We start from the raw sequence: 46,760 nt of genomic DNA on the forward strand, positions 1-46,760 counted from the left end.
GTTGTCACGCCGCCTGATGTGACGACGCCAAGGAGCGTGTCAGTCAGTGCGACAGATGAGGCAAGTGGCAGGGATGTGATTGGCGTGCCGGACGCCGAGGTCATGCTGCACGACATTACAGAATTACGCTCATAGATAAGCGTCTCCCTTTTAGAGTTTTCAAAGTAAATACAGTATTAGTTGTCGTAGTTTCTGGTTTTTAAAAAATTAATACTTATATAAAAAATTAATATGTGTATATTTGTGCATTTATGTTATTTCCATAAGTGGTTCCTGCCCATTTTTATAAATTAAGTAGTAGGGCAAGTCAGATGTATATAGGTGACTGGTCTTTTTAATTATTACGTTTGATACATTTTTGGTGAGAGTAAAATTGTCGGGTAAAACCATCGTATACCCCTGACATGATAAAGAGACTGTCTCCATAAGCCCTGGGGTAATTCATAATATTATCAGGAGGCTGAAACGGGGGTGCCAATAAGGCAGATCTCAGAACTTAGTTCGCTGATAGTTTATATCGTTCCGGCGTGGGATGTACCTGCAATCGCGATATAGCCCGGGCTGCTATTAAGCTGGCTCTGTCGTGTCGTTTTATGGTGTCGCACTCAGAGCGTAATGGTTAACGTAAAATGATAAATCTTTATAATTATAAAGATTCAAATTTGTAATTTTGTTAACTTTATGTTATCTGAAAAACCGAATCTCAGAGGCAAAATTTTTTGAATGTTCTGTTTGTTATAGAAAAATGAAAAGGCTTTTTTATTTTATAAATATAAAAATTATCTCTTATAATAAAGTTTTTTTCTATTTTTGATGTGATTCAATGATAAAAGTCTTAATGATGTGTTGATACTCAATAAGATTATAGCTGTCATGGTTAATATAAAGTTATTTATGAAAAAGAAGAAATAAACGTGGTTTTAGTTATGTGGGTTTCGGGTCGCTGGTGTGGTCTTCAGAGGGCGTTATGAGCAGAAAAGAGTTACCGGATTTACTTCCTCTTACGACGGCGCAGCGCGGGCTATGGATGGCCCAGTACATTGCGCCTCCGGGTTCATCATTTAATATTGCAGAGGCGCTTTATCTTGACGGAGATATTGATGAAGAATTGTTTCTTCGTTCTTTGTATGAAGTGCGACATGAAATAGCGATTTTACGGTCGCGTATTTTCTCTGACAGCGAAAATTTATATCTTACTTTTATCAGTGACGACGTCACTTTTCCTCTTATTGATATGAGTAATTATCCGGATCCTGATACTTCTGCCTGGGACTGGATGCAGAAAGAAACCCGTAAACCGACTGATATTACAACCCAGTCTTTGTGGAAAAATGCTCTGATCAGGCTTGGTCATCAGCGTTATGTCTGGTTTCATTGTGGCCATCACATCGTCCTCGACGGGTTTACCGGCGGGCTGGTTGCTGCACGTGTGGCACAGGTTTATTCCGCCCGTGCTGAGGGGCGCGAGCCCGGGTTATCAGAGTATAATTCACCAGAGATTTTGTCAGAGCAGGAGCGTATTTATGGCGAATCACGTCGCTATGAAGCGGATAAGGAATACTGGCGGCGTGAGCTGACAGATCTGCCTGAGCCCGTGTCTTTGTCTGTTCGTCCGCAGAAGCCGCTTACCGGCGAGAATGGTGGCGAGCTGGCTCGCGAAATTTCTTTGTCAGCCGAAAGTGTGGAGCGTATTACCGAAGTTGGCAAAGCGTATGGCGGGTCTTTACCGCAGACGCTGACTGCGTTGCTCGCGGCTTATATTTTTCTGGTGACAGAGCAGAATGATCTTGTTGTCGGCATGCCTGTCAGTGCGCGTGTTAACCGCATATTGCGTAAAACACCCGGTATGGTGGCAAACGGGATCGTACTGCGTTTCCATTTTGATGAAGGTATTACTTTCTCTGACCTTGTGCAGCAGTCACGTAGTGTGATGATGCGTGCGCTCAGGCATCAGCTTTTTCGCTACGAGGAGCTTCGTCGTAATCTTGGTCTGCTTGAGACCGGGCAGCATATAACCCGTCTGGGTATTAATATTGAGCCATTTAACTACAGGCTTGCTTTTGGTGAGTGTGTGGCCCGTAATCGCAACATCAGTAATGGCTCAATGCAGGATCTGACCTTTTTTGTATTTGACCGGCAGGATGGCAGAGGGCTGGTCATTCAGGCTGATGCGAACCCTGCTTTATACACTGCAGAAGAACTTGATGCCCATCTGGAGCGTATTCGCCTGATGGTTAATAAGATTCTTGAGCGGCCTGGGCAGTGTATCAGTTCTGTTACGCTTGTTTCCGCGGAGGAAGAAGCGCTTCATGCCGCGGAGGAAGAAGCAGCGGTGCGGCTGTGGCCTGACAATGATGCCGCCTCTCTCCTTATGCAGTCTTTAGACAGGAAAGGGCATGAGTCTGCTCTTATTGACTGTGATGGGACAGTGTCCTCACGTTTTTTGTATGAGGAGGCTGAACATCTTGCCAAACGTCTGAAGGCAGCGGGCCTTGCTCCCGGTCACCTGGTTGCTGTGGCACTGCCTCGTGACAGGCGGATGGTTATTGCTCTTCTGGCTATTCTTAAAGCCGGTTGTGCGTGGGTGGCAATTGATACTGAAAGCCCCCGGGGGCGAGCCGCAGTCATACTTGAAGAGGCTAATCCGGCGCTGGTGATTATTGGCGACCATGCATTGACATCATGGTTTGATGGGTACGCTGTTCTGGTTCTGAGTTTGGATAAAAAAGAAGAGTTACCGATAACAGATTTATCCGGTGCGGCATTCAGCGTGCCGCCACAGACAGCTTATGTAAGTTTTACATCCGGTACGACAGGCCGCCCCAAAGGAGTGGTTGTGCCATGTTCTGCACTGTATAATTTACTATTATCAATGACAGAAACAGTTGATTTCACAAAGAATGACCGACTGCTTGCAGTAACCGGGCTGACGTTTGATATTTCTGTTCTTGAGTTGCTGATGCCTGTGGTGGCTGGTGGTTGCGTCGTGGTGGCAACACATGCGGATGTACGTAATCCGCACATGATGGTACAAAAAATTCATCTTTGTGGTGTGACATTTCTTCAGGCTACCCCAACATTATATAAAACATTTACCGGTAGTGGCCTTACTTCAGCTTTATGTGGCCTGACGTTGTTAACTGGGGGGGGAGGCTCTTTCTCCCGGGCTTGCATCTGAACTGTTTGCTAATAGCCGCGCTGTGTTCAATGTTTATGGTCCGACAGAGACAACGATCTGGTCAACAGCATACAGGTTAACAGCTGAGAGCTGTGCTAACCCGCCAGTGGGGCGGCCTCTGGCCAATACCAGCCTGTTTATAGTGAACCGCGACGGTAACGCGCTGCCTGACGGTGTAACAGGCGAATTGCTCATTGCCGGTGCAGGGGTGGCAACAGGGTATCTGAACCGCCCTGACCTGACGCAGGAGCGTTTCATTGTCGCTCCTTCAGGCGAGCGGGCATATCGCACAGGTGACAGAGCCGTCCGTACAGCCGATGGTCTGGTCTGGCTGTCAGGGCGCGCTGATGATCAGGTAAAGATCAGAGGCATGCGTATTGAGACCGGAGAGGTCGAAAGTGTTCTTATGCAATTGCCTGGCGTCAGGCAGGCGGCTGTTCTGGCTGAAAAATCAGCTGATGATATGACGACAGTGCTGGTTGCCTGTCTGGTGGCAGATCAGCATGATTCGGTTGTGGTACGTCGGCAGATAAGTGAAAAACTGCCTGCGCAGATGGTCCCCGGGCGCATTGTGTATGTTGATCATTTACCACGGACAAGTGCCGGTAAGCTTGACCGGCGTATGTTGAAGGCTCTGACACCGAAAGAAGAAATTTTTTCCGAAAAAGTTTTGCCCCGCACGCATGAAGAGAAAATACTGGCAGATATATGGGCAGAGCTCCTTCACGTTACAGAAGTTGATATTCATACCAGCTTCTTCAGTATGGGTGGGGATAGCCTTATGGTGTTGCAGATGGTCGCAAGACTGTCTGAGCTGGGATACGAACTGCCTGTCGGGCAAATTTTTACCGAAGCGACAGTTGTTGCTCTGGCTCCGTTCCTTGCTGGTAAAGGTGAGGCCGCTGACCCGCTTTCTGTTGTGCTGCCTTTACGTCCGCAAGGTGAGGGGGTTCCGGTTTTCTGTATTCATCCGGTTCTGGGTATAAGCTGGAGTTTTAAAGAGCTTGTGGCACTCTTACCGTCTGAACATCCGGTTTATGCCCTGCAGGATGCCGGGTTATTGCTTAATGAGAACAGCCCCGAAACAGTTGAAGAACTGATAGATATTTACCTCGATGAAATTTTAAAAATTCATCCGCATGGACCGTATTGCTTTGTAGGCTGGTCGATGGGAGGTGTAATCGCTCATGGGCTGAGTGCACAGCTGAGAGCAAGAGGCGAGCAGATTCAGATGCTTGCTATGCTTGATTCTTATCCTTTTGAAGAATCACACCGTAATATTACTCTTGCCTCTGAAGAAAATGTCCGTCTGGCATTACAGTTTCTTGATATCAGGACAGATCCTGACAGGCCTGAACCAAAAACTGCTGAAGAGGTTGCAGCTCTCTTTCTTGAAGGGATTGATATTTCTCAGATTCCTCAAAGCGCAGTCTATGGTCAGAAAGATCAGAGTAATCTGGTTAAGGTATTTCTCCAGGTTACATTGCGTAATATGGCGATGTTGCAGAAATATATACCATGTAAATCTGATACAGATATTCTGTTTATTCGTGCCGCGGCAAAGGGAGGAGATGCCTCTGAGGGCGTAAGGTTCGACAACCCTGAGCAGTGGAAAAATTATACATCCGGGCGGGTAATGATCTGCGAGCAGGCAGCGCGACATCAGGATATGCTTAAAACCGGAAATATTGAAAAAATTTCTTTTATTTTAAATGATTATCTAAAAAAGAGCAGAGAAGAGGGCGGGGGGTTGCCATATGGTTTTCCATTAAACCCGTCTGATTCACGCTGTGCTCATGAGGTAAAATAATGAAAATTGTTATCATTACAATTGGAACTCAGGGTGATGCGCGTCCTTTCGTAGCGCTGGGGCGCAGGCTTAAGGAAAAAGGCCATGACATCGTTATTGCGACATCTGACAATCATAAGGAGCTGATTGAAACTTCAGGCCTTACGCATGCCCCCCTGCGGTCTGACTTTGCTGAGCTGATGGCTAAAGAGCATGCCGCACTTGATGAAGGACATCCCTTCACGATTGGTAAAAAGGTATCTCAGGTTATGACAACCTGGATGCCTTTGTGGGCACAGCAGGGCTGGGAAGCGACAGAAGGTGCAGATCTGATTATTGGCTCTGGCTCCGGTACAGTGCTTGGTGCCTCTTTGTCAGAGAAACGTGGTATTCCTTTTGTTCAGACGCAGTTTATGCCACTGACGCCGAGCAAAGAGATCCCCCCCCTGTGGCCTTCACCGAAAAAACGTATGCCCGGAATTGTTAATTTTTTGCTGGGGCATCTTGTAAGGCTGATCGTGTGGCGTGTTCTGGCTAACCCGGCTTCTATCATTCGTAAGGAGCTGGGGCTGGAGCAGTTTTCATGGATGGGGCCATGGTCTTCAGAGTATGGGGATTCCGGCAACAGATATATTTTGTATGCCTACAGCAGGTATCTGCTGCCTCAGCCTTCTGACTGGCGTTCTGACCGAATAGCAGTGACTGGTAACTGGTTTTACGACCAGGCAGATGCATGGACAGCGCCTGCAGATCTCGTTGCTTTTCTTGAGAGCGGCAACGATAAGCCAATTTATGTTGGTTTTGGTAGTATGAGAACCGGCCGTTCTGAAGAATTTACACGTAAAATACTTGACGCAATACGTAAATCCGGGCGCAGAGCCGTTGTGGCTACAGGCTGGGGAGCTTTAGCTAAAAACCAGTTAGTCTCTGCTGATGAAAGGATCTTTTTCGTAGACAGTGTGCCGCATGACTGGCTTTTTCCTCGGGTTTCACTCGCCGTGCATCACGGTGGTGCAGGCACTGTGGCGGCAGCGGCTCGTGCCGGTATTCCACAAATTTTGTTGCCATTCGTAGCAGATCAGTTTTTCTGGAGGTGGCGTATGCACGAAATAGGGATTAATCCTGTTATGCTTGACCGGAAAACTCTGACATCTGAGCAGCTTGCCGATGCTATTCATATGGCGCAGGGGCCACGTTTCCTTAAAGCTGCTAAAATTCTGGGGGAAGAAATTCGCTCAGAGGATGGTATTCAGGCAGCAATTGATACGCTGGATAAATGGGGTATGTTCAGGGAACCCCCGGTTAAGACAAAAGAAAAAAAACAGGCGGAGCCCGCCGGCTTATGAAAGAGACTGCGGCATTTCAGGCATCAGACATGATCAGTGTGCAGAATGTCGTTAAAGAATACGGCAAGAAGCGTGCTGTTAACGATATCAGTTTTAGTGTGAAAGCTGGGGAGGTTTTTGCTTTCCTTGGGCCAAATGGCGCAGGCAAAACCACGACTATTAAAATGCTCACAACATTATTGCCGCCTGATAAAGGGGTGATTAAAATAGACGGGATGGATGTTGCACGTCAGGCTTATGAAGTCAGACGGCGCTTCGGTGTTGTGTTTCAGGATTGTACGCTTGATCAGACTGCCACAGTGTATGAAAATTTATGGATGCACTGCTCTTTTTATCAAATACCGCGCAGTGAGCGTAAAAGAAGAATAGCTGAAGTTCTTGAGCTGTTTAACATTACGTCCCATCAGCGTGTTATTGTCGAAAAACTTTCAGGCGGGCTTAAACGACGGGTTGAACTGGCTCGTGCTTTGCTGCATCAGCCGGTGCTTATTTTTCTTGATGAGCCGACACTGGGGCTTGATCCGCAAAGTCGGAGATTATTGTGGGACCATCTTCATTTTCTTAAAAAAACACAAAATCTGACAGTTTTTCTAACAACACATTACCTCGATGAGGTAGAGCGTTTTGCAGATACAGTGGCTGTGATTAATCAGGGTAAAATTATAGCAGCCGGTTCTGTCTCTGATGTGATCAGTCACGCAAAAGGTCAGACGCTTGAAGATGCATTTTTATCTCTGACCGGTCAGTTATCAGAGCGCGAATCTGTATTTTTTGCAGGCAAAACAGAAATAGAAGATGCTTTGCCTGAAGCGGATAATTAAATGAACAGTATAATTTTACAGGATATATTTACGGCACTGCAATGCAGTGGTGGAGAACAGCCATGGATCTGATTTATTGTCTGTGGAGACGTCAGGTAATGGCGTATTTGCGCGCACCTGGACGCGTTTTTTCAGCTCTTGCTCAGCCATTCCTGTTCCTGGTAGCTCTGGGGCTTGGTTTTTCTCCTATTTACCAGCAGGCTGGCCGGGGGGATTATTTTGCCTTTCTGGTACCGGGTGTGCTGGGTTCGTGCATTTTGTTTAATACAGTATTTGCTGGCAATGATCTGCTATGGGACCGGCAGTTTGGTTTTATTAAAGAGACGATGGTTGCTCCGGCTTCGCGCACATGTATTTTGTTCGGGCGTGCGCTGGGCGTGACAACTGTTGCGCTGATTCAGGCAGTTCTGGTTGGGGTGGTCTGCTCTGTTGCCGGTCTACATAAAGTGCCTGCCGGAGGTGTTTTGATAGCCTTTGGCTTTGCGGTGCTGATTGCGATTTTCTTTTCGTTTATTGGCAGTATTCTGGGCTCTGTTCTTAAAGACACACAGAGTTTTGGGCAGATTGTAAATTTTGTTGCAACCCCCTTATTTTATTTGTCCGGGGCGGTGTTCCCTCTGGAGGGACAAAAGCTGCTGGTGGTAACACTGACCTCTCTTAACCCGTTATCCTATGGTATTGATGGGATGCGGGGTGCACTGGGCGGTCAGTATTATTATGATCCGATTATGTCGGTGTTTATTTTAATTGTAGTCAATATTGTCGCGGCTTTTGCTGCAACATTTGCGTTTTCACGTGTTCGGCCTGATTAAAGGCCGGCAGCAGAGCCTGTTTCGGTACAGTAACCCGTATCAGTACCGGCGTATCAGACCAGCCAGCGTACCCTGAATTCTCAGTCTTTCCGCTGGTATAATACGCGTTTCATAGCTGGGGTTAGCCGCTTCAAGTGCAATCGTTTTGCCTTTACGACGCAGACGTTTGAGTGTGACCTCATTCTCGTCAATCAGAGCAACGATAATCTGACCACTTTCTGCGTGTTCAGTGCGTCTTATCACAACGGTATCGCCGTCCAGTATCCCGTCATTAATCATGGAATCCCCGGCAACTTCCAGCGCATAATACTCACCTGAGCCTGTCAGGTCAGAAGGGATGTCGATGTAAGAAAGTGTTTCGGGCATGGCCATAATAGGCAGGCCGGCGGCAATCCGCCCGTAGAGGGGAACTTTGCAGGAAGGCGCCTGAGGGGATGAAAATTTCCCTCTGACAACGTTGTGCGGTAATGGCTCTTCGGCTTCGTTAGCCAGCATTTCAGGTCGTTGCAGCACTTCCAGTGCACGGGCACGGTGGTGGTGTCGCTTCAGAAAACCGCGTTCTTCCAGACCTGAAATAAGGCGATGTATCCCTGATTTAGAACGTAACCCCATGGCGGTTTTCATCTCATCGAACGAGGGTGAAAAGCCGGTTTTTTTGAGGTATGAGTCAATAAACTGCAAAAGGGCATATTGTTTGCGTGTTAGCATAACTCAGGCACCTTTTCGGCAGAATCTCAGAGGGATAATGTTTTTTGTTCTATATAGGTTCTTTTTTCAGGTCAAGATTTGATCGTGGTTGCATAAGGTTCAGAAGTCAGCCTCAAGAGTGAAATGAAACGTACGCGGCAGGCCGGCATAGGCACTGTTATTGGCTGTAGCACTCGCCCCGTTGATTGAGGTCGGGTAAACAGATGCCCAGTAGCGTTCATTTGCCACGTTTGAGACACCAAAGCGGGCCATCCACGGGTGTCGTGCGGCTCTGAAGGCAAAGCGTGTGCCAAGGTCAAGTGTAACGTATGAGGCTGCATAGGTGGAGTTGGTCAGGTTTGCAGCGCGGCGGCCGGTGTAATGCACCGAGGCATTGAAAGCCAGGCGTGAAGCAATATCACCCGTTGAAGCAGGCAGGCGATAATCCAGTAAAACGTTAGCCTGTACAGGAGGAGCACCAACAACTTCTTTATGGCTGGTGGCGACGTTGCCAGTGTTACCCATCTGAGCATCAAGCCAGGTCATGCCGGCCAGAACAGAGAGGTTGGGCAGAATATAACCGGCAATTTGTGCTTCAACACCATAATTGCGCTGGTTGCCATAGGTGTTAAAGATGTGCGTTGTGGGATCAGTATAGCCAAACGGGCGGGTCATACGAAAGCCGGCGACGTTGATCTGGAGTTTTCTGAACATGATTTTGTAGCCCACTTCATATTCTTCACTACGCAGCGGGCTGGTATATTCGTTCACATTGGCTGCACCCGCGGGGGCGACTGTGCCAGGCTGCACCGAACGGCCATAGGTAAAGTAGGCTGTCTGATTATCGGTCAGTTTGTAAATCAGACTGGTCATAGGACTGAATGCAGCAGAGCGTTTGTAAACAGAGTGTTTGTAAGAAGCTGCCAGCGGGTTGCTCCAGCTGTCAGTGCGTATCCAGCTCCATGATAATGTGCCCATAATTGACCAGTGTCTGTCCAGACGTATTGTATCTCCCACAATAAACGACTGGTTCATAACGTAAGCCGAGCGGTAGCGACCGTGATAGTAGGGCTGCTGGCCTGGCAGTTTTTGCGGATTATAGAGGTTTGAGCTCCCAAGCGTAAATTTTTCACCGGTTGTGGGGTTATAGTTACCCATCATATAACCGTTGGTACCAATCACCAGATCATGTCTGACCGGGCCGGTAAAAACCCGTCCGTTAATATAAGCCAGGTTACTGCCTACTCTGAAGTCATTAGCCGTGGTCGCTGCTGCGATGCTTTGTGTATAATCGCCACTGTTATCGGTCAGCGTGTTGGCCGTAGCAAAAACCTGGCGGATAGCATCCTGATATAGGCCGCCCAGTGTCATGCTCCAGTTGTCGTTAAAGCGATGTTTGATTTTGGCCAGAAATGTATTGGTTTCCATGTTGAAGCCGGCATATTTCTGACCCAGGCCGGCTTTTCCCATATCAGGGGCTTTGGGCAGATCAATTGTGTCACCAAAAGCAAAGCCGCCTGGTGTGCCGCGCTCATCATATGTGTAGTGGCTGGCATCAACTTCAATCGTTGTTTTACTATCCAGGCGAAAGTCAAAGTCAGCACTGACAAGGTTACGGCGTACCCAGCTGTCCTGAACATAGCTTGTGCCATTGCCGTGCAGCAGGTTGATACGGTAGCCAAACCATTTATTGCGGCCAAGCCGGCCTGACAGGTCTGCATGCTCCATAACAGTACCGATCGAATCTACACCGACAGTCAGGCGGTTAAAGCGGTTATCAGTGGGGCGTTTCAGACTGTATTCAAAGGTACCTGCGGGGTTTTGTGTGCCATATAATGCACCGGCCAGGCCGTTAAGCACCTGAAGGTTATCAAACTGCTCAGCCGCATAGGGGGTGGTCGATACAATGTTTAGTCCGTCCATGCGGGTGTTTGAAACAACATCAGCTTCAAACCCGCGAGACTGGGGGCGGCTGGTATTAGGGTCGCCGCGAATTTCAAGCTGTACTGAGGGCATATAAGACATCAGGTCGTTAATATTGCGGGCCTGCTGATTAACAATGACATCGTGAGGCACTGTCATAATCGACATTGGCGTATCAAGTGTGCGGCGTGTGCCTAGCGGTCCGAGTGTTGCATCGGGTTTGTTATAGTTTGCCAAGGCGCCTGCTGCCGTATGCCCTGTGACAGTAATGGCTTCTCTTTTTCCTGCTGGCTGCGCTTTCCCTGCTCCTGAATGTGTCGTTGTCTGCAGGTTTGTTTGTGCAAAAGCCGTAGCACCTTCGCCGATAACAGTGGTTGAGAGAAGGAGCAGAGCGGAGAGAGAGTATTTCATCAGGGCAATCAGATTTCAGAAGGAATAACACGGAATAAACGTTCTTCTGCCGTAACTTATGTGATTTGTCTATATATGAAGGAATATACTCAGTCAGAAAATTATCCCTCTGAATATCAGCGGGATAACTGGTAAGCCTTAATTCTGGCGGAGTGCTATGGCAGCTTCCGTCGCGACATCATGGCGAAGCGGAATGATCTTGCCTTTTCCGTCAGGATGCACACGGTTCGTTAAAATTATTACAAAAGTCTGCGTTTCAGGCACCAGCCAGAGCGATGTGCCGGTAAAACCGGTATGACCAAATGAGGTCAGCGGAAAAACAGCGCCACGTGGTGTTGAATAATGGGTGTTAATATCCCACCCCAGGCCGCGCAGATCTGTTTTTTTATGTGGCTGCTGCGGGGTAGACATCATGATAACAGTTTTCTGTGAGAGCGGAAAAAGCGACGGCTGTCCAGCGCGGCGTGCCAGAAGTGCTTTTGCGTATGTGATGATGTCATCAGCGCATGAGAAAAGGCCGGCATGGCCTGCCACACCGCCCATTCTTCTTGCTGTAGGATCGTGAACGACTCCGCGCAGCATAGTGCCGTTTTCATCGAACTGAGTGGGAGCAATATCATCATATAATGCAGGATCAGGCCTGAAGAATGACCGTTTAAGACCAAGAGGCTGCAGAATATGACGTGTGGCATAGATATCGAGCGGCAGCCCTGAGAGGGCCTCCACAATCAGTCCGAGAACAATATAATTAATATCGCTATAGACGAATTTTTTGCCGGCTTTGTTCTGTGGTGCGGCGTTACAGGCCAGCTGTGCAGCAATTTCTTTGCCTGACCATGGTGTCCCCAGGTCAAGGTCGGGTTGCAGGCCTGAGTAATGTGTCAGCAGATGGCGTATCGTAATATGCTCTTTTCCCTGAGCGGCAAAATCAGGCAGATAGTGGCAGGCAGGCGTGTCGAGTTTTATTTTGCCTTGTTCATATAGCTGCATGACTGAGGGAGCCGTGATAAGAGGCTTCGTAAGAGAGGCCATATCAAAGAGCGTATGCCAGGTCATGGATTCGGGGTGGGGTATCAGGGCCTGGTGGCCAAAGACACCCCGCCATATTGTTTTCCCTTTGCTGCCAATTGCAGCCACAGCACCTGGTATCTCGTGTTCGCTGACGGCATTCAGAAATAGCCTGTCAAGCGTGTTACCATTAAAGTCAGCTGATGCCTGAGCAAAAACGTATGACGGCAGCCCCAGAGTCATCGTTCCGGCCAGGGCCTGTGTCAGGAAGCGTCGTCGGCCTGTATAAGAAAAAGACTGTGTCATGTTATCTGAGCTCCTTAACCGGCCTGCAACGCTAAGGGTTTGAAAAAATAATGGAACAGCCGAGTGTAAAAGAGATTTATCAATTTCTGCTTTTCAGCGAGAGAAAAATACTGATCAGAAAATTAAATTTTTTGTCATAAAATATCTTAAATTCTGATATTCCCGAAGACATAGTGAGCCGACTGACCAGACAGAGCTTTTCGTCAGGCTCTGAGCTGACAAGACCGGCAGGGCGTTGGTGTAAGGTTCAGGTCAGGTGGAAGTAATACGTGATATTATGATCGTCAGAGGCGTGCCGGCTGTTGTAACGCTGAATACGAAAACATTTATGATGTCTGGTGAGTTTATAGGGCTGTCAGGCCGGATCAGTTTTGAAGCTGATAAACTTTCAGAGCTGAGAAAAGAGGCAGGAAAAGCGCTTGAGCTTTTCCTGTTTCGTTGCCGCCAGCTGGAGCATCACCCTCTGGTGTATTATGGAGGTGCGTCCATGCGATACGTCATCGAGGACGCATATGCCCTTTTTGAAGAGATAGCAGAAAAACGAGGCGAAACACTCGAAGTGCTGATGAGCCGGCAGCAGCCTTTTGCCTTCTGGCGTGGTGTTTCAGAGTTTGAGCAGCTTCGTCGTCATCAGAGAGAGGTAGACCGCCAGTATTTTTCTCAGTTTCAGGATGATGTCATCTGATTAGCAATCAGGTTAGTTTTTAGTGTTTTGCTGCCGGTATAGTCAGGCCAGGCAGCAGGCGGCGGGTACTGACCTGCCACAGAAGAATTTTTTGCTCACCGTTTTCATTTACCTGCAAAGCCAGCAGGTCGTCCTGCACACGGGTCATACCAGTCAGTATTGTTCCTGGCGGGAGTTCGGTCTGGGTTGTGACAGCGTCCTGTAATGGTACATGCGCAGGCAGAGCAGATTGTGCGTTGCTGTGATGGCCGATGCGATGAATGATCAGTCCCACCAGTGTGACAGTACCAACAATGATAAGTACACCCATAATAATGACGGCGGCGGTCAGCGCTTTAGGTGTGCGGGGAATGTTGTCTGTTTCTGTCACGGGGTGGTCCTGTGTTCTGATAGTGCCTGTTTCAGGCAGCACCTTGCTCAGAAACACAGGTTAATGGCAACCTCCACCTTTGGAATCACAGCCTTTGCAGCCGCCACATCCGGTGCGGGTAATGCCGGGTGAGGCCAGTTTCTCAGCTTTGCCGCGCAGGCCTGGCAGCACGTGCAGGTTGCTGAGAGTAAGAGCCAGCCCCCGCCAGAAAGGTTTCATTAAAGAGGGAGCCAGCCTTTGCAGCCAGTAACCGGCACAGAATAGAACAAGAATGCTGACGATGAGAATCTGAACCATGTTTCGCCTCCTGCTTTAACCACTAAAGAACCGGGTTATGTGATAGGTGAGCAGAGATGCCGCATAGGCCATGCCAAAGAGATAACCCGCAGTGATGCAGACCATGCGCCATGACCGGGTTTCGCGTTTAATAACGGCCAGGGTTGAAAAACACTGCGGGGCGTAAACATACCATGCCAGTAAAGACAAAGCAGTTGCAACGCTCCACTGAGAAGAGAGTAAAGGTGCAAGCTGAGCCGCAGCATCAGCTTCTGACGAGCCGACCGAATAAACCGTGGCAAGAGCACTGATTGCGACTTCACGTGCTGCCAGACCCGGGATGAGGGCCACACAGATCTGCCAGTTAAAGCCAAGAGGAGCAAACAGAGGAAGCAGAAAATGGCCGATTCGACCAGCCAGACTATAATCAATAGCAGGCAGCGTGCCCCCTGGCGGTGGCGCAGGGAAGCTCGAAAGTGCCCACATGATGACACTGAGTGTGACGATAATACTGCCGACGCGTGAGAGGAATATACGAGCGCGCTGCCAGAGCTCAATGGCAAGGCTTTGCAGACCTGGCAGCCGGTAGTTGGGCAGTTCCATCAGTAAAGGTGGTTCGTTTGCGCCGCTACGTTTAAAAAGCCGCGAGACAAGCAGTGCGCTCAGTATTCCGGCACCATATAAAAGAAAGAGCACCAGCCCCTGGAGATTAAAGATTTTGAGAATATGCCGTGAGGGAACAAAAGCGCTGATAAGAAGTGTGTAAACAGGCAGCCGGGCAGAGCATGTCATGAGCGGGGCGATCAGAATTGTCACCATCCGGTCACGCGGGCTCTGAATCGTACGGGTAGCCATAATGCCGGGTACAGCACAGGCAAAGCTGGAAAGAAGAGGAATGAAAGAGCGGCCACTCAGCCCGGCTGCAGCCATTATTTTATCAAGCATGAAGGCTGCTCTGGGCAGATACCCCGATTCCTCGAGGGCCAGAATCCATAAAAATAAAATAAGAATCTGCGGCAAAAAGACGATGACTGTGCCGGCACCGGCAATGATGCCATCTGTCAGCAGGTTACTGATCTGGCCAGCAGGCAGCACTGCATGTGTCAGGTCAGCCACTTGTTTCATGATGCTGTCGAGCAGATCCATAACCGGCTGGGCCCAGGAGAAAACTGCCTGGAACATGATAAAGAGCAGCACGAATAAAATACACATGCCCCAGACGGGGTGCAGCACCCAGCGGTCGAGTTTTTCTTCAAGCTGCTGTTTGCGGTCTTCATGAACGCTGACGCAGAGCGCCATAATGCGTCTGATTTCCTCATGCAGATCTGTGTCATCTGGCAGTGGAGGAGGTGGAGCGACCGGAGGGGAATCAAGTGCTCTGAGCACATTATCTGCACCGCCACGTTTAATGCCGACGGCAGTGACAACTGGTAGTCCGAGTTCTTTTTCCAGTCGCTTCAGGTCGATATGCAGGCCCTGTTTACCTGCCGCATCAATCATGTTGAGCACGACAATCATCGGGCGCCCGAGTTGCCGGAGCTCGAGCATAAAACGCAGATGCAGGCGCAGGTTGGTGGCTGCTACAACACTGATCAGCAGGTCAGGGGCAGGCTCACCCCGGTAAACACCGCGACAGACATCACGGGTGACCATTTCATCAGGGCTGGCAGCAGACAGGCTGTAAGTGCCAGGCAGGTCAAGAATTTTAACTTTGCGGCCAGCCGGGGTGACGAGTTTCCCCATTTTTCGTTCTACGGTAACACCCGCATAATTGGCCACCTTCTGGCGGCTGCCAGTCAGCTGGTTAAAAAGAGCTGTTTTTCCACAGTTTGGGTTGCCAGCCAGAGCAACCTGTAAAGGCTTGTCGGAGGTCATGCAGAATGCTTCTGGTCAGGCAGCGGGGCAGGTGTGCGCAATATGATGCGTTCTGCCTCAGAATGTCTCAGTGCAAAGCGCGTAAAGCCTATTTCTACCGCCATGGGGTCTCCTCCCAGCGGGCCCAGAGCTACGACCCTGACCGGTTCACCCGGTACGAAACCCAGCTCACTCAGGCGCCGGGCAATCGTGTCTGATGATGTCAGAGGGGTAACACGGTCGATGACTGCTGTTTCATAAAGCGGAAGCTTACTGAGGCGCACGGCTGACTGGTCCTGTCCTGAGAGGTGGCGGGTAGGGAGGGTCCTCTGAACCGGATGCCTGTCATGTCCGTGTTGCGAATGATCCTCAACTGTAAAATACTCTCATGCCGGTGATCTGTCCATTGCAGGCAGGATATATGAGCCATAAACGGGCCGGAGGGGCAGAAAACCGTTCTCTGACAGGTAAAAATAAGAGCAGTGTGTCGTTTTCATAATGATTTTACGTGCAATTCTGCCCGCTGACGTTTAATGACAAGCCAGAACTTTATTTATGTGACGTCTTAACTGCCTCCTTTTTTAGCGAATAGGGGGCGGAAGAACCCGCAGGGAAAATCAGGCACTCTTCATGGATATCCGCAATATCGCCATCATTGCTCACGTTGATCATGGCAAAACTACACTCGTTGATGAATTGCTTAAGCAGTCCGGCTCCTTCCATGAGCATCAGCAGGTTGCTGAACGCGCGATGGACAGCAATGACCTGGAACGCGAGCGTGGCATCACCATTCTGGCTAAATGTACATCTGTTGTATGGAATGATACCCGTATCAACATTATTGATACACCCGGACATGCTGACTTTGGCGGTGAAGTTGAGCGTATTCTGAGCATGGTTGACGGTGCAATTGTGCTGGTCGATTCTGCTGAAGGTGCACTGCCACAGACAAAATTTGTGGTTGGTAAAGCACTGGCACGTGGTCTGAAACCAATTGTTGTTGTGAACAAAATTGACCGTGGCGATGCCCGCCCGGACGAAGTTCATAACGAAATTTTTGATCTGTTTGCTTCACTCGATGCAAATGAAGAGCAGCTTGACTTCCCGATGCTGTACGCTTCAGGCCGTCAGGGCTGGGCAGATGAAGAACTCGACGGGGCACGTAAAGACCTCAGCCCGATGTTCGACCTGATTCTGCGTCATGTGCCATCACCTGCACTGGATAAAGAAAAGCCGTTCGCTATGACGGCGACTATTCTTGAAAATGACAACTTCCTTGGTCGCGTACTGACCGGTCGTGTTGAGCAGGGACGTGCTAAAGTTAATATGCCCGTTAAGGTGCTCCGTCGCGATGGTTCTGTGGTTGAAACAGGCCGTCTGACGAAACTGCTGTCTTTCCGTGGGCTTGATCGCGTTGCGGTTGATGAAGTTGAAGCCGGCGATATCGTTGCTGTTGCGGGTCTGTCAGAAGCGACTATTCCTGACACAATCGCAGCACCTGAAGTGGCTGAGCCTCTGGAATCTATCCCGGTTGATCCGCCAACCCTGTCTATGACATTCCGCCTCAATGATGGCCCTCTGGGTGGTCGTGAAGGCAAGAAAGTGACATCACGTCAGATTCGTGACCGTCTGTTTAAGGAAACAGAAGGTAACGTTGCGATCCGCGTGACAGAAAGCCCCGAAAGCGAAGCTTTTGAAGTCGCAGGCCGTGGCGAGCTTCAGCTTGGTGTTCTGATTGAAACCATGCGTCGTGAAGGCTTTGAGCTGACAATCGGTCGTCCCCGCGTGCTGTATCGCACTAACGAGGAGACAGGTGAGCGCGAAGAGCCATACGAAGAAGTTATGATCGACGTGGACGAGCCTTATTCAGGTGTTGTCGTAGAGAAGATGTCTCTGCGTAAAGGCCAGATGCAGGATATGCGCCCGTCAGGTGGTGATAAAGTTCGTCTGACCTTTATTATCCCTTCACGTGGTCTGATTGGTTATCATGGTGAGTTCCTGACCGATACACGCGGTACGGGTATCATGAACCGTCTCTTCCATGGCTATCAGCCATATGCAGGCACGATTGAAGGCCGTCGTAACGGTTCGCTGATTTCAGCTGAAGATGGTGCAACCACACAGTACTCTTTGTTCTCACTGCAGGACCGTGGCACGCTGTTTGTTGATGCCGGTGAAAAAGTTTACGTTGGTATGATCATTGGTGAGCATTCACGTGAAAATGACCTGGAAGTAAATCCGGTTCGTGAAAAGAAGCTGACCAACATTCGTGCAGCCGGTAAAGACGATGCACTTCTGCTGGTTCCGCCACGTCGTATGTCGCTTGAGCAGGCTATTGCTTACATTGAAGATGATGAGCTGGTTGAGGTTACACCTTCAGCTGTTCGTCTGCGTAAGCGTTATCTTGACCCGAATGAGCGTAAAAAACGTGAACGTAAGGGCGATAACGCCTGAGGCATTATCGTTAGAAGAGGGCCAGCCTGTGCATAGCAGGCTGGCTTTTTTTATGTGCAAAAACGGGTATTGGGGTATGGCAGGTTGTTTTGTAATGCCTGACAACAGGATTATGTCAGCAATATAATCAGTATAAGTTTAAATACTGGCAAATCGCGTTTATTTATAAAATTTATATCAAGACGATGTCTTGCGATCGTGTTATAAACAGGATGTTAGTCGGGTTTGTGTATGAACGTGTCAGCGATATATCGATAAAATCGTGACCGTGAGGAACCTGACTTATTTAAGGAGAAATTTTTCGATGAAGTTTCGTCATTTTCTTTCAGCCGCTTCTGTCGTTGCTCTGATGGGTGCTGCTGCCCCTTCTTTCGCTCAGGAAGCTCCTCCTGCACCACCTTCTTCTTCTTCTGAAGTTCCTGCTAAAGGTGATGTGCCACCAGCTCCTCCTTCAGATTCCGCTTCTAAAAGTGGTGACGTTGCTAAGAAAGGTGCTCATCACGGCCAGCATCAGCATGATGGTAAAAAACACGGCCATCATGGTCATCACAAGCCAAAAGCAGCCGCTGATTCAACAGCAGCTGCTCAGTAAGCAAGCCTCTTTTCAGGGTGGAGTATAACTCCCCTCTGAGCTCTGAGACTGAAACAGAACCCGGAGGTAACTCCGAGGTTCTGTTTTTTTATGTATCTGGCTCTTCTTTAATATTCAGGCGGTTGCCGGTACGCCGCGTGTTGTCGAATGCTCAAAGTGTAAAGCCTGGTCAGGGTGTACAATCGGGTGAATGGCATGTGTTGCCATGGCTGCTTCACTAAAGCTCTGCAAAATAAGTTTTAGCTTTCCTGGGTAACTTGCAATGTCGCCAATGGCAAAAATACCTGCGCGTGATGTTTCGCAGTCAGAGGGACGGACCGGAATAACAGAGCGTGCTGTTTGAATATCCCATGTGGCTATGGGCCCCAGGTCGGTGGCCAGGCCAAAGAAGGGCAGGAGAGTGTCAGCCTCCAGTTTGCGGGTTGTGCCATCCAGATCAATGACTTCAACGGCACTGAGTTTACCGTTTTCTCCATGAAGGGCGTGGAGCTGATATGGGGTGATTTTTTCAATCTGCCCGGCAGCCACAGCATCATCAAGCAGCCGTAAACTTTCAGGCGCACCACGAAAACGGTCGCGACGATGTACAAGATACAGCTTTTTTGCATTATCTTTGAGTGCGAGTGCCCAGTCGAGTGCGGAATCCCCGCCTCCTGCAATCACAATATTACGGTTTGCAAAGTCAGCTTTTCGGCGGACATAATATTGCACCGAGCCAGTTTCTTCAAAATTTTCCAGACCTTCAAGCGGTGGGCGGTTCGGGCCAAATGCACCGGCTCCGGCAGCAATAATAATGGCTTTTGCTTTAACGGTTGTACCTTTGTCAGTTTTGACAGAAAAATCGCCCCGGTTGCCAGAAACGTCATCAACGCGATGCTTAAGCAGGCGCGGAATATTAAAGGGTGCAATTTGCTTTTCCAGCTGAGCGATCAGCTGAGAGGCTTCAATCGCCGGGCAGGCCGGAATGTCATAGATGGGCTTTTCAGGGTAAAGGGCGATACACTGACCACCAACTTCTGGCAGAACATCAATGAGCAGGCAGTTCAGGCGTAGCATAGCGCACTGAAATGCGGCGAAGAGTCCGGCCGGACCTGCGCCAATAATGACAACATCTGTTTCAACGGGCGTGTCGGCCATGATGTTAAAAAACCTTTCTGAGGTATGACTGACTGAATGAGGCAGGCCCATAAAATGGACGAGTGCTGTGCGGGCAGGCACATTAGCGGTTTTCACAAAAAAAGGGAGCCCCTGTGAGAAGGCTCCCCTTTCATAATATTTTTCGCAGAGATCAGATGATCAGGATTTAGCGAATTCTTTTTTCAGACCGGCATCCAGCGCATCAAGGAATGACTGTGTGTCGAGCCATGGGGTATCTTTGCCGACAAGCATCGCGAGATCTTTAGTCATTTTACCTGATTCGACGGTGTCGATGCAGACTTTCTCAAGTGTGCCGGCAAAATGTACAACATCGGGGGTATTATCAAAGCGACCGCGATAAGCCAGTCCCCGTGTCCATGCAAAGATAGAGGCAATCGGGTTGGTGCTGGTTGCTTTGCCTTTCTGGTGCTCACGGTAGTGACGGGTCACCGTGCCATGTGCAGCTTCGGCTTCAACAACATCACCTGTCGGGCTGAGCAGAACAGAGGTCATAAGGCCCAGGCTGCCAAATCCCTGTGCTACGATGTCGCTTTCTACGTCACCGTCATAGTTTTTACAGGCCCATACATAGCCGCCGTTCCATTTCAGGGCACAGGCCACCATGTCGTCAATCAGGCGGTGTTCATAAGTCAGGCCGGCTTTTTCAAAATCTGCCCTGAATTCGCGCTCATAAACCTCCTGGAAAACATCCTTAAACATACCATCATAGGCTTTGAGGATGGTATTTTTGGTAGAGAGGTAAACGGGCAGGTTACGGTCTCTGCCGTAGGAGAGAGAGGCGCGGGCAAAGCCTTCGATTGATGCACGGGTGTTGTGCATGCCAAGGGTTACGCCTGGACCTTTAAAATCATGCACATCGAGGGTGATGCTTTCACCACCGTCAGTAGGAACGTAGTTCAGGGTAACTTTGCCAGGCCCCGGGATTTTGGTTTCTGCTGCGCGGTAAATATCACCATAAGCATGACGGCCGATGACAATTGGTTTTGTCCAGTGTGGTACAAGACGAGGGACGTTTGAGCAGACGATTGGCTCACGGAAGATTGTACCATCAAGAATGTTACGGATAGTGCCGTTGGGTGAACGGTACATACGTTTGAGGCCAAATTCTTCAACGCGGGCTTCATCAGGTGTAATGGTCGCGCATTTTACTGCGACGCCGTAGCGTTTTGTGGCTTCAGCTGCGTCGACTGTTACCTGGTCATCGGTTGCATCACGGTGTTCGATTCCCAGGTCGTAGTATTTCAGATCGACATCAAGATAGGGGAGAATCAGTTTTTCGCGAATAAAATGCCAGATAATGCGGGTCATTTCATCGCCGTCCATTTCTACGATGGGATTTTTTACCTTGATCTTTGCCATTGAAATAACACCAGTTCCGAAAAAAAATGTGAGAATACGACACAGTGCCGGTTAACCGCCGGGCTGTGGGGTAAGCGTTCTGGTACGGACTTGTTTCTGACGAGATATGATATCTCTGGCTTTGTTACAGGTGCGATTTAAAATCACTTCGTGTAAAAGCCTGTCAGCAACAAACCTGCACAGCGCAGGTATATCTGTTCTGGAAAAGAGATTACAATATGGTCGGAGCCTTATGACAGCATCTTTACCTCGCGCACCTGCCAGGGCGCAGTCTTTCTCTGTCGTGCTTGCCATAGAGTTATGGGAGCGGTTTGGTTTTTATGGCATGCAGGGGATCCTGCTGCTTTATATGGTCCAGCGGCTGGGTTTTGGCGACAAACAGGCCAACCTGCTGTGGGGCACATTTGCAGCTATCACTTACGCAGCTCCGGCTGTCGGTGGCTGGCTTGGTGATGCCGTGCTGGGCTCTCGTCGCACCATGCTTATGGGTGGCATTGTGCTGACGCTGGGTTATGCCCTGCTGGGTTTTGACTTTGGCGGTCAGATGGCCCTTTTCGCAGCATTATCAGTGATTGCGCTGGGTAATGGCCTGTTTAAAGCAAATGCCGCTAACCTTGTACGCCGCATTTACGAAGGCGATGATGCAAAGATCGACGTTGCTTTTACAATTTATTACATGAGCATCAATGTCGGTTCTACCTTCTCCCTTTTGCTGACACCCTGGCTGCAGCAGCGTTTTGGCTGGGGACCTCCTTTCTTTGTTTGCTCTGCTGGTCTGGCCTTTGGCGTGCTGAGCTATCTGCTGTTTCGTAGCCGGTTGCAGCATATTGGTTCAGCTCCTGACTTTGAGCCCGTAGCATGGGGCCGTATGGGTGCAGTGATTGGCGCTATGGTGGTTGCAGGCGCTGTTCTGCTGGCAGTGCTTGGCTCTCCCTCACTGGGCAGAGGCTGCGTCTGGCTGGCCGCTATTGTGACCCTTGGTATCTGGATTTATCTTTACGCTAAAGCGGAGGAGGCTTTCAGACCCGGCTTAAGGCTTGCTTATCTGCTGATCGTACAGACGATGCTGTATTTCATTTTTTATCAGCAGATGGTCACTTCTCTTACATTGTTTGCGCTGCGTGATGTCAGCTCACAGTTTACCCTGTTCGGGCATACGCTGTTTTCTATGTCTGCGGGGCAGTTTCAGGCGCTGAATCCTTTGTGGATTATGGCAGCCAGTCCTGTTCTGTCATGGGTTTACGGCACGATAGAAAAACGTGGCTGGAATTTTCCTATTGCTGAAAAATTTATAGCCGGTTTTGCTCTTGTTGCTCTGGCTTTTCTGATCTGGTGGTGGAGTGCGGCAACAAGTACAACGCTGGTATCGCCATGGGTTATGTTCTGGGCTTACGGGGCTTTGTCAGTGGGTGAACTGCTGATCAGTGCGCTGGGGCTTGCTGTGGTTGCCCGGTATGTTCCTGCAAATGTTGGCGCATTTATGATGGGCAGCTATTGTGTGTCAAACGGTGTTGCTATGTATCTGGGAAGTATCATGGCAAACTATGCTGCCATTGGCGAGGGCGTTGCTGCCACAGATCTGGTCACGACGTTGCATGCTTATGCAGGTTTATTTCGTATATTGTTTTTTACAGCTGTAATCTGCACATTATTGTTTGTTATCTGCCTTCCATTTACACGTAAGTGGGATGCACAGCATCGTGCTGCGCAGGAGCAGTCAGAAGCCTGAGAGAGCCCGGCTTTATGCGGTCAGTCCGGGCCGATGATTAAAGTGGTGTGACCGGCCTGCCTCAGAAATATGGGGCTGGCCGGTCACTGCCCCTGGCCTGCGATATTCAGAGTGTGCACCTGCGGCAGAAGAATGTCAGTGTTCTCTTGCAATTGTAATTGCTCTGATACAGTCACGACCACCGTATTTCATGGGGTCATTTATATAATCGAGCGAGAGCTTATTGCCACTTACCGGGCTGACCCAGACAACATGCTGCTGTGAGAGCTGGCGCTGATATATGGCATAGTCAGGATCATTCATAACACTGTTTGTTTCAGAAGGAGGTTCAGTCATTGCATTTGCAAATGAACGAAAGTTCCAGCACTGCGCAGACAGAGCAGCGATATCAAAGTAAATATTATTATTGTCTGACAGGCGTTTGACGGCGACAGAAATATGGGCAACATTAATAGAGTAAACTTTATTAATATAAACATACCTGTCAGTGTATGTATTACTATTCTCTGAAACTTCCCGTTTTAATTTAATTTTAAATAAATCATTTAAATAATAAACATCATCATTTCCGGTGTAGTTGTAAAATTCGATAATTTTTTGTGTCAGTTTATCTTCTTCACTAATATTTTGTGCATAAGATGTCGCATGTCCTGTAAGCAGAGTAAAAAAGAATAATAGGACAATTTTATGTTTTGAAATTTCTATCATTAAAAATCCTTCTTTAAATTTTATAGAAATAACAAATATATTATAAAATATTTAATATATTTGAGAAAGAGAAGTTGTTTTTTTTATGCCGTGATAATAAGAAAAGATATTTTATTTTTAACGATATGAAAAAAAGGAATTTTTTTTGGACTGGTTTTATTTAATCGTAAGCGGTATTCTCGAAATAGGGTTTACAACCTGTTTACGTTTTACAAAAAGTCTGAGCGATATTGGCTGGTTTGCCGGACTGTTAGTGTGCATGGTGACCAGCATCAGCCTTATACAGCTGGCAACGCGTAGTATCCCTATGGGTACAGCATATGCTGTCTGGACAGCCCTGGGGGCTGCAGGCACTGTTGTGTTCGGTATGATCGTTTTTCATGAGCCTGTTTCAGCCATGCGGCTGGTGTTCATCAGTGGTATTGTGCTGTGTGTTATCGGGCTTAAATTATGCGGCAATTAATACATCAGGCTGCTTAATAATTTTGTATCTCCTTCTGCGGAAATTTTGCGCAGAAGGGGATATGGCAGCTACTTATTTATCTGAAGATTTTTTCTTTGAGGCCGGGTCGGGAAGAGGGGCGTCATCACGTCCTGAATAGCGGCTAAGAATCTGATCTACAGCTGCAGCAGCTTCCTGTGCTGCAGCGCTGGCAACATCACCCCAGTAATTATCAAGAGAGTAGGCATCAATGTCGTGCAGCTGCGTTGCTGCTCCGGCTTCTTTGCCATTCTTATCTAAAACCTGCCAGACAATTTCAATGTGCTGCTGTGGGTGGCTGGTGGTGCCGGCAGGAGCATTGGTCAGGGTAACATGGCAGTTTACGGTGAAGTCAACATCAGCGGGGTTGTTTTGCAGGACATCAGGGGTGTTGTGAAAATAGGTTACAAAAGCCCGTGCCAGTGAGATGTTGCCATCCCCCGGAGCATCCTTCACACCAGAGAAATAAACGCGTGCGGGTCTGTGTTTCAGGCTGTTGGGGTCTTTATTCATCTGGTCTGCCTGGATACCGCTCAACACAGCAGAAACGCGCGGAGCAGCGTCGCTGGCAACCTGCTTTAAAAGTTCAGGGGTGGCTTCGTTCCACATTTCTTCAGGAATGGGCACGCCTTCCTGTGTTGCCCGCACGGTGTTTTGCGGTGTCATGACAGTGTAGAGCGGCACAATCATATCGTTACGCTGCTCAGTCGTGACCTTAAGCCACCAGTCCCCTTTTCTGGCAGGCTGTGCAATTGCAGGGATAGTCTGCTGAAGGAGCGCTTCAGCGATATCCTGCGATAGCAGTGCTGAGTTAGCCGGAGAAAGATCTGTGTGTTCTGGCTGAGGTACATCAAGACGCGAGGGCGGCGCGTTAGCTGCAAGCTGTCGTGCCTTTGCACCTGGGTCTGAAAAAGGGCGGGGTACATGCATACAGCCACCGAGCATCAGAAGGGCAGACAAAGGGAGAAGAGTTGTCTGACGTAAAGTGAAGAGCATTATGCGCGCGCTCCTGGTGAGATAACAGAAAGCTGATGCCCCAGCGGGCCATTGCCAGTCAGCGTGCGGCGACGATGGCTGAAAAATTGTTTTTCATTAGAAAATGTATCAACGCCGAGCAGAGAAGCATGTTGTACACCTGCTCTTTTAAGTCTGAAAAGGCACCATCCGCCTAAGTCGAACTGATAATGGCCGGTTCGTTTCCCTGGTATAAAAAAGCGTGCGGCGTCAGGGTCGCTCTTTGTTATCTCAGAATGCATGTCTTCACCGGTTTCGTAGCTGCTCTGGGCGATGCAGGGGCCGACGGTGGCATAAATTCCGGCAACAGGCGCTCCTTCGTGCTGCATGACGTCAAGAGTAGCTTCAATCACGCCAGCCAGAGCGCCGCGCCAGCCTGCATGAGCCGCTCCGACAAGCTGCCCGTCAGCAGAAGCAAATAATACCGGTGCGCAGTCAGCTGTAATAGTGCCCAGTGCAATAGCCGGATTGCGTGTTACCATGGCATCAGCTTCTTCCAGCTGGCCGGAGGGGAGTGGTTCAGTGACAGTGATAACCCGTTTTCCGTGTACCTGAGACAGGCTTGTCAGCCCGTTTTCAGGCACTTTGATCCAGTCAGCAATGCGGCGTCTGTTTTCACGCAGGTGTGCGGGGGTATCTTCAGAGCGTACAGAGCAGTTCAGGCTGGCATAAGGTCCGGTTGAAACACCTCCTTCACGGGTGAAAAAACCGTGACGGGCCTGTTTAAGGAGTGTGCTGGTGAGAGGTGAAAGTGCCTGCTGAGGCAGTGAGGCGGCAGATGTCATGCAGCCGGTCCTTTCGTAAAACCAGGAGGGGGACTCATGCCCACAGAGGTGAGAGCAAGAACTTTGAAAAGATGCCCCATTTTTTCAGGGGCTGCCAGTCGTGCTGTGGCGTGGTGTAAGTTCTGCGCATCGGCCGGGCTGGCATGAGCGGCCAGCTGTTCAGTGCGTTCCATCAGCCCCAGTGTGCGCAAAAAAGTACCTTGTGTTACGGCCCCCCATGTTTGCGCCCCTGACTGCTGTGCCGCAGTAGCGAAGGCAAGAAAGTCAACATGGGTTGTCAGGTCAGCCTCTCCCGCTGCTTTGAGTGGATGCGCCGGCCGGGCGTGGCGCAGCGCCTGAAGAGAATCTCCGGTTAGCTGTGAAAAATGCCCGTAATCAATAAATAAGGCAGCCCCGGCATGACGGGTCATACGCAGGCCGAGAAGCCGGGCAATATCTAATGCAGGCTCGCAGAGTTCGACAACCGTGCTGTCTTCGAAGGTACGTTTATCCGGCAGTTGGGGAGGGGGGCAGCTGACAGAGATAAAATTTTCACCGGCGACGTAATGCTCGTGCCAGCCTTGTGCCGGTGTATGTACAAACTGCCGCACAGGCAAAGCGTCAAGAAACTCGTTAGCCAGCAGAATAAAAGGTTGCTCAGGCAGTTCTGTCAGACTGTCATGCCATGTGGGGCTGGTGTAAGGTCGCAAGGCATCTGCCTGTGCGGCACGCATAAGAGGAGATGTTTCTATCAGATGGACGTCAGCTGCACGTGCCATGTCAGGGGCTACGCGGGTTATCAGGCGCAGGGCGTCTGCCATTAATGTACCCCTGCCAGGTCCTGCTTCTGCCAGAATAACGGGTGAGGGGCGTCCCATATTATACCAGACTGCCACAGCCCAGGCGCCAAGAAGCTCCCCAAAAATCTGAGAGATTTCAGGGGAGGTTACAAAATCTGATAAAATAGGATGCGTCGCGTAATAATGGGCGTTGGCACGGGCCATAAAAACATCAAGCCTTTCAGCCCCGGGAGGCAGAGCTGAAAGATTTTTGAGAGGGTCAGTTTTTAGCGGTGTCTTGGGCATTATCACGGGTATCAGGCAAACCGGCATAAGGTGGAGCAAACCAGGCACGGGCCATCAGAGTGATACCGATAATGATCATTGGTACACACAGAACCTGCCCCATTGTGATTCCTCCAGGTAAAAAACCAAGAAAAGAATCAGGTTCGCGAAAAAATTCGCAAAAGCTGCGGGCAACACCATAACCTGCCAGAAAGAGGCCGCCAAGCATGCCGGCATGTTCTCTGATTTTGTGGCTGCGTGATGCTGTATACATGACCAGAAAGAGCAGCAGGCCTTCGGTCAGAGCTTCGTAGAGCTGAGAGGGGTGACGAGGGACATCGCCGCCGCCGGGGAAAATCATTGCCCAGGGTACTGATGTCGAGGCTTCGCGCCCCCAGAGCTCCCCATTAATAAAGTTGGCGATACGCCCCAGACCCAGCCCGATAGGAATGGCAACGGTTATTCTGTCAGAAAAGGCAAAAAAGTTAATTTTTTGCTGTCTGGCATAAAAAAACATGGCCAGAATAACACCCACAACACCGCCATGAAATGACATGCCACCATGCCAGACCTCGAAGATAGAGAGCGGATGGCTTAAATAATATCCTGACTGATAAAACAGGATATAACCGAGACGCCCCCCCAGTACGACACCAAGTGCGCCCCAGCCAAAAAAGTCATCAACCTGTTCGACTGATGAGGCCCGTGGCGTAAGAGGAACAAGCCTGCGAACAAGAAACAGAGCAAGGAGTAAACCGACTATGTAAGAAAGAGCGTACCAGCGAATGGGAAACGGTCCAATATTTACCAGTACCGGGTCAATCTGAGGGAAAAGAATAACAGGCAGCATGCGGGAGTATATCCGGTTAAAGCCAGAAGAAAAAAGCAGAGGGAAAAGTTATTGGTTATAAGATAGTCCTGTATATACCGGCTTTCTCTATCTTCAAGCATGATGAGAGATTTTGTATAGTTATGTTTGTATAGTTACGGCGGAAGACGAAAGTCTGTGAAATGGTCATCGGAGGAGGTGGTCAGCGTGGTGCGAGTATAAAGCGCAGTAACACGCTCTCCAGGAGACTAATTTTTATAAGAAATTAATTATTCAATAAAAGTATTGATGTAGTTATTTTAATTTTTATAATTTATTCATATAATTCTTAGTAAATCTCACTCTGAGCATCTCATGAGAGATTCTACCCCCGGTGTAATATCCTGAAGAAGATCTCCTTCAGGCTGCTGAGTTTTTGAAACGATTTTTATATTTTCTGATGCTGCAATCTGTTCCTTTGCGGTTTGAACAGCAGCACATCCTTTGTTACGCCAGTGAAGTGTGCGCTTGTCACCCAGGGCTGCCAGCCCTGCCATTGCAAGGTCATGGAGGAGTGCTGAGGCCTGAAGTCCGTCTTTCAAAGCCGGATAGCGGGCTGCGGCCTTTATAAACCGGGCATTATTACCCGACCAGAGCTGCAGATCAGTAATCAGTGAGTCTCTGAGTTCTATCTGCCCATCCATGAACGCTGCTGCCCGCTTGTTAAAGCTTTCTGCCTGCGGCGAGTCAGGGCTGGCAATATCGGCAAGGGTATTTAGTTGCTGTTCGGTTGCTGTTTGTTTATGGCGAATTTGCAGAAATTCGTGGTTGTGAGCATAATTTCTTACCGGGCTGGTGACGCTAAGGAGTATCCTGACGCTTTTTTCCTTTCCTGGTGCAAGCTGAGTAATGCGTTTTTCAGTGCTTTCATCGCTTTGAATGCCAAGAGTTTCCAGCCTGTTCTGGGTCACACCTAAACGGGCAGACAGGGTATCCGGCTGGCAGTTTTCAGGCTGCGACCAGAAACGTTCAGCAATTGCTGCAAGTCGTGGCCACAGGCGGGCATCCAGCATGTCTTCAGAGACAATTTCAGTCCATAAAGCCGCTTCACCCCCGAGCACGAGTTTCTTCTGGGCTTCTGAAAGAGGCTGGGTATCTGTCGGCTTACTTTGCGTTGTGATTGTACCTCCTGGACCACTGGTACGAGCCGCGGCTTCTGCCTCAGAAGTGCTCTGAGGTGAGGCTAGCGGGTCATCCTGATAATGCTGAGCAGAAGGCAGGAGACGGTCGAGATAATAACGCTCTGAAAGAATAACAGGGTGGCCGTCTGCCGTCGCTTCTGCAGTGTGCGCTGCGCCACGCCAGACTTCAACAACAGTGCGTTGCGGGATAGATGCTGCTGTAATTTCGTCCCATCCGATCGCTGTCTTGTGGTCTTTACTCAGCATATCGACAGCTTTGGTGGTGAATTCTGCCTGGAGTTCTGCCGGGCCATTTAGCTTGTGTTGTTTTATATAGGCTGAAATTGCGGGCGATTCAGTCCATTGTTTTGCGACAACTTCATCCCCGCCAATGTGGAAGTAGGCATCGGGGAAAAGGGTTGCCATTTCGCCATAAAGCTTTGAAATGAATTCGTATGTTTCTGGTTTTGTCGGGTCGAGGGCTGCCCGGTTCCGTTCTGCCCGGTCAGTCATGTTGAGCGGGGCCTGAGCGGCATAAAGCGGATAAGCTTCAAGCAGGGCAAAGCTGTGGCCAGGTGTATCAAATTCCGGAACGATACGAATGCCACGCTCGGCAGCGTAGTGGATGAGGGCGCGGACCTCATCCTGTGTATAATATTGTCCGTGTGAGGATATGCTCTGCAGGCGCGGGAAAAGCTTACTTTCGACACGGAAACCCTGGCCATCTGATAAATGAAGGTGCAGCACGTTGAGCTTAACCATTTCCATGGCATCAATCTGCCGTTTGATGGTGGACAGGCTCATAAAATGACGGCTGACATCGAGCATCAGACCACGCCACCTGAAGCGCGGAGCATCTGTCATGGTTGCCGGTTGCAGCACTGGCCCGGCTGAGGTCTGGCTGACCAGCTGGAGCAGTGAGGTGAGGCCATGCAGAATGCCAGCGGCGCTTTGTGCTGAAATTTCAGCTCCGGCCGGGCTGACTTTGAGGGAATAAGCTTCGTTCATGCCGAGGGAAGGGAAGAAATCTCCTTTCTCCGGGCATGATATAACAAGAGCAAAGTTATGTGTTTTTTGAGCCGCCGCTGAGAATGAAATTTTGGTGCCGGAGAGCATTTCAAGTCGTGTATGCAAGCGTGCAACTGCGGCTGTCAGCACAGGTGTTTTTTGTCCGTGCCATATAAGCTGAATATGCTGTGGCAGAGCAATGGGCTGCGTTTGTGTGATTTGTAATGTCGTGGGGTGAGGCAGAACGACCGGAGGGGCAGGGATGTCGGCGGCAAAGCCTCTTTGCGGCTGAGCGCACAATATTATGCTGACACAGGGTGCGATCATATAAAGCTGACGTAAACGCAGTTTCAACGGGTTACTCTCCGCCAGTAAGAAGTGTGTCAGATGTATCGGGTGCTATGACCCAACCCCTGTGTGCTCTGTGCCTATGTTACACAAAAAATAGCACGGAGGTAACCAAGTGTCACAGTGACCTGGAGAGGGGGCTCCCTGTTTCGTCGGACGAAGGTCTGAAGACGGTGGATATGTTTGCTCAGGGCTTATAATGTCTGAGCAGGTTAGACAAAGGGCTGATACCCGCCGGGAGAGCGAATTTTTTACCCTGTTATTAAAGCGCTGTCAGATTAAGTGGGTTATGATAGCTGCTGAGTTGTAAAAGTTTAAATGTGTATCTGTATCTAACGTCTACGTAGAAAAAGAAATCCATGACTCTCTCCTCAGATAAAACACTCCGTCTTCTTTTTCCTCAATGGCAGGGTGGTAATAACCTTCCTTATTTTTTTGGTGCTCAGCTTCTAAGCTGGCTTGCACCAGTCACAAATGGACCGGTTGAAGAAGTACCTGTTAAGGCACCGACGGAGAAACCTTTATCTGAAGAAAATGGAATAGTAGGGCGCCAGGTATTACTTGAGCAGCTTCATACTGCACGCGGTCTGATTGATAAGCACAACCCTGATCGTCTGGTCGTTCTGGGAGGGGATTGCCTGGTAGATCTTGCCCCGTTTGCTTATCTTAGTGAGCGTTACAAGGATGAACTGGCCGTGCTGTGGGTTGATACACACCCGGACATTATGACACCAGAACACTTTAATCATGCTCACGCCATGGTTCTTGGAAATTTGCTGGGGCTGGGGGATGCAGATTTCACACAAGCTGTAGCTTACCCTGTTAAGCCAGAGAATGTTCTATTTGCCGGACTACATGACCCGACTGAGTGGGAGGCCGGTGAAATTAAACGTCTGGGCCTGAAAAATGCAGGGCCTGAAGAACTGGCGCAAAAGGGAAGTAAACCTGTTCTGGACTGGTTCAGATCAACAGGAGCAAAGTATTTAGCTATTCATTTAGATCTCGATGTTTTCAATCCACGTTTTTTTCATTCTGTGCTTTTTGCTCAGCCCAATGTGCCGCCTGATACCTTTAAGGGTATCGCGCAGGGGGAAGTATCAATGGCGCAGGTGATACAATTACTGGATGATATATCAGAAATAGCTGATGTGGTTGGTCTGGGTATTGCGGAGCACATGCCGTGGGATGCTCTGGCGCTAAAAAATATGCTCGCACGTCTTCCTTTAATTGGTCACACAAAATTATAACAACCAAGATCTCCAGATATTGTATTTAGGTTTATTTTTTTAATGTGAGAGTTTTTTATCAGGAAAAGAAAATTTATACACTATATTTATAAAATACAGCCATGAGATTTAATTTTTTATTGTCGTTTCGAAATGCATTTCTGTTTTCTTCATGGCTGCCAGTTGAGAACATACTCTCGATAAAGGGAATTATAATAAACCCTTTTTATTAAGGCGTTACTTATCTTCTCCGGCGGCCTTCCTCCTCTCCTGGTCACGCAGAGCTGTAAAATCCGGCGCCATGCGCTCAAGGCCAGGTACAGGGGCTGGCATGGGAGGTTTACGGGCCTGAAAAGGACGATACCCCATAAGTGGATAGGTCGTGCGGTCCATTTGTACACTCAGCTCATAATTATGTTCTGTTTCTCCTGGTAATACCGGCGCCAGAGATTTTGCGCTGGCAAAGTCAAAACGGTTTTGCTCTTTTGTGGGTTCAATAGGCGGTTTGAGGATACCAGCAACAATGTCATCACGCCTCTGACAATACTCTCTGAAGAATGCATCAGTTTCTGCCAGACCTGGCCTGTTTTTCTCTGCAGCAGCGATAAAATCATCCATCAGAGAGACCAGTAGCGGGTAATGACGCGGCTTGATCAGCCCGCGTCCCAGCAAAATCTGAATCATCTCTCCCATAGCCCGGCTGACATCATCAGAATCACGCACATCTCCTGATCCGGCAAGATATTTGAGAGTGCCAAGGTAAGAGCGGTCAAGTGGTATTGGTATGCGCCGTGCCTGAACCTCCTGGCGCAGCCAGAGCAGGAAATAGACCATACGCCCGTATGGGTCGTTATTACTGGCTGGTTTATCGTGCCACAGATCGAGCAGGAAGGTGATACGCTTCATCAGGTCAGCATATTCTTCATCAATGTCACCTGCATTGATCATCTCTGCTGTGACGGGGATCATCGGAGAATCTCGAAATTGCCGAGACTGTCAGCTGGCAGAGTGATCTGGCTTCGTCCGCCAGGCAGACTGATGCTACCTGCTTTTATCGTACTATCAGGAAGGCTCATGCTATAATTCTCCGTTGCCGGATCAATCCGGGCTCTGACAACATTATCAAGATTACGGTTAACGGTAGCAGCATGCAGGTCATCAGCCGCATTAAAACAGGGGAGTGCAAAATCTTTTTTGATATTCACGCTATCCCATCTTTGTGCATCTGTGTCCCAGTATTGCTCTTTAACGGAAGACAGATCATCCTCATGAAACCAGTATGCACTGGGTCGTTCGGGGTTTGAGCCCTTAATAACGGTCTCTCCGTCAATCATGTAATTTTTGCTGCTGAAGCCATAAACTTTTGACCCTTCCTGGTAAGGAATAATTTTCTGTTCACTGCCGCTATCGATCACTTGTTCGCGCATTGTTTTATCCCACCCCTGATCGAAAAGGGCTGCATCAGCCTTCTTTTCAAGAAAAGATTTATTAAGGGGATCATATACTTCTTTTGTTTTGAAATTGTCGTAGCTAATGCTGCCATCCTGACGGGTATAGGGTTCTTCCCACGGCTCTGGTGAAGGTTTAACTATTCCGTCACTGGGCTGTCTGGCTGAGGTTGTCGAAGCGTCCTGAGTTGCCGTTTCTGACGCGGCGGCTCGTCCTCCACTATTGGGTAGAACCTTGTGTATAAGGAAGCCCATGACAGCATCAACACCCAGGGTTGCCATCGCGTCGGCACACAGAGAAACAGCATGATCCATCTGCGCGTCAGTTGTTGCATGCGTGGCCAGTGAAACAGAATCAATCAGCTCACGTACAGCAGCCAGACCACCATATAAAATCATTGTCAGACCAAGAGCCAGTAATGCCGCATCAAGCCCCCAGCCAACCGGAGCATATTGTAACGCGACCAGTGTTCCTGCTGATACCATCAGAATTTTCATCAGGTTCTGGGGTGTCATGCCTTCTGCTAACACACCACCAGCTTTAAAAAAGGCCCTGTAAAGTAACTCTGCAACCCGCTCTGTTGTCGACATTGCGGCAATTTTTTGCATTTGCGGTGAAGCAACCTGCTGAGCAGAACTACCGTTTTTAAACGCGCTCTGATGTGCTGACTCATGCCAGGGGACAAAGCAAAACGCTGTTAGCCCGTGGTTTCTGAGCATGGCAGCTGTAAAGAGCTGATTTCTGACAACAGATGTATACACACCGTAACGAGCAACAAACTGTTCAAGCTGCCTTTTCTGGTCGGGGCGCAGGTATGTCAGAAAACGGTTTATCGCCTCATCATAAAGAACAGGGTCTCTAATCAGCCGAATCAGGTTGCTGGCCATTGCCCAGTGGGTATCAACAATAATAAGACCCTGCAGCATATCCTCAATGATCAGATAATGATCCGGTGGAATATTATTGTCTGCCATAAGATTTCCGTTAACAATATATTATCATTTTAAATTATTATTACATTATCCTTATCCTTGTTATTTACATAAGGAAAATATAAAATTATTTCTAGTGAAATAGATCATGAAATAATTGAAGGGTGATCATATCACTGTTGGGTGTTCATGGTTGCGCGCAATGGAAAATGGGGAGGGGGCGCGCTGGTCGCAGAATAAAATTCAGGTTCATTTGCAAGGCAGCACCGTTTCAGATGAGGTGGTGCTTTTGCGCTGAAATAATATTTTTCTCAGACAATGATATGCTATTATAACATACCACCGACCGATCAGAGCTTCACTATGAGTGAAGCGCTTTCGCCTCCTCGTTTCTGCATTTTTCTCTCTTCGTCGTATAGAGCACACGATTATGCTCTTCGTAGCAGCGGAGAAGCGCACGAGAATGTTCTTAGCAGTTCCGATTGCTCTCACTGCTTGTGAAGATGTTTCAGGAAAAGAATAAGGGTGAAAAATATTAAGAGCTGATTGCTATGGGTAATGTTATGCTTGGTTACTATTTTCCGAGCCTTAAAGCCTCTTCAAGCCACGCCGCAACATGAAACAGGTGAGAGTCTTTGTGTCCTGTTTGCATGGCCATAAGGCCTGCAGGGGCAGCGCCGGCTGCGTGGCAGGGCAGGCTGATAGCACAGCCATTGATAAAGTTGGCAACAGTCGGGTTTCGCAGCAGCAGCAGGTTAGTACGTGTCAGCAGTGTTTCATCTGCCACGAGGTCAGCAATATGTGGTGCAATAACCGGCACTGTTGGCATGATAAGTGCATCATAGGGGGCTATGACCTGCGCTGCCCTGTTAATAAGTGCCTGCCGTTCGCGTTGCAGTGTCAGGTAATCAACCGCACTTTGTTCTTTGCCGCGTAAAATGCGTTTGAGCACAAAGGGATCATAAGCTTCTGATTTATGCTCCAGCAGCGGGGCATGCCATGCGAGGGATTCAGGTGCAGGAAAGCCCCCGAGCCGGTTAATCTGCGGTAAATTTTCAAGCTCGCTAAAGCATACATCTTCCAGAATGGCACCAGATTTCTCCAGCTGCTTCAGTGCGGCATGCCACGTGCTGGCAACAGTGTCATCCATACCGTCCAGCACATAGCTTTGTAGTACACCCAGGCGTGGTCGGCTGGTTTTGCGGGCTTCAGGTCGTGCGCTCCAGTCAACAGGCAGGCCTGCAAGCGCACGGTCCGCAGCCCAGCAGCATGATACGGTACGGCCCAGGCTGCCAACAGAATCAAGAGTTGAGGAAAGCGGGACAGTTCCTCTGGTTGAAATGCGGCTGGCCGTCGGTTTATATCCGGTAAGCCCCGTCAGCGCTGCGGGAATACGGCATGACCCCCCGGTGTCACTGCCTATCCCCACAAAAGCCATACCATCAGAGACAGACACTGCCGCTCCGGAAGATGAGCCGCCCGGAATACGCCTGTTTGCTCTGTCCCACGGGTTTGCCGGGGTGCCGGTATGCGGGTTCATGCCAACGCCGGAGAAAGCAAACTCCGTCATTGTTGTCCGTCCGATAGAAATAAGGCCAGCCTGACGGGCCAGAGCAATGGCAGGCGCGTCCTGCTGTGCCGGCGGGGCATCACTGAGTACGACTGAGCCGGCCCTGGTGATGCTGCCTGCTTCGTCAAACAGATCTTTTACGGACATCAGCAGTCCGGCAAGCGGGGGGAGTGGCTCACCGGCCCTGCGTCGGGTATCCGTCAGGTCAGCCTGTTTTCGTGCACTGTCAGCGTGTACGACGCTAAAAGTCTGACGGCCTTCTCCTTCTTTGTCATGAATACGTGCAAGAGCCAGCTCTGTCAGGTGCCGGCTGCTGACCTTGCCCTGAGCCAGAGCGCATGCTGCGGCAAACAAAGAAGGAAAAGTATCAGTCATAAATTATCCCTCAGTTTTGTCGCGCAGGGTGACAAGAAGCGGCACGTGGTCTGAAGGTCGCTCCATAGCGCGCTCGTCTTTGTCAGGGAATACGCTGACAAGGCGTTCAGCGACCCTGGGTGAAAGCAGGGCGTGGTCAATGCGTATGCCGCTGTTTCGCTGCCATGCTCCGGCCTGATAATCCCAGAAAGTGTAGAGTGTCTCTGTCGGGTGCAGTGCGCGCAGAGCATCTGTCAGCCCCAGCCAGATCAGACGGCGAAAGGCTGCACGTGTCTGTGGCCGGACCAGAGCGTCATCGGGTGCGAGGGCTCCGGGCGCACAGTCGCCGGCTGCGGGGCAGACATTATAATCTCCGGCAAAGATAAAATCAGTTTCTTCGCGCAGATAGTGCTCAGCCCGCGCTGTCAGTGCTTCAAAAAAGGCCAGCTTGGTGGCGTATCCTTCTTCTCCGCCTGAATTGCCATTGGGCAGATAGAGGTTGCCAAAGACCAGCCCCTGCGTGCGTATTTCAACATAGCGGGCTGCCGGGTTATTAAAGCCGGGCAGGTGGTCAGTGACAATTTCTGTCCTGTCAGCTTTAACCAGTGTGGCTACACCGTTATAGGATTTCTGCCCGACCACGGCAGAGGCATAGCCGCGTTCTTTAAAGAAATCAGCCGGAAACGCTGCCGTTTCACATTTGATTTCCTGCATCATCAGCACATCAGGGTCGTGTCGCTCCAGCCAGTCTGCAATCAGGTTCTGGCGCAGGCGAACGGAATTTACATTCCAGGAGGCGAATTTCATGCGAGAGAAAAGCTTGTGCCACAACCGCAGGATGAGGCTGCATTGGGATTGTTAACTGTAAAATGTGCGCCCATCAGCTTGTCAGAAAAATCAAGCTGAGCACCTTCAAGTAACTCAAGGCTGGCAGGGTCAACCACAACCAGCACGTCATTTTTCTCAAAGTGCGTATCATCTTCAGCGATCTCTGCCTGGGTAATCAGGCCAAAGCGATACTGAAAGCCGTTGCAGCCGCCTGCATCAACAGAAACGCGCAGAGCGGCCGGCAGGGGAGTATTCTGCCCCGCGGCAGACTGCCTGCGGCTGGCAAGAACAGAGGCAATGCGCTTGGCAGCAGCATCGGAGACGGAGAAGGGCTGTGGCTGGGTCATACTGTTATAAATAGCGTTCCGGTAAAGGTGTTTGAAGGGGAAAATGCAGAGAAGTTGGTGAAATTTTGAACAATGCCCTATTATGCCTGTTTATAACCGCCTTCTGGCTCTTCTGTCAGCGGGCTTTGCAGCAGGTCGGGCAGGAGAAAGAATGTCTTTACAGGAACATCTTGCAACATGTGCGCCTTATGCCGTGCAGAGAGGGGAGGGGCGTGGTCGCAGGCAGTACGATGAGGCTGAGTCACTTACGCGTTCTCCCTGGCAGCGTGACAGGGACCGGGTGGTACATTCTTCAGGCTTCAGGCGGTTACAGTATAAAACTCAGGTCTTTGTTAATCATGTCGGTGATTTTTTTCGTACCAGGCTGACGCATTCTCTCGAGGTGGCACAGGTTGCCCGCTCTATGGCGCGTGCTTTGCACCTTGATGAAGATCTGACCGAAGCGGTGGCTCTGGCGCATGACCTTGGGCATACTCCGTTTGGCCATGCGGGAGAGGATGCCCTGGCCGAGCTGATGTATAACTGGGAAGGGTTCGATCATAATACGCAGGCACTGCGTCAGGTTACGCTGCTTGAGCGGCGCTACCTCACGTTTAACGGTCTGAACCTGACATGGGAGACGATAGAAGGGCTGGCCAAACATAACGGGCCGGTTAAAAAGCCAGGGCCATGGCTGCGTGAGTTTGATGCGGCATGGCCGCTTGACCTTACCGGCTTTGCGTCAGCTGAAGCGCAGGTTGCCGCCCTGGCCGATGATATTGCCTATCATGGTCACGATCTTGATGATGGTGTGAAGTCGGGCCTGCTGACACTTGATGATCTTACTGATGTGCCTCTGGTCGGGGGTATTCTGGCTGAAGTGCGCAGGATTGCGGCTGATTATACTGATGTGCCACAAAAAGCGCAGCGTATCCGCCATGAGGTTGTGCGCAGGGTAATCAATGCTCTGGTGACAGACGTGCTGGTGACATCGCGGCGGAACCTCCAGGACCTCGCCCCCCAGAGCGTTGAGGATATTCGTGCAGCCTCGCAGCCTGTTATTGCTTTCAGCCCCGAAATGTGGGCAGCAAATAAAGGAATTCGAAAATTCCTCTTTGCCCGGCTTTACAGGCACTGGCGGGTTAACCGCATGGGGTATAAAGCCAGAAAGGTTACCTCTGGTCTGTTTACTGTGCTGACGGAGTCGCCTGATCTGCTGCCTGATGTCTGGCGTGAGAGAGCCCCTTCTGGCAATGATATGGCTTTGCGTCGTACAGTGGCCGATTATGTGGCGTCTATGACCGACCGTTTTGCTATTGATGAGTATCGCCGCTTGACGGACCTGTCAGTAACAGGTTGAAACCCCGGCGTTGTATCGTTTTGTATTAGGATTTTTACGCGTATGTCAGAGTGTTTGTTCCAGCATTATCGTCACCAGGTTCTTGCCGCAGTGCATACACTGTTGCCTGACGTGCCCGAAGAAACACTCGCCCGTATTGAGGTCACTCCAACGCGTGACCCTTCACACGGCGACATGGCGACAAATGCGGCCCTTTTGCTGGCAAAAACTGCACGCCGCAAGCCTGCTGATATTGCAGGTGAACTCGCAGCTCTGCTTGAAAAAACCGAAGGGGTAGCCAGTGCGGCTTCGGCTGGTCCTGGTTTTGTTAACCTCACACTTAAGCCCGATACACTGCGTCATATTCTGCCGGTTATCCTTAAAGCGGGTGAGGCATATGGTGATGCTCAGACCGGTAACGGGGTAAAGGTTAATGTTGAGTACGTTTCAGCAAACCCTACCGGGCCAATGCATGTCGGGCATTGCCGTGGCGCTGTTGTGGGCGATGTTACAGCCAGCCTGCTGGCAAAAACCGGTTTTGATGTAACCCGCGAATTTTATATTAATGATGCCGGCACTCAGGTCAGGGCTCTGGCCTGGGCAGCTTACTGGCGTTACCTTCAGGCGCTGGGCACAAAGCTGACGGAAGACGAGTTTGCGGCTCTGACACCTAATGGTCTTCAGTATAAAGGGGATTACCTCATTCCTGTGGGTGAGGATCTGGTCGGGCAATATGGTCGCACTCTGGCGGGTGATGATGCGGCCCCTCTGCCTGAGAGTGAATGGCTCGGTACCGTTCGCAACTTCACTGTAGCTCATATGCTGGTGGCGATTAAAGAAGACATGCACGCCCTGGGTGTGAAGCATGATGTCTTTACGTCAGAGGCGCAGGTGCTGCGTGACGGGGCTGTTGATGCTGCCATTGCTCACCTTGAAAAAGAAGGCCTGCTTTACGAGGGTGTGCTTGAGCCTCCTAAAGGTAAGCTTCCTGATGACTGGGAGGAACGCGAGCAGCTTCTTTTCCGTGCGACTGACTTTGGTGATGACGTTGACCGTCCTCTGAAAAAATCTGACGGTACCAATACCTATTTTGCGAATGATATTGGCTATCATGCTGATAAGGTTGCACGTGGTGCCCAGGTGATGATTGATATCTGGGGTGCTGATCACGGTGGTTATGTTAAGCGTATGAAAGCCGCAGTGAAAGCTGTAACCGGTGGCAGCACACCGCTTGAGGTTGTACTGTGTCAGATCGTTCATATTCTGAGAAATGGTGAGCCTGTCAGAATGTCCAAACGGGCAGGCACATTTGTCACGCTGCGTGACCTGATTGACGAAGTCGGTAAGGACGTTGTGCGCTTTACTATGCTGACCCGCAAGAGCGATGCGCAGATGGAGTTTGATCTTGATCATGTTGTGGCAAAGCAGCGTGATAACCCGGTTTTTTATGTGCAGTATGCTCATGCCCGGTGTCGTTCTGTTTTACGTGCCGCGACTGAAGAGGGCAGCTATGGCGTAACTGATGCTGAAGTTTTAGCTGCAGTGCCGCTGGATACGCTGAGTGCCGATGTTGAAATGGCTCTTATCCGCCGCCTGGCTGAGTGGCCGCGTCTTGTTGAAGCCGCCGCTCAGGCCAGAGAGCCGCATCGTGTTGCTTTTTATCTGACGGATCTTGCCGGTGATTTTCACTCTTTGTGGAACCACGGGCGTGACGATGCAGCTTTACGCTTTTTGCAGCCTGAAGCGCCTGAGGCAACCCGTGCCCGCCTGGCTCTTGTTGCTGCTGTGGCAACGGTTATTCGTTCAGGTCTGGCTGTAATGGGTGTCGAACCAGTAGAGGAAATGCGCTGATGTCTGACGACCAGAGTCAGAACGAAGAACAATACCAGGAAAATCGCAGATCTGCTGACTATGCGCGTGAGCGTATGGGGGGGCATCAGCCGCCGCCTCGTAAGGCAGGCGGGTCTGCTTTTCGGGTTCTGACCAATGCGCTGAACAGCGATGCAAGCACCCGCTGGCTTGTTTATGGTACAGCAGGCCTGGGTGGTATTCTGCTGGTAAGTATCGGCGGGTGGGCTTTGCTGGGGCACCATCAGGGGGGGATTCCCGTTATTGGTCCGCCATCTGTCGCAATGCGCACAAAACCGGTTGATCCGGGTGGTATGCAGCTTGATAATATGATTGTGCCTGAGGCTGATGACGGGCAGGCCCACCTGACGCCCGGGCCCGAAAAGCCCAACCCCGGCGGGCTTGCTGAGCAATACGGGCAAAGTGCAGAAAAACAGGATACGGCTACTGGCAGTGCAGGTGCATCGCCTGATGTTGCCGGAGCAGCAGTCAGCACAGAGCAGAGCCAGACTCCTCCTGCCGCCCCTGACACTTCTGCTGTTGCGCAAAATGACGATAAAGCTGCGGCTGGTGTGATGCAGCCTGCAGATAGTCAGGATCCGGTGATTCAGTCTGATGCTCTGCCTGCGCCTGAAACGCCTGAGGCTCCGGTGGATGATAAAACACCGCCTCAGGCACCGATCGAACCGGTAAAAAAAGCACCTGAGAAAAAGGTGGTCACAGCAACGCAGCCTGTTGCACCGGCTTCATCCGGCGGGAAATATCAGGTGCAGCTTGCGGCTTTGCAATCACCGGAGCAGGCTATGAAAGAGTGGACAAGGCTGCAGACGCGCTACTCTGACCTTTTTGGCTCACGTAAACCGTCAGTCGAAAAAATACAGCGTGATAATGCAATTTTCTATCGTCTGCGTGTGACAGGTTTTGCGTCTTCAGCTGATACACGTGCGTTTTGTAGTGCTGTGCGTGAACGTGGGCTGGCCTGCACACAGGTTCACTAACGTCATGCTAAGGCTGGTGTGGTCTGCACAATGACAGATAAAAAATCTGATAGTGCAGACCAGCACCAGCCGCTGGCTCTGCCTTCCTCAACCGCGGCGGAGACGGAGCAGCAGGATGCCGCTTTGTTGCATCCTCCTGTGTTGCGGCTTGAGGGGTATGAAGGCCCCCTTGACCTCCTTCTTGAACTCGCTCGTGCACAAAAAGTCGATTTAAGTCGTATCTCAGTGCTTCAGGTTGTTGAGCAATATCTGATCGTTGTTGAAAAGGTACGTCATATTCGCCTTGAACTGGCTGCTGACTGGCTGGTGATGACGGCCTGGCTGACCTGGCTGAAGTCGCGCCTGCTTTTACCGCCGGAGAGCGAGCAGGCAGCGGAGGGAGAAGAGGCGGCTGAATTATTACAGGCACGCCTGAGAGAGCTTGCCTGTATGAATCAGCTGGCTCAGTGGCTTGAAGCGCGACCTCACACCGGGCGCGATGTATGGGAGCGCGGCACGGCAGAAGATCTGACCGAAATAGACCGCTCGGGTCTGGTGCTTGATATCCCTCAGCTTATGCGTGCTTATATGAGCGCCATGCGGCGCACGGTAGCAAAGCGTCCTTATGCTCCTCCCAGGCCTTCTTTCTGGACTGTGAAAGAGGCTCTGACGCGGCTGACACGCCTGCTGGGTGAGGCCCCGCCTGGCTGGCGTAGCCTTGAAATGTTTTTGCCTCAGGCACTGACAGGTGCTGTCACGCGCCGTGAAGAATTACATCGCAACCGTGCAGCAAAAGCCAGTATTCTGATCGCAGGTCTTGAGCTGGCTAAAACAGGGAACCTTGAGTTGCGGCAGGATGAAATGTTTGGTCAGATTTTAGTGCGTGCCAGTCAGAGTGCGGGCAGCCCCGTTCAGCCGGTTACCCGGAGTGCTGATGATGATCTCTAAAGTTCAGGATGCGCCCTCATTGCCTGAGGAAGCCATACGTCTTGCAGAAGCGCTGATTTTTGCTGAAACAGAGCCGGTCAGGTTGTCGAGAGTATCTGAACTGCTTGCTGTACGTCAGCTTGTGCCAGAGACGGTGGAGGACGCAGCAGCATTTAGCCTCTCTGTTCTGAAAAATCTGTCTGCCCGTTATGAGGGGCGGGGGGTGCAGCTTGTCGAAATTGCCGGAGGCTGGCAGTTTCGCACTGCGCCTGACCTTGTTCATGTCCTGACACGGGTTATGGAGCGTCCGCGACGGTTGCCTCGTGCGGTGATGGAGACACTGGCAATTATTGCCTATCACCAGCCCTGCACACGTGTTGATGTAGAAGAGATACGCGGTGTAACGCTCGGGCAGAATGTGATGAATACGCTTATTGAGGCGTCGCTGATTTCACCACGCGGGCGTAAGGAAATTCCTGGCAGGCCTGTTTTATGGGGTACCACACCTGACTTTTTGCGTTATTTTGGTTTGCGTGCGTTATCGGATCTTCCGGCTCGCGAAGAACTTTTAAGAGACGTCCCACCGTTGCTTTCAGCTGCATCAGCAGCAGAAAGTGAGGATGATGGTGAGGCTGTATCTGTGCCGGAGTAAAAAAGAGTGATGAAGTGTAAAGCTGGTACAGGGCTGTGTTATCGTCAGGATGTGACTGATGTTTGACTTTGCATGGTCTGAAATTCTTCTGATCGGGCTGGTGGCTTTAATTGTTATTGGCCCTAAAGACCTGCCGGTTGCAGCAAAAAGTCTTGCAAAAGTTCTGAAAAAAATTCGTGGCGTAGCAGGCGAATTTCAGTCTCATGTTGATGAAATGGTGCGCGAGGCTGATCTGTCAGAAGTGCGCGATCATGTACGTGATCTGCGTAGTATGGATGTACGGGGCCGTATTATGAAAGCCATTGATTCTGATGGCAGTATGGCGCGTACGCTTGCGCCCCCTCCGGCACTTAATGCACCACCTGCCGGCCCCAGAGCACTGGACAGACTGTCGGGCCCGGGTATTCTGCCGCCTTTATCTCAGGCTGAAGTGCCACATGTCAGCGCGCCTGTTTTCTCGGGTGCGGCCGACAGTCATGAGCAGTTATATCAGAATGCGGAGATTGAAGCCGGTGTAACAGATGCTCCTGCCGAGCTGCCGCCTGCTGTTGTCAGACGTATTTTGTGTGACCAGGCGCAGTATCATCCTCCTGCTATTTTGCCGCCGGTCAGGGTGGTGCATGGGCATCGTCGGGTTGCTCCCGGCGTTGTTAACCAGGCATTACCTGAAGGGCACCACGACACGCCGGATATATCGTTATGACTGAGCACGAGCCTATGAGTGAGAACCCTATTAACGATCAGCCTATGCCGTTGCTTGATCATCTGATTGAGTTACGTAAGCGCCTGCTCTGGTCGATCGGGGCATTTCTCATATGTTTTGGTATATGCTATCATTTTGCAGGTGATATTTACCTGTTTCTGGCGCGCCCTCTGGGGGAGATTATGCGCCAGAAAGGCGAGCAGCCCCATCTGATTTATACGGCGTTATACGAAGCCTTTTTCACCTACATCCGGGTTGCTTTTTTTGGCGCGGCTTTTCTCTCATTCCCTGTTGTAGCAATGCAGGCCTGGATCTTTATTGCACCTGGTCTCTACAGGTCAGAGAAAAGAGCGTTTGCTCCCTTTCTCGTTGCGACACCTGTCCTGTTTCTGCTCGGGGCAGGGCTGGCTTACTATTTTATTTTTCCTGTCGCCTGGCGGTTTTTTCTGTCGTTTCAGTCTCCGGCAGGAGACGGGAATGTGCAGATCGAGCTTCAGGCTAAAGTGTCAGAATATCTTTCTCTGGTCATGAAGCTGATTATGGCATTTGGTGTTTCGTTCGAGCTGCCTGTTGTGCTGACTCTGCTGGCGCGCGTTGGTATTGTGACATCTGATATGCTGCGTCGTTATCGTCGTTATGCGATCGTGGGTGCGTTTGTCGCCGGTGCTATTTTCATGCCACCCGATATCATTACACAGACGGGGCTGGCTGTTCCGCTCATCCTGCTTTACGAAGTCTCTATTGTGTCTGCCCGGCTTGTTGAGCCTAAACGGGTTAAGACAGAAGAGGCTGAAGCAGAGTAATCGTTGTTTTAATAAACAGAAATTTTGGTGCCCTTATGCATGATATTCGCGCCCTTCGCGCAGACCCCGCCGCATTTGATGCTGACCTTGCCCGCCGTGGCCTGGCGCCTGTCGCTGATAAACTGCTGGTATGGGACGAAGAACGCCGACAGGCACAAACTGCCCTGCAGGAAAAGCAGGCCCGCCGTAAAGCGCTGGCGCGTGAAATTGGCCCGCTGAAAGGCAGAGGTGAAGATACCTCGGCGCTGGAGGCTGAGGCCGTTGGTCTGCGTGCTGAGATGGAAGCTTTTGAAGAGAAAATTGCTTTTCTTGATGGTGAGAGCTCAGGTGTGCTGGCTTCTCTGCCAAACCGCCTTGATGCTGATGTACCTGAAGGACCGGATGAAAGCGCTAATGTCGTGCAGCATGAGTGGGGTACACGACCGGCATTTTCTTTCGCTCCGCGTCAGCACTTTGAACTGGGTGAAGCACTGGGACAGATGGATTTTGGCACAGCAGCTAAGCTGTCAGGCGCCCGTTTTGTTGTGCTGAAAGGGGCCCTGGCTCGTCTGTCACGGGCACTGGGGCAGTTTATGCTCGATCTGCACGTGCAGGAGCATGATTACACCGAAACACTGGTGCCTGTGCTGGTTAATGATGCCGCGATGTATGGCACAGATAAGTTGCCTAAATTTGCTGATCAGTCGTTTCGTACAGAAGATGGTCGCTGGCTGGTGCCAACAGCTGAGGTGCCGCTGACAGCGTCAGTCAGTGGTGACATTCTGGCAGCGGGCAGCCTTCCGCTGCGTATGACAGCGCTGACGCAGTGTTTTCGTAGTGAGGCAGGCTCTGCCGGGCGTGATGTGCGTGGTATGCTGCGCCAGCATCAGTTTGAAAAGGTTGAAATGGTGTCTGTCACCACGCCTGAAGAGAGCAGCGCTGAACATGAACGGATGACACGCTGCGCCGAAACAGTGCTTGAAAAGCTGAAAATACCTTATCGGCGTGTGCTGCTTTGCGCGGGCGACACAGGTTTTGGTGCGGTAAAAACCTTCGATCTGGAAGCCTGGTTGCCAGGGCAGGACGCCTGGCGCGAGATTTCTTCATGTTCAAACACGCGTGATTTCCAGGCCCGGCGTATGAATGCCCGTTTCCGTCCGCAGGGCGGAGGTTCGCCGGTTTTTGTGCATACACTGAACGGATCCGGCCTTGCTGTTGGTCGTACTCTGATCGCAGTGATGGAAAATTATCAGCAGGAAGATGGCTCGGTTGTGGTGCCTGAGGTTCTGCGTCCCTATATGGGAGGTATAGAGCGCATTACAGCCTGATACGTTTGCCTCAGCCCGTTTATGGCTATAGCGGGCAGAGAAACGACATGACCGTGCAGGAGATAAGATAAATGAAAACGCCTTTTTTAAAAATGCGAAAGAAAGCTTTTCTCTCCTGCTGTGGCAGTGCGCTGATTGTCGCGCTGGCATATACCGGTGCAGCCGCTGCAGCGGATAGCGTCGATCATGCTTCTGCACCAACAGAGAATGTTACGGTTGCTGGTCGCTTTGAAAAAGCGCAGCCATCGGGCATAGCGCGCCTGCCAGACGGGCGTATTATACTGTCATTTCCTGAGAGTGCGCAGTGGCACCCTGGTCCCGTCCTGGCAGTGTGGAGCCCGGGCAAACTCACGCCTTTCCCTGGTGCGCTGGCACAGCATGACATGATATCCCCGCTGGGTATGACGGTTGATGCAAAGGGGCAGCTCTGGGTGGTGGATGAAGGTGTCAGAGCCGGCCATAAAGTTAAACCGCAGCCTGCGCTGCTGCATATAGACCCTGTTGCAGGTAAGATCGTTAGATCATATCCTTTTACAAAGCCCGCTGTTTCGTCTGACAGTCATGTGAATGATGTGCGTGTTGATCTGACACACGGTAAGGCAGGTACGGCATTTGTGTCCGATACATCAGAGAAGACCCATCCTGCTCTGATCGCCGTTGACCTTGCCAGTGGTAAAATGCGCCGTATTCTTGAAGGGTCTGTGTCAGTGCGTCCTGTACCAGGGCTGGTGATGCAGGTTGATCATGAGCTGAGGCGTTATGACCCCAATCATCCGGTTATGGGGCAGGGTGGTGTTGATGGCCTTGCTCTGAGTGCTGATTCTTCAAGGCTTTACTGGTCTCCTTTATCATCGCGACGGCTTTATAGTGCCCCGACAGCAGAGCTGGCAGACTTTCACCTTTCTGAGGAAGTCCTGAAGTCAGCCGTCACAGATGAAGGTGAGGTCGGCATAATGGATGGTATGGCGACAGCGCCTGATGGCAGTTTATATCTGACAGATATTGAGCGTCATGCTGTGGTGCGTCGTGCTCCCGATGGTGAGCTGAGCATTGTTGCCCAGGACCCGCGCCTTATTGCCCCTGACAGCATAGCGCTTGATGGTGACAGTCTTTTGCTGACGGTAGGACAGTGGTCACGTCTGCCGGTTTTTAATGCCGGAAAAGATAAGCAGGAGCGCCCTTATCTTCTGATGCGCATTGCACCGTTACAAACAGCTGATAAGGCACCATAACGACATCATTATAGAAAAAGACAGATTATCCTAAGGCTTACACCATCATAAATTTGATCGTTGTGCGGTGTCTTCGCACCTTTGTTATCTTAGGCTCAGGACCTGTTAATTTATTGAACTGAGCGAGAGATTGTGATTCACAGGCTTACCGAT

General features: G+C 50.3%; 39 protein-coding genes and 1 pseudogene. 20 read left to right on the top strand and 20 right to left on the bottom strand.

From position 1 onward, the window contains the following. Positions 1-967: 967 nt before the first annotated feature. The 5 genes and pseudogenes from HK25_RS06445 to HK25_RS06465 all read left to right on the top strand — a co-directional run. A pseudogene (locus tag HK25_RS06445) lies at positions 968-3,776 on the top strand (amino acid adenylation domain-containing protein); the annotation flags it as partial. A gap of 24 nt (positions 3,777-3,800) precedes the next feature. Next, complete coding sequence (locus HK25_RS13370; protein WP_255406291.1) at positions 3,801-4,988, top strand: non-ribosomal peptide synthetase; 1,188 nt, start codon at positions 3,801-3,803, stop codon at positions 4,986-4,988. Beyond that, entirely contained in the window at positions 4,988-6,313 is a 1,326-nt protein-coding gene (locus HK25_RS06455) for a glycosyltransferase (RefSeq protein WP_086635687.1), read from the top strand. The genes HK25_RS13370 and HK25_RS06455 overlap by 1 nt, the downstream gene beginning before the upstream one ends. Next, entirely contained in the window at positions 6,310-7,134 is an 825-nt protein-coding gene (locus HK25_RS06460; protein ID WP_086555089.1) for an ABC transporter ATP-binding protein, read from the top strand. Before HK25_RS06455 ends, HK25_RS06460 begins: the two co-directional genes overlap by 4 nt. 62 nt (positions 7,135-7,196) lie before the next feature. Then, a complete protein-coding gene (locus tag HK25_RS06465) occupies positions 7,197-7,946 on the top strand; it encodes an ABC transporter permease (protein ID WP_158092927.1) in 750 nt (249 codons plus the stop codon). Between the two features lie 39 nt (positions 7,947-7,985). Here the strand turns inward: HK25_RS06465 and lexA are convergent, their stop codons facing one another. The 3 genes from lexA to HK25_RS06480 form a co-directional block, all read right to left on the bottom strand. Further along, on the bottom strand, positions 7,986-8,654 hold the full coding sequence (gene lexA, locus HK25_RS06470) for a transcriptional repressor LexA (protein WP_086555091.1): 669 nt from the start codon (positions 8,652-8,654) through the stop codon (positions 7,986-7,988). 99 nt (positions 8,655-8,753) lie between these two features. After that, on the bottom strand, positions 8,754-10,967 hold the full coding sequence (locus tag HK25_RS06475; protein ID WP_086635689.1) for a TonB-dependent siderophore receptor: 2,214 nt from the start codon (positions 10,965-10,967) through the stop codon (positions 8,754-8,756). A gap of 138 nt (positions 10,968-11,105) precedes the next feature. Beyond that, on the bottom strand, positions 11,106-12,281 hold the full coding sequence (locus HK25_RS06480; protein WP_086635690.1) for a serine hydrolase: 1,176 nt from the start codon (positions 12,279-12,281) through the stop codon (positions 11,106-11,108). A 256-nt stretch (positions 12,282-12,537) separates the two neighbouring features. On the opposite strand from HK25_RS06480, the gene HK25_RS06485 reads away from it, so the two are divergent. Then, positions 12,538-12,966 (top strand): hypothetical protein, encoded by a 429-nt coding sequence (locus tag HK25_RS06485; RefSeq protein ID WP_086635691.1) that lies wholly within the window; start codon positions 12,538-12,540, stop codon positions 12,964-12,966. 19 nt (positions 12,967-12,985) lie between these two features. On the opposite strand, the gene HK25_RS06490 is transcribed toward HK25_RS06485, so the two are convergent. Genes HK25_RS06490 through HK25_RS06505 form a run of 4 tightly spaced genes read right to left on the bottom strand, consistent with a single transcriptional unit; the run spans position 12,986 to position 15,750 of the window. Beyond that, a complete protein-coding gene (locus tag HK25_RS06490; protein WP_233127728.1) occupies positions 12,986-13,393 on the bottom strand; it encodes a hypothetical protein in 408 nt (135 codons plus the stop codon). Positions 13,394-13,396: 3 nt separating this feature from the next. After that, the gene (locus HK25_RS06495; RefSeq protein WP_086635692.1) at positions 13,397-13,633 is read right to left on the bottom strand and encodes a DUF6587 family protein; all 237 of its coding nucleotides are present in this window, start codon (positions 13,631-13,633) and stop codon (positions 13,397-13,399) included. Between the two features lie 15 nt (positions 13,634-13,648). Further along, positions 13,649-15,487 carry a ferrous iron transport protein B gene (gene feoB / locus HK25_RS06500; RefSeq protein ID WP_086635693.1) on the bottom strand — a complete coding sequence of 613 codons (1,839 nt, stop codon included), beginning with the start codon at positions 15,485-15,487 and terminating at the stop codon, positions 13,649-13,651. Then, positions 15,484-15,750: a FeoA family protein gene (locus HK25_RS06505; protein ID WP_086555097.1), complete on the bottom strand. Its 267-nt coding sequence runs from the start codon at positions 15,748-15,750 to the stop codon at positions 15,484-15,486. Before HK25_RS06505 ends, feoB begins: the two co-directional genes overlap by 4 nt. A 346-nt stretch (positions 15,751-16,096) precedes the next feature. Between HK25_RS06505 and typA the strand changes: the two genes are divergently transcribed. Beyond that, complete coding sequence (typA, locus tag HK25_RS06510) at positions 16,097-17,920, top strand: translational GTPase TypA (protein ID WP_086555098.1); 1,824 nt, start codon at positions 16,097-16,099, stop codon at positions 17,918-17,920. A 304-nt stretch (positions 17,921-18,224) separates the two neighbouring features. After that, positions 18,225-18,512: a hypothetical protein gene (locus HK25_RS06515; protein WP_086555099.1), complete on the top strand. Its 288-nt coding sequence runs from the start codon at positions 18,225-18,227 to the stop codon at positions 18,510-18,512. 114 nt (positions 18,513-18,626) lie between these two features. Here HK25_RS06515 and HK25_RS06520 read toward each other — a convergent pair whose 3' ends face one another. Further along, positions 18,627-19,649, bottom strand: coding sequence for an NAD(P)/FAD-dependent oxidoreductase (locus tag HK25_RS06520; RefSeq protein ID WP_086635712.1), 1,023 nt, complete (start codon positions 19,647-19,649; stop codon positions 18,627-18,629). A gap of 159 nt (positions 19,650-19,808) precedes the next feature. Then, entirely contained in the window at positions 19,809-21,029 is a 1,221-nt protein-coding gene (locus tag HK25_RS06525; RefSeq protein ID WP_086635694.1) for an NADP-dependent isocitrate dehydrogenase, read from the bottom strand. 232 nt (positions 21,030-21,261) lie between these two features. Here HK25_RS06525 and HK25_RS06530 point away from each other — a divergent pair, with 232 nt between their 5' ends. Next, complete coding sequence (locus HK25_RS06530) at positions 21,262-22,758, top strand: peptide MFS transporter (protein ID WP_086555111.1); 1,497 nt, start codon at positions 21,262-21,264, stop codon at positions 22,756-22,758. A gap of 135 nt (positions 22,759-22,893) precedes the next feature. Here the strand turns inward: HK25_RS06530 and HK25_RS06535 are convergent, their stop codons facing one another. After that, positions 22,894-23,466: a hypothetical protein gene (locus HK25_RS06535; RefSeq protein ID WP_086635695.1), complete on the bottom strand. Its 573-nt coding sequence runs from the start codon at positions 23,464-23,466 to the stop codon at positions 22,894-22,896. A 145-nt stretch (positions 23,467-23,611) separates the two neighbouring features. Here HK25_RS06535 and HK25_RS06540 point away from each other — a divergent pair, with 145 nt between their 5' ends. Beyond that, on the top strand, positions 23,612-23,929 hold the full coding sequence (locus tag HK25_RS06540) for a multidrug efflux SMR transporter (RefSeq protein ID WP_086555112.1): 318 nt from the start codon (positions 23,612-23,614) through the stop codon (positions 23,927-23,929). A 72-nt stretch (positions 23,930-24,001) separates the two neighbouring features. Here the strand turns inward: HK25_RS06540 and HK25_RS06545 are convergent, their stop codons facing one another. The 5 genes from HK25_RS06545 to HK25_RS06565 form a co-directional block, all read right to left on the bottom strand. After that, a complete protein-coding gene (locus HK25_RS06545) occupies positions 24,002-24,943 on the bottom strand; it encodes a hypothetical protein (RefSeq protein ID WP_086635696.1) in 942 nt (313 codons plus the stop codon). After that, positions 24,943-25,746, bottom strand: a complete 804-nt coding sequence (gene pgeF, locus HK25_RS06550) for a peptidoglycan editing factor PgeF (RefSeq protein WP_086635697.1) — start codon at positions 25,744-25,746, stop codon at positions 24,943-24,945. Before pgeF ends, HK25_RS06545 begins: the two co-directional genes overlap by 1 nt. Beyond that, positions 25,743-26,810, bottom strand: a complete 1,068-nt coding sequence (locus HK25_RS06555; RefSeq protein WP_086635698.1) for a class I SAM-dependent methyltransferase — start codon at positions 26,808-26,810, stop codon at positions 25,743-25,745. Before HK25_RS06555 ends, pgeF begins: the two co-directional genes overlap by 4 nt. Then, complete coding sequence (lgt, locus tag HK25_RS06560) at positions 26,785-27,639, bottom strand: prolipoprotein diacylglyceryl transferase (protein ID WP_086635699.1); 855 nt, start codon at positions 27,637-27,639, stop codon at positions 26,785-26,787. The genes HK25_RS06555 and lgt overlap by 26 nt, the downstream gene beginning before the upstream one ends. A 317-nt stretch (positions 27,640-27,956) precedes the next feature. Then, positions 27,957-30,140: a beta-N-acetylhexosaminidase gene (locus HK25_RS06565; RefSeq protein WP_086635700.1), complete on the bottom strand. Its 2,184-nt coding sequence runs from the start codon at positions 30,138-30,140 to the stop codon at positions 27,957-27,959. 353 nt (positions 30,141-30,493) lie between these two features. On the opposite strand from HK25_RS06565, the gene HK25_RS06570 reads away from it, so the two are divergent. Then, a complete protein-coding gene (locus tag HK25_RS06570; protein WP_086635701.1) occupies positions 30,494-31,381 on the top strand; it encodes an arginase family protein in 888 nt (295 codons plus the stop codon). Positions 31,382-31,597: 216 nt separating this feature from the next. On the opposite strand, the gene HK25_RS06575 is transcribed toward HK25_RS06570, so the two are convergent. From HK25_RS06575 to HK25_RS06595, 5 genes are all read right to left on the bottom strand, one after another. Continuing rightward, a complete protein-coding gene (locus HK25_RS06575) occupies positions 31,598-32,329 on the bottom strand; it encodes a hypothetical protein (protein WP_143295967.1) in 732 nt (243 codons plus the stop codon). Then, on the bottom strand, positions 32,326-33,783 hold the full coding sequence (locus HK25_RS06580; protein WP_086635703.1) for a hypothetical protein: 1,458 nt from the start codon (positions 33,781-33,783) through the stop codon (positions 32,326-32,328). The genes HK25_RS06575 and HK25_RS06580 overlap by 4 nt, the downstream gene beginning before the upstream one ends. Positions 33,784-34,315: 532 nt before the next feature. Continuing rightward, a complete protein-coding gene (locus HK25_RS06585) occupies positions 34,316-35,686 on the bottom strand; it encodes an amidase (RefSeq protein WP_086635704.1) in 1,371 nt (456 codons plus the stop codon). Positions 35,687-35,689: 3 nt separating this feature from the next. Next, positions 35,690-36,472, bottom strand: a complete 783-nt coding sequence (xth, locus tag HK25_RS06590) for an exodeoxyribonuclease III (RefSeq protein ID WP_086635705.1) — start codon at positions 36,470-36,472, stop codon at positions 35,690-35,692. Beyond that, positions 36,469-36,840, bottom strand: coding sequence for an iron-sulfur cluster assembly accessory protein (locus HK25_RS06595; RefSeq protein ID WP_086555486.1), 372 nt, complete (start codon positions 36,838-36,840; stop codon positions 36,469-36,471). Before HK25_RS06595 ends, xth begins: the two co-directional genes overlap by 4 nt. A gap of 151 nt (positions 36,841-36,991) precedes the next feature. On the opposite strand from HK25_RS06595, the gene HK25_RS06600 reads away from it, so the two are divergent. The 9 genes from HK25_RS06600 (at position 36,992) to HK25_RS06640 (ending at position 46,607) form a co-directional block, all read left to right on the top strand. After that, on the top strand, positions 36,992-38,179 hold the full coding sequence (locus tag HK25_RS06600) for a deoxyguanosinetriphosphate triphosphohydrolase (protein ID WP_086635713.1): 1,188 nt from the start codon (positions 36,992-36,994) through the stop codon (positions 38,177-38,179). 42 nt (positions 38,180-38,221) lie between these two features. Beyond that, on the top strand, positions 38,222-40,009 hold the full coding sequence (gene argS / locus HK25_RS06605; protein WP_086635706.1) for an arginine--tRNA ligase: 1,788 nt from the start codon (positions 38,222-38,224) through the stop codon (positions 40,007-40,009). Then, positions 40,009-41,004 carry an SPOR domain-containing protein gene (locus HK25_RS06610; protein WP_086635707.1) on the top strand — a complete coding sequence of 332 codons (996 nt, stop codon included), beginning with the start codon at positions 40,009-40,011 and terminating at the stop codon, positions 41,002-41,004. The genes argS and HK25_RS06610 overlap by 1 nt, the downstream gene beginning before the upstream one ends. Positions 41,005-41,034: 30 nt before the next feature. Next, positions 41,035-41,931: a ScpA family protein gene (locus tag HK25_RS06615; RefSeq protein WP_086555489.1), complete on the top strand. Its 897-nt coding sequence runs from the start codon at positions 41,035-41,037 to the stop codon at positions 41,929-41,931. After that, the gene (gene scpB, locus HK25_RS06620) at positions 41,918-42,562 is read left to right on the top strand and encodes an SMC-Scp complex subunit ScpB (protein WP_086635708.1); all 645 of its coding nucleotides are present in this window, start codon (positions 41,918-41,920) and stop codon (positions 42,560-42,562) included. Before HK25_RS06615 ends, scpB begins: the two co-directional genes overlap by 14 nt. Positions 42,563-42,620: 58 nt before the next feature. Continuing rightward, on the top strand, positions 42,621-43,265 hold the full coding sequence (gene tatB, locus HK25_RS06625) for a Sec-independent protein translocase protein TatB (RefSeq protein WP_086635709.1): 645 nt from the start codon (positions 42,621-42,623) through the stop codon (positions 43,263-43,265). Beyond that, the gene (tatC, locus tag HK25_RS06630) at positions 43,262-44,068 is read left to right on the top strand and encodes a twin-arginine translocase subunit TatC (protein ID WP_086555491.1); all 807 of its coding nucleotides are present in this window, start codon (positions 43,262-43,264) and stop codon (positions 44,066-44,068) included. Before tatB ends, tatC begins: the two co-directional genes overlap by 4 nt. 35 nt (positions 44,069-44,103) lie before the next feature. After that, positions 44,104-45,375 (top strand): serine--tRNA ligase, encoded by a 1,272-nt coding sequence (gene serS / locus HK25_RS06635; protein WP_086555492.1) that lies wholly within the window; start codon positions 44,104-44,106, stop codon positions 45,373-45,375. A gap of 71 nt (positions 45,376-45,446) precedes the next feature. Continuing rightward, a complete protein-coding gene (locus HK25_RS06640) occupies positions 45,447-46,607 on the top strand; it encodes an SMP-30/gluconolactonase/LRE family protein (RefSeq protein WP_086635710.1) in 1,161 nt (386 codons plus the stop codon). Positions 46,608-46,760 lie beyond the last annotated feature (153 nt).

Source organism: Acetobacter sp. DsW_059 (assembly GCF_002153695.1).
Classification (GTDB): Bacteria; Pseudomonadota; Alphaproteobacteria; order Acetobacterales; family Acetobacteraceae; genus Acetobacter; species Acetobacter thailandicus.

Bases quoted from the DNA above. Each gene is read 5' to 3' on its own strand.
- HK25_RS13370 (WP_255406291.1), top strand. From the start codon at position 3,801: ATGTTGAAGGCTCTGACACCGAAAGAAGAAATTTTTTCCGAAAAAGTT.
- HK25_RS06455 (WP_086635687.1), top strand. From the start codon at position 4,988: ATGAAAATTGTTATCATTACAATTGGAACTCAGGGTGATGCGCGTCCT.
- HK25_RS06460 (WP_086555089.1), top strand. From the start codon at position 6,310: ATGAAAGAGACTGCGGCATTTCAGGCATCAGACATGATCAGTGTGCAG.
- HK25_RS06465 (WP_158092927.1), top strand. From the start codon at position 7,197: ATGGATCTGATTTATTGTCTGTGGAGACGTCAGGTAATGGCGTATTTG.
- lexA (WP_086555091.1), bottom strand. From the start codon at position 8,654: ATGCTAACACGCAAACAATATGCCCTTTTGCAGTTTATTGACTCATAC.
- HK25_RS06475 (WP_086635689.1), bottom strand. From the start codon at position 10,967: ATGAAATACTCTCTCTCCGCTCTGCTCCTTCTCTCAACCACTGTTATC.
- HK25_RS06480 (WP_086635690.1), bottom strand. From the start codon at position 12,281: ATGACACAGTCTTTTTCTTATACAGGCCGACGACGCTTCCTGACACAG.
- HK25_RS06495 (WP_086635692.1), bottom strand. From the start codon at position 13,633: ATGGTTCAGATTCTCATCGTCAGCATTCTTGTTCTATTCTGTGCCGGT.
- feoB (WP_086635693.1), bottom strand. From the start codon at position 15,487: ATGACCTCCGACAAGCCTTTACAGGTTGCTCTGGCTGGCAACCCAAAC.
- typA (WP_086555098.1), top strand. From the start codon at position 16,097: ATGGATATCCGCAATATCGCCATCATTGCTCACGTTGATCATGGCAAA.
- HK25_RS06515 (WP_086555099.1), top strand. From the start codon at position 18,225: ATGAAGTTTCGTCATTTTCTTTCAGCCGCTTCTGTCGTTGCTCTGATG.
- HK25_RS06520 (WP_086635712.1), bottom strand. From the start codon at position 19,649: ATGGCCGACACGCCCGTTGAAACAGATGTTGTCATTATTGGCGCAGGT.
- HK25_RS06525 (WP_086635694.1), bottom strand. From the start codon at position 21,029: ATGGCAAAGATCAAGGTAAAAAATCCCATCGTAGAAATGGACGGCGAT.
- HK25_RS06530 (WP_086555111.1), top strand. From the start codon at position 21,262: ATGACAGCATCTTTACCTCGCGCACCTGCCAGGGCGCAGTCTTTCTCT.
- HK25_RS06535 (WP_086635695.1), bottom strand. From the start codon at position 23,466: ATGATAGAAATTTCAAAACATAAAATTGTCCTATTATTCTTTTTTACT.
- HK25_RS06545 (WP_086635696.1), bottom strand. From the start codon at position 24,943: ATGCTCTTCACTTTACGTCAGACAACTCTTCTCCCTTTGTCTGCCCTT.
- pgeF (WP_086635697.1), bottom strand. From the start codon at position 25,746: ATGACATCTGCCGCCTCACTGCCTCAGCAGGCACTTTCACCTCTCACC.
- HK25_RS06555 (WP_086635698.1), bottom strand. From the start codon at position 26,810: ATGCCCAAGACACCGCTAAAAACTGACCCTCTCAAAAATCTTTCAGCT.
- lgt (WP_086635699.1), bottom strand. From the start codon at position 27,639: ATGCTGCCTGTTATTCTTTTCCCTCAGATTGACCCGGTACTGGTAAAT.
- HK25_RS06570 (WP_086635701.1), top strand. From the start codon at position 30,494: ATGACTCTCTCCTCAGATAAAACACTCCGTCTTCTTTTTCCTCAATGG.
- HK25_RS06575 (WP_143295967.1), bottom strand. From the start codon at position 32,329: ATGATCCCCGTCACAGCAGAGATGATCAATGCAGGTGACATTGATGAA.
- HK25_RS06580 (WP_086635703.1), bottom strand. From the start codon at position 33,783: ATGGCAGACAATAATATTCCACCGGATCATTATCTGATCATTGAGGAT.
- HK25_RS06585 (WP_086635704.1), bottom strand. From the start codon at position 35,686: ATGACTGATACTTTTCCTTCTTTGTTTGCCGCAGCATGCGCTCTGGCT.
- xth (WP_086635705.1), bottom strand. From the start codon at position 36,472: ATGAAATTCGCCTCCTGGAATGTAAATTCCGTTCGCCTGCGCCAGAAC.
- HK25_RS06595 (WP_086555486.1), bottom strand. From the start codon at position 36,840: ATGACCCAGCCACAGCCCTTCTCCGTCTCCGATGCTGCTGCCAAGCGC.
- HK25_RS06600 (WP_086635713.1), top strand. From the start codon at position 36,992: ATGTCTTTACAGGAACATCTTGCAACATGTGCGCCTTATGCCGTGCAG.
- argS (WP_086635706.1), top strand. From the start codon at position 38,222: ATGTCAGAGTGTTTGTTCCAGCATTATCGTCACCAGGTTCTTGCCGCA.
- HK25_RS06610 (WP_086635707.1), top strand. From the start codon at position 40,009: ATGTCTGACGACCAGAGTCAGAACGAAGAACAATACCAGGAAAATCGC.
- HK25_RS06615 (WP_086555489.1), top strand. From the start codon at position 41,035: ATGACAGATAAAAAATCTGATAGTGCAGACCAGCACCAGCCGCTGGCT.
- scpB (WP_086635708.1), top strand. From the start codon at position 41,918: ATGATGATCTCTAAAGTTCAGGATGCGCCCTCATTGCCTGAGGAAGCC.
- tatB (WP_086635709.1), top strand. From the start codon at position 42,621: ATGTTTGACTTTGCATGGTCTGAAATTCTTCTGATCGGGCTGGTGGCT.
- tatC (WP_086555491.1), top strand. From the start codon at position 43,262: ATGACTGAGCACGAGCCTATGAGTGAGAACCCTATTAACGATCAGCCT.
- serS (WP_086555492.1), top strand. From the start codon at position 44,104: ATGCATGATATTCGCGCCCTTCGCGCAGACCCCGCCGCATTTGATGCT.
- HK25_RS06640 (WP_086635710.1), top strand. From the start codon at position 45,447: ATGAAAACGCCTTTTTTAAAAATGCGAAAGAAAGCTTTTCTCTCCTGC.